The organism is Gelidibacter sediminis (assembly GCF_004364975.1).
In the GTDB taxonomy this organism is placed as follows: domain Bacteria; phylum Bacteroidota; class Bacteroidia; order Flavobacteriales; family Flavobacteriaceae; genus Gelidibacter; species Gelidibacter sediminis.
Map to the genome: position 1 here is coordinate 1 of NZ_SOBW01000009.1, position 57,671 is coordinate 57,671.

Annotated in this window: 39 protein-coding genes (1 of these 39 running past the window's edge); 20 read left to right on the forward strand and 19 right to left on the reverse strand. The window is 38.1% G+C overall.

The genetic code is table 11. The features are described from left to right. A partial coding sequence (locus BXY82_RS12995; RefSeq protein ID WP_133758677.1) for a LamG-like jellyroll fold domain-containing protein occupies positions 1-6,990 on the forward strand: 6,990 nt, incomplete at its 5' end. A gap of 545 nt (positions 6,991-7,535) precedes the next feature. Beyond that, on the forward strand, positions 7,536-19,232 hold the full coding sequence (locus BXY82_RS13000; protein ID WP_133758678.1) for a LamG-like jellyroll fold domain-containing protein: 11,697 nt from the start codon (positions 7,536-7,538) through the stop codon (positions 19,230-19,232). Between the two features lie 272 nt (positions 19,233-19,504). Here BXY82_RS13000 and BXY82_RS13005 read toward each other — a convergent pair whose 3' ends face one another. The 3 genes from BXY82_RS13005 to BXY82_RS13015 are packed head-to-tail and all read right to left on the reverse strand — an operon-like array spanning position 19,505 to position 22,230. Next, positions 19,505-20,665, reverse strand: coding sequence for a peptidylprolyl isomerase (locus tag BXY82_RS13005; protein WP_133758679.1), 1,161 nt, complete (start codon positions 20,663-20,665; stop codon positions 19,505-19,507). A gap of 3 nt (positions 20,666-20,668) precedes the next feature. Next, positions 20,669-21,217 carry a gliding motility-associated peptidyl-prolyl isomerase GldI gene (gene gldI / locus BXY82_RS13010; protein WP_133758680.1) on the reverse strand — a complete coding sequence of 183 codons (549 nt, stop codon included), beginning with the start codon at positions 21,215-21,217 and terminating at the stop codon, positions 20,669-20,671. Next, entirely contained in the window at positions 21,214-22,230 is a 1,017-nt protein-coding gene (locus BXY82_RS13015; protein WP_133758681.1) for a DHH family phosphoesterase, read from the reverse strand. Before BXY82_RS13015 ends, gldI begins: the two co-directional genes overlap by 4 nt. A 173-nt stretch (positions 22,231-22,403) precedes the next feature. On the opposite strand from BXY82_RS13015, the gene BXY82_RS13020 reads away from it, so the two are divergent. After that, positions 22,404-22,823: a nucleoside-diphosphate kinase gene (locus BXY82_RS13020; RefSeq protein ID WP_027125507.1), complete on the forward strand. Its 420-nt coding sequence runs from the start codon at positions 22,404-22,406 to the stop codon at positions 22,821-22,823. Positions 22,824-22,948: 125 nt separating this feature from the next. Here the strand turns inward: BXY82_RS13020 and BXY82_RS13025 are convergent, their stop codons facing one another. From BXY82_RS13025 to recF, 4 genes are all read right to left on the reverse strand, one after another. Then, on the reverse strand, positions 22,949-23,140 hold the full coding sequence (locus BXY82_RS13025) for a cold-shock protein (protein ID WP_027125508.1): 192 nt from the start codon (positions 23,138-23,140) through the stop codon (positions 22,949-22,951). 217 nt (positions 23,141-23,357) lie between these two features. Continuing rightward, a complete protein-coding gene (locus tag BXY82_RS13030) occupies positions 23,358-23,654 on the reverse strand; it encodes a DUF721 domain-containing protein (protein ID WP_133758682.1) in 297 nt (98 codons plus the stop codon). A 111-nt stretch (positions 23,655-23,765) separates the two neighbouring features. After that, the gene (locus BXY82_RS13035) at positions 23,766-24,188 is read right to left on the reverse strand and encodes a lipocalin family protein (RefSeq protein ID WP_133758683.1); all 423 of its coding nucleotides are present in this window, start codon (positions 24,186-24,188) and stop codon (positions 23,766-23,768) included. 57 nt (positions 24,189-24,245) lie between these two features. Beyond that, complete coding sequence (gene recF / locus BXY82_RS13040) at positions 24,246-25,325, reverse strand: DNA replication/repair protein RecF (RefSeq protein WP_133758684.1); 1,080 nt, start codon at positions 25,323-25,325, stop codon at positions 24,246-24,248. A gap of 134 nt (positions 25,326-25,459) precedes the next feature. Here recF and BXY82_RS13045 point away from each other — a divergent pair, with 134 nt between their 5' ends. From BXY82_RS13045 to BXY82_RS13075, 7 genes are all read left to right on the forward strand, one after another. Further along, entirely contained in the window at positions 25,460-26,227 is a 768-nt protein-coding gene (locus tag BXY82_RS13045; RefSeq protein WP_133758685.1) for a tetratricopeptide repeat protein, read from the forward strand. Between the two features lie 4 nt (positions 26,228-26,231). Next, on the forward strand, positions 26,232-26,717 hold the full coding sequence (gene ribH, locus BXY82_RS13050) for a 6,7-dimethyl-8-ribityllumazine synthase (RefSeq protein WP_133758686.1): 486 nt from the start codon (positions 26,232-26,234) through the stop codon (positions 26,715-26,717). 455 nt (positions 26,718-27,172) lie between these two features. Further along, positions 27,173-27,454: a riboflavin synthase subunit beta gene (locus BXY82_RS13055; protein WP_133758687.1), complete on the forward strand. Its 282-nt coding sequence runs from the start codon at positions 27,173-27,175 to the stop codon at positions 27,452-27,454. Then, complete coding sequence (mutL, locus tag BXY82_RS13060) at positions 27,454-29,304, forward strand: DNA mismatch repair endonuclease MutL (protein WP_133758688.1); 1,851 nt, start codon at positions 27,454-27,456, stop codon at positions 29,302-29,304. The genes BXY82_RS13055 and mutL overlap by 1 nt, the downstream gene beginning before the upstream one ends. 28 nt (positions 29,305-29,332) lie before the next feature. Then, positions 29,333-30,082: a rhomboid family intramembrane serine protease gene (locus BXY82_RS13065; RefSeq protein WP_133758689.1), complete on the forward strand. Its 750-nt coding sequence runs from the start codon at positions 29,333-29,335 to the stop codon at positions 30,080-30,082. Then, positions 30,079-30,951, forward strand: coding sequence for a rhomboid family intramembrane serine protease (locus BXY82_RS13070; protein WP_133758690.1), 873 nt, complete (start codon positions 30,079-30,081; stop codon positions 30,949-30,951). The genes BXY82_RS13065 and BXY82_RS13070 overlap by 4 nt, the downstream gene beginning before the upstream one ends. Before the next feature lie 5 nt (positions 30,952-30,956). After that, on the forward strand, positions 30,957-31,979 hold the full coding sequence (locus BXY82_RS13075) for an endonuclease/exonuclease/phosphatase family protein (RefSeq protein ID WP_133758691.1): 1,023 nt from the start codon (positions 30,957-30,959) through the stop codon (positions 31,977-31,979). A 98-nt stretch (positions 31,980-32,077) separates the two neighbouring features. On the opposite strand, the gene BXY82_RS13080 is transcribed toward BXY82_RS13075, so the two are convergent. The 8 genes from BXY82_RS13080 to BXY82_RS13115 form a co-directional block, all read right to left on the reverse strand. Next, positions 32,078-32,395, reverse strand: a complete 318-nt coding sequence (locus tag BXY82_RS13080) for a DUF6122 family protein (RefSeq protein ID WP_133758692.1) — start codon at positions 32,393-32,395, stop codon at positions 32,078-32,080. Then, positions 32,395-33,015 carry a WbqC family protein gene (locus tag BXY82_RS13085; protein ID WP_133758693.1) on the reverse strand — a complete coding sequence of 207 codons (621 nt, stop codon included), beginning with the start codon at positions 33,013-33,015 and terminating at the stop codon, positions 32,395-32,397. Before BXY82_RS13085 ends, BXY82_RS13080 begins: the two co-directional genes overlap by 1 nt. Before the next feature lie 14 nt (positions 33,016-33,029). Next, positions 33,030-34,571, reverse strand: coding sequence for a signal peptidase I (lepB, locus tag BXY82_RS13090; protein ID WP_133758694.1), 1,542 nt, complete (start codon positions 34,569-34,571; stop codon positions 33,030-33,032). Positions 34,572-34,667: 96 nt separating this feature from the next. Then, positions 34,668-35,369, reverse strand: a complete 702-nt coding sequence (dapB, locus tag BXY82_RS13095) for a 4-hydroxy-tetrahydrodipicolinate reductase (protein WP_133758695.1) — start codon at positions 35,367-35,369, stop codon at positions 34,668-34,670. A gap of 2 nt (positions 35,370-35,371) precedes the next feature. Continuing rightward, complete coding sequence (locus BXY82_RS13100) at positions 35,372-35,992, reverse strand: DUF5683 domain-containing protein (RefSeq protein WP_133758696.1); 621 nt, start codon at positions 35,990-35,992, stop codon at positions 35,372-35,374. Next, positions 35,982-36,881, reverse strand: coding sequence for a ParB/RepB/Spo0J family partition protein (locus BXY82_RS13105; RefSeq protein ID WP_133758697.1), 900 nt, complete (start codon positions 36,879-36,881; stop codon positions 35,982-35,984). Before BXY82_RS13105 ends, BXY82_RS13100 begins: the two co-directional genes overlap by 11 nt. After that, positions 36,881-37,645 (reverse strand): ParA family protein, encoded by a 765-nt coding sequence (locus BXY82_RS13110; protein WP_133758698.1) that lies wholly within the window; start codon positions 37,643-37,645, stop codon positions 36,881-36,883. The genes BXY82_RS13105 and BXY82_RS13110 overlap by 1 nt, the downstream gene beginning before the upstream one ends. A 222-nt stretch (positions 37,646-37,867) precedes the next feature. Further along, positions 37,868-38,752, reverse strand: coding sequence for an SDR family oxidoreductase (locus BXY82_RS13115; RefSeq protein WP_133758699.1), 885 nt, complete (start codon positions 38,750-38,752; stop codon positions 37,868-37,870). 191 nt (positions 38,753-38,943) lie between these two features. Between BXY82_RS13115 and BXY82_RS13120 the strand changes: the two genes are divergently transcribed. From BXY82_RS13120 to yidC, 3 genes are all read left to right on the forward strand, one after another. Further along, complete coding sequence (locus BXY82_RS13120; protein WP_133758700.1) at positions 38,944-41,712, forward strand: M16 family metallopeptidase; 2,769 nt, start codon at positions 38,944-38,946, stop codon at positions 41,710-41,712. 239 nt (positions 41,713-41,951) lie between these two features. Continuing rightward, positions 41,952-43,592: a CTP synthase gene (locus BXY82_RS13125; RefSeq protein WP_133758701.1), complete on the forward strand. Its 1,641-nt coding sequence runs from the start codon at positions 41,952-41,954 to the stop codon at positions 43,590-43,592. Positions 43,593-43,700: 108 nt separating this feature from the next. After that, complete coding sequence (yidC, locus tag BXY82_RS13130) at positions 43,701-45,599, forward strand: membrane protein insertase YidC (protein WP_133758702.1); 1,899 nt, start codon at positions 43,701-43,703, stop codon at positions 45,597-45,599. 179 nt (positions 45,600-45,778) lie between these two features. Here yidC and BXY82_RS13135 read toward each other — a convergent pair whose 3' ends face one another. Then, a complete protein-coding gene (locus BXY82_RS13135; RefSeq protein WP_133758703.1) occupies positions 45,779-46,762 on the reverse strand; it encodes a fasciclin domain-containing protein in 984 nt (327 codons plus the stop codon). A 65-nt stretch (positions 46,763-46,827) separates the two neighbouring features. Here BXY82_RS13135 and BXY82_RS13140 point away from each other — a divergent pair, with 65 nt between their 5' ends. From BXY82_RS13140 to BXY82_RS13170, 7 genes are all read left to right on the forward strand, one after another. After that, positions 46,828-47,538: a toxin-antitoxin system YwqK family antitoxin gene (locus tag BXY82_RS13140; protein ID WP_133758704.1), complete on the forward strand. Its 711-nt coding sequence runs from the start codon at positions 46,828-46,830 to the stop codon at positions 47,536-47,538. A 268-nt stretch (positions 47,539-47,806) separates the two neighbouring features. Then, positions 47,807-48,994: a tRNA 2-thiouridine(34) synthase MnmA gene (gene mnmA, locus BXY82_RS13145; protein ID WP_133758705.1), complete on the forward strand. Its 1,188-nt coding sequence runs from the start codon at positions 47,807-47,809 to the stop codon at positions 48,992-48,994. 38 nt (positions 48,995-49,032) lie between these two features. Next, positions 49,033-50,640 (forward strand): S8 family serine peptidase, encoded by a 1,608-nt coding sequence (locus tag BXY82_RS13150; protein ID WP_133758706.1) that lies wholly within the window; start codon positions 49,033-49,035, stop codon positions 50,638-50,640. Beyond that, positions 50,641-51,585 carry an NAD(P)H-dependent flavin oxidoreductase gene (locus BXY82_RS13155; protein ID WP_133758707.1) on the forward strand — a complete coding sequence of 315 codons (945 nt, stop codon included), beginning with the start codon at positions 50,641-50,643 and terminating at the stop codon, positions 51,583-51,585. 119 nt (positions 51,586-51,704) lie between these two features. Then, complete coding sequence (locus BXY82_RS13160; protein WP_133758708.1) at positions 51,705-53,108, forward strand: MATE family efflux transporter; 1,404 nt, start codon at positions 51,705-51,707, stop codon at positions 53,106-53,108. Between the two features lie 100 nt (positions 53,109-53,208). Next, on the forward strand, positions 53,209-53,436 hold the full coding sequence (locus tag BXY82_RS13165) for a hypothetical protein (protein WP_133758709.1): 228 nt from the start codon (positions 53,209-53,211) through the stop codon (positions 53,434-53,436). After that, positions 53,436-54,017, forward strand: coding sequence for a phosphatase PAP2 family protein (locus BXY82_RS13170; protein WP_133758710.1), 582 nt, complete (start codon positions 53,436-53,438; stop codon positions 54,015-54,017). The genes BXY82_RS13165 and BXY82_RS13170 overlap by 1 nt, the downstream gene beginning before the upstream one ends. On the opposite strand, the gene BXY82_RS13175 is transcribed toward BXY82_RS13170, so the two are convergent. The 3 genes from BXY82_RS13175 to meaB all read right to left on the reverse strand — a co-directional run. After that, a complete protein-coding gene (locus BXY82_RS13175) occupies positions 54,014-54,895 on the reverse strand; it encodes a diacylglycerol/lipid kinase family protein (protein WP_133758711.1) in 882 nt (293 codons plus the stop codon). The genes BXY82_RS13170 and BXY82_RS13175 overlap by 4 nt on opposite strands. 318 nt (positions 54,896-55,213) lie before the next feature. Then, positions 55,214-56,575, reverse strand: a complete 1,362-nt coding sequence (locus BXY82_RS13180; protein ID WP_133758712.1) for an acyl-CoA dehydrogenase family protein — start codon at positions 56,573-56,575, stop codon at positions 55,214-55,216. 132 nt (positions 56,576-56,707) lie between these two features. Continuing rightward, a protein-coding gene (gene meaB, locus BXY82_RS13185; RefSeq protein ID WP_133758713.1) for a methylmalonyl Co-A mutase-associated GTPase MeaB crosses the window boundary here: on the reverse strand, positions 56,708-57,671 show its 3' portion. 113 nt of this gene lie beyond the right edge of the window; only the last 964 of its 1,077 coding nucleotides appear in the window; the start codon falls outside the window, past its right edge — the gene reads right to left on this strand; its stop codon occupies positions 56,708-56,710.

Sequence of the window (57,671 nt, forward strand, 5' to 3'; positions counted from 1 at the left end):
ACTGCTCCGGTCCTTACGGCCGATTCAAACCAGGCTGTAAATTTAGATGCAGATTGTGAGATTACGGTCCCAGATGTCATGGGCAGTGCCACTGACAACTGTACGGTGACCATCACCCAGAGCCCTGCCGTTGGCTCCAAGGTCTCCCTTGTCCACGACGGGACAACGACCGTTACGGTAACGGCAACGGATTCGGCAGGGAATACGGATATAAAGAATGTAGTACTTACCGCTAAAGATGTTACTGCTCCGGTCCTTACGGCCGACTCAAACCAGGCTGTAAATTTAGATGCAGATTGTGAGATTACGGTCCCAGATGTCATGGGAAGTGCCACTGACAACTGTACGGTGACCATCACCCAAAGCCCTGCCGTTGGCTCCAAGGTCTCCCTTGTCCACGACGGGACAACGACCGTTACGGTAACGGCAACGGATGCCGCAGGGAATACTGATGTGAAGAATGTAGTACTTACCGCTAAAGATGTTACCAACCCAGTCCTTACAGTTGCATCGGACGATGATGTTTACTTGGATGCAGGTTGTGAGATTACGGTCCCAGATGTCATGGGCAGTGCCACTGATAACTGTACGGTGACCATCACCCAAAGCCCTGCCGTTGGCTCCAAGGTCTCCCTTGTCCACGACGGGACAACGACCGTTACGGTAACGGCAACGGATGCGGCAGGGAATACTGATGTGAAGAATGTAGTACTTACCGCTAAAGATGTTACTGCTCCGGTCCTTACGGCCGACTCAAACCAGGCTGTAAATTTAGATGCAGATTGTGAGATTACGGTCCCAGATGTCATGGGAAGTGCCACTGATAATTGTACGGTGACCATCACCCAAAGCCCTGCCGTTGGCTCCAAGGTCTCCCTTGTCCACGACGGGACAACGACCGTTACGGTAACGGCAACGGATGCCGCAGGGAATACTGATGTGAAGAATGTAGTACTTACCGCTAAGGATGTTACTGCTCCGGTCCTTACGGCCGATTCAAACCAGGCTGTAAATTTAGATGCAGGTTGTGAGATTACGGTCCCAGATGTCATGGGCAGTGCCACTGACAACTGTACGGTGACCATCACCCAAAGCCCTGCCGTTGGCTCCAAGGTCTCCCTAACCCACGACGGGACAACGACCGTTACGGTAACGGCAACGGATGCGGCAGGGAATACTGATGTGAAGAATGTAGTACTTACCGCTAAAGATGTTACTGCTCCGGTCCTTACGGCCGATTCAAACCAGGCTGTAAATTTAGATGCAGGTTGTGAGATTACGGTCCCAGATGTCATGGGCAGTGCCATTGATAATTGTGGTGTTACCCTAGCACAGAGTCCGGGAGTTGGTACTAAGGTTTCCGCTACGCACAATGGAACAGTTGAAGTGACTGTTACTGCTACAGACGCAGCTGGCAATACAGATATCAAGAAAGTAGTTCTTACAGCTAAAGATGTCACTCAGCCAGTTCTTACTCCGGCTGCTAATCAAAATATAAACTTAGATGCGAATTGTGCAATAACAATACCGGATGTTAGAGGTTCGGCCACTGATAATTGTGATGTTACAACCACACAAAGTCCTGCTGTTGGGGCTTCTGTTACGGCAATACATAACGGAACTGTATCTGTAGTAGTTACTGCTAAAGATGCAGCGGGAAACAAAGTTGATAAGACAGTGATTCTCACAGCAATAGACACCACCCCTCCCACAGTAACAGCAGGTCTAGATATTTCAACAAATACGACCTCAGAATCATGCAACGCATCTGTTGCAGTCGCAAATGCCACTTACAGTGATAACTGTCTTTCTACAGTCTCCATCTCATATACCTTGAGTGGAGCCACAGTGCGTGCTGCAACGGCTGGCCAAGTAGGAACGAAAACGTTTAACAAAGGAATAACTATCATAGAATATACAGTGACTGATGCGGCTGGCCATATTGTAAAGGATACAAAAACAGTTACGGTATATGATAATACAGCGCCTAAATTGACTGCAGGACCAAATATTGTAGTTGAAACAGATGCAACGAGGTGTGACGCCTCAGTGACAATTGCAGATGCTGTGTTTAGTGATAATTGCTCAGCATCAATTTCTTTTACGCTAACTGGAGCTACAACATTTGGCTCAACTCCGGGTCAAGTTGGAACTCGAATTTTCAATAAAGGAGTCACGACTATTACCTATACGGTTACAGATGGGGTACAGTCCGTAACAAGATCTAAAACAGTAACTGTTAATGACAAGGAGAAACCAGCTACACCTACGTTACCTGACCTTACAGCAGAGTGTACGTTAACTGTGACGCCGCCAACTACGACAGATAATTGTGATGGTATTATAACAGGTACTACAGGTTTAACTAGCTTAATCTTTAATACCGTAGGTACAGAAACTATCCAATGGAAATTTGAAGACCAGGCAGGTAATTTTATTATTGTTCCGCAAAATGTCACAATAACTGATAGTGCCCCTATACCGGATATTACTGATTTACCAGATCAAGTGTTTGACGGGTGCCAGATTCCGAACCTTGACTATTTAGTGAGACCAACGGCAACAGATGAATGTGACGGAATAATTCAAGGTGTATTAGAGGCAGATTTTATCTTCCCATATTCATTTAGTGGAACACAACAAATTGAATGGCAATATATTGATAGTCATGGAAATATTACCTACCAATCACAAAAAATCACCCTTAATCCACTTCCAATTAGCGGGGGGTCATTGACAGGGACGTTTAAAGGTACTGCATTTCCTAATGGGGTGGATATTTCATCCTGTGGTGAAGAAATCAGCATTGCACTTAATTTAACTGGTGTGGATGGTACAATTGTACAATGGGAAAAATTTCCTATAAATGAAGGGGTATGGAAACCTATTTCAAACACCTCCAACAATCATACAGCTTATTTTGCTGTTGGCGCTTTAGTTTCAACAGATTATAGGGTGTTGATTCAAAAAGGAACCTGTACTGAATACTCTACAATATTCAGAGTTAGAGCGTTGCCAACGGGAGAGGCGCCAACTATTACAAATAGAGATCCGGATGCGTTGTATTGTTTAGGCGAAGTAGTGAGCTTACTAGCACAAAGTAATTATACAGCAACACAAGAATCTATTGCAGATTCATCTGGTGATTTTAATGAAGGTCAATTAAATACTCAAGATCCAAATGGTTGGTTAGTTGATGGTGAAACAGGAGGTTTTACAGCTGGGGGAAGTGCTACGAAAGCTCGAAATTGGTCTGCCAAAACCTGTAACAATCAAGCAAATGGAGATATTGTGTATTGCAGTAATGAAGGTAAATTTTCTATAGCTTATGGAAATTATTATGAAACCGATAAAAAGGGTAATCGAACCTATGATGGATTAATTCCGACAACCTTAGAAACTCCTATTATGGATTTGTCCAACGCAGAATCAGCGAGTTTAGATTTTGATCAAGCTTATTATTTTGCAGTCAATGATTATGCTAACATAGAGATATCGCTAGATGGAGGCGTTACCTATGCGCCGCTACAATTATTGCATGCCATTGGCGATCCGGTTAAGAATTGGTATAACTCGGTACCAGCTAATAGAAGAGCTAATTCTACTCCTACTATGTATAATTTTCAAAATGATAATACATCTATTGATTTAGCGGCATACTTAGGAGAAAATAATGTGCGAATTAGATGGTCTTTCACAGGAACAACTGTTAAGAGTACTTGGGCAATGGATAATATTTTTGTTAACAAACAAGTAAAAGTTGATACAGAAATAGAGTGGACGGATGGAATTGGAGATCCTGACGAAGAACCAATTGTCATTGGAAGTACTGAAGTTGAATTTAGTTTTACTCCTGATGCTCCTGGAGTTCACGAATATGGGGGAACTGCTTTAGTTAATGGGTGTAGAACCTATGATGCTGATGGAACGTCTCTAATTGAAATACAAGTGTCCTACGCACATGCAGGTAATGATGTTATTTATACGGGCGATGATTGTGGTCAAAATAGCATTCAATTAAATGCATATGACAATACTAAAACGGCAGTTGAGAACGCAAATAAAGGAGCTTTTACCCTTCCAGAAAATTGTGTCAATTGTAACGATAAAGGAACAGGTGCTATTGGTACATGGGAAGCTATACCTGAATCGGCATTGAGTTGTGATCCGGGGATTTTTAAATCAAACAACCCAGCCAAATACCCGAATGCAAAAAATGATCCTGATGCCCTATTTATAGCAGAAGAGGGTAACTACACTTTAAAGTGGACTGTTGCTGGATGCGAAAGTTCTATCAGAGTGGCCACTAAAAACTGTAATCAGATTGATTTTGATGGGTCAGACGATTACGTTGAATTTAAAACAGACGAATTCCATTTATCCAAAGGTACTTTTAGCATTGAAGCTTGGGTTAAGCCAAATTTGATTTCGGGAACTCAAACTATATTCTCAAAAAGAAATGCTAATGGTGATGCTGCGGGATACGATTTAAGTCTTAATGGTTCAGGTATAGTTTCTTTTAATACTGAGAAGTTCACGATTAATTCATCTCCTTATAAAATAAATACCGATCGTTGGTATCATATAGCCGTATCCTATGTTGGAGGATTATATACCTTATATATTGATGGTATTAAGATTAATGCATTATCAGGGCCTTTGCCAAAATCAAATAATTTAAGAGCCATGTTGGGAGCAATGGATTCAAATAGTACATACAAGCCTAAAAACCATTTTAATGGGTGGATTGATGAAGTAAGAGTATGGAATGTGGGGCTAGCAGCGCACCAACTGCACCAAATTATGAATCAGAAACTTATAGAGAGTCCTACTACCCCTGGAAATGTGCAAGGCCAAATCATTCCAATAGATATTGATGGCGTATCATGGACTAACCTCTTAGCGTATTTCCAAATGGAACCAACGAGTTTAGCCTGTGGTTATTTAACCTCATCATCAAGTGCAATCAAAGGAAAATTAAAGAACATTTCATCAGACCAGGCCAGAACGGCTCCTGTGCCATATACAACATCGGGAGTTAATGATCAATGGGATGTTATCAACACTTGGAGTGAGCCTTCCGTATGGGCTGTACCTAATAGCACAGGAATTAATGGTGAGGCCATCAATTGGAATATTGTAAAGATAAATCACGATGTGACATCATCTAACCGAGAGATAACAGTTTTGGGATTAATGGTGGCAAATAATAAGGAGCTTACAATTACTGGTGCTGGGCCTCAAGATGAGACCAATTCCGGACATGGCTTATGGGTTACCCAATATCTTAAAATTGACGGTAAATTAGACTTAGTTGGAGAATCTCAATTGGTACAAAAACGCTACTATTTTGACGATGATAACAATATAAATACCCCAGATATCACAAATCAAATTCTAGACAGTTATTTTGATGAGACTAGTACGGGTTATATAGAACGTGATCAGCAAGGTACGCGCAATCCATTCAACTACAATTATTGGGGTTCACCGGTGGCACCTAATAACGCTATTATTTCAGGAGACAATGTAAATGCAAATAGCTTTACCATTGGTAACGTTTTGAGAGCTGGTACTATAACAATGGCAAACCCGAAGGATGATGCACTTATTTCGTGGGTGACAGACCGGACTGCTACAAGTTCAGGTAATGCCGTTCAATTGAGCACGCGATGGTTATACACCTATAATAAGAAGTCAAATACTTATGCTTCATGGGAAAGAGTAAATCATCAAACGTCTTTAGACATTGGATTGGGTTACCTCCAGAAAGGAAGTGGATCTAGCACTACTGCAAAGAGCTCTCAAAATTACGTATTTGTAGGAAAACCAAATAATGGTACTATTCTAAATGCAACTGATGCAGGAAACGATATACTCTTAGGCAATCCATATCCATCAGCTATAGATGCTGACGCCTTTATCAAGGATAATGAACCAACGTTAAGTGAAGGCGCGTTGTCGTTCTGGGAGCATTATGAGGCCAACAATACCCATGTTTTAAAAGATTATCTTGGTGGGTACGCATTATATAATTTGTCTGGTGGTGTAGAAGCAATAACACCGGGCAAAACTACAGATGGATATGTGCAAAATGTTTCGAGTAAGGGCACCAGAAAGCCAGGTCGATTTGTCCCTGTGGGACAAGGATTTTTTGTTACAGCTATAAAAAGTGGTAACGTAGTATTTAAAAATAGCCAACGATATTTTAAACGGGAATCGACAACAACGTCAGGAGACGATGGTTCAATATTCTTTAAAACAGCAAATTCCGACCAAACAAATGCTACTGGCGGGGTAATGAAACGCGTACGTGTAAAGTTTAAAACTCCAGAAGGTGCATACCGCCCTCTATTGTTAGGGTTTACTCCAAATAATGAAGCTACGGATGGTGTTGACTATGGCTATGATGCCTTAAACAAAGATAACTTGCCAAGTGATTTGTTATGGCTGATTAATAATTCTCGATATGTTATTCAAGGTGTAGGCGTATTTGATAATACTAAGAAGTATCCTTTCGCCATGAAACTGGCAATCAATGGGGATATTGAAATTGAATTGACTGCATTGGAAAATTTCGATGAAGAAATTGATGTATTTGTGTATGACTCTAAGTTAGATACATACCATAAAATTAATGACACAAATTTTGCGCTTTCAATGGACTCTGGTAATTATGATAACCGCTTCTTTTTAGCGTTTAATGAAGGTAATGCCCTATCCGTAATTGAGGATGAGTTTAGAAGTATGCTAGTTAAATACTTACAAAATACTGATGAAATTTTCATCCAAACACCTGATGATATTATTGTCAAACAAGTGCATTTACTAAATATTTTAGGACAGACGGTACAATCTTGGGATGCAACAACTACAACCATTTCAAATAAGATGCGAATTCCGGTTAAAAATTTACCTGATGGTAATTATGTGGTCAAAATTCAGACGGAGTCAGGTACTTTTAATAAGAAGGTGGTAATTAAATACTAATACCAGACTGGATTATCACTAAACAAGAGTTTTAAGAACCGTTTCTAGCATCATGTTGGAAACGGTTTTTCATATTTACTGCATTTAGAATCATTAGACAGGGAGGGTATGAGTGCTAATTGCATTTAACCCTATTTAATTGCTATACCATCCCGACAAAGGGTTCGAGTGATGATACCTGCAATAGTATTGATTTCATTTTATGATTGAAATCTCAATGATTTAAGTTCATAAAGTCGTCAATCTATCTAATGGCACGTAAGTCTACTATTACACCATCTAGCCAACTTCTAAGTTTTATTATTGGCGTTGACAACGTTGCTATGTAAGTGAGTAGTTTGTTGGTCTACAGAAACTTAAATAACGGCTTATAAAGAATTTACATGCATTTTATCGACAATATTCCTTTCCATACATAAGTTGCCGTAGCTTTATGATATCCCCTCAAAAATAGGCACTAAAATTTCACTTTTTTCACATGTTTAGTATGGGTTCATTAGCGACTGAACATTTTGGAAATTAGGTTATTACCATAACTCTATGATATGAAAAACTACTACTCTTATACCCTTAAACTAGTATTGCTTTTATTAGTGACACACCTGTCCTTTGCTACTACAAGTAAATATGATTTAAAAGCTTCCTTAGACTTTGTTGAAAATACTAATAACTTGAACTTTAGTTATAAGGGAAGCTTTGAAGCCCTGAATTTATCAAAATTTGTGGCATCATCTCCGAAGCTCTTAAAAACTGGCCGAGTTTTGGGGACAGAAACGAGATTATTTTCAAAGACCCAACAGTTAAATGACATTATTTTTTCTCGTCGTGTACCCAATGCAGTTTGTAAAGATTTTACACTTGAATTAAATGGTTCTGGACAAGCTACTTTGACTCCTGCTGATATTGATGATGGTAGCACAGGCAATACGGATTTTACGCTTTCAATTTCTCAGACCAATTTTACATGTGCTGATATTGGGGTTAAAACTATAACACTTACTGTTACGGATAGTGATGGACAATCATCCTGCTCCGCTCAAGTTACTATTGTTGATAATATAGATCCAGTTGAACCAACCCTAGACCCTGTAACTGTTGATTGTAAAGGAACACTTACAGCACCCACAACTACAGATGCCTGTGGAGGAACCATTACTGGAACCACCACTGACACCCTAAATTTTGAGGAGGGAGAAAGTACCACTATTACATGGACATTTGACGATGGTAATGGAAATAGCATAACAGCACCTCAGATATATAATTACAATGATACCACTGCGCCAATTGTAGAGATACAAAATATTACTGTTCAGCTTGACGAAAATGGGATTGCAACAATCGCCGAAGATGCGGTTAATAATGGTTCTTCTGATATTTGTGGTGTAGTAACTTTCGATACCGATATCACTACATTTGACTGTTCAAATGTAGGTGAAAATACTGTGGTGCTCACTGTAAATGATTCTAATGGCCAAACAGCTAATGCTAATGCCATAGTGACTGTACAGCCCTATACAACAAATGCTACCATTACCTATACAAAAAGTCCTGATGTTACTACCATTTGCGAAGTTGATACAATTGTATTCACAGCTAAACCAGAAGGAGTTGGTAGTGATCCGGTAAGTTATGATTGGTATGTTGATGGTGTGTTAAAAGGTTCTGGTGTAAATTTTTCTTATAATGAGTGGACCGCTCCTAATGATAATGTTAAGGTGGTCATGACCGTTGGTACTGGGACATGCGCTCCAACTAAAGAGTATTCATCTGACATTGCTATCAATCAGGTACAACCAGTTGACTTTAATATTATTGTACCATCTAATATTTGTGAAGGTAACACCGTCACATTTGCTGTTGGGAATGCTCAAAATTTTGTTTCGCCAACATATAAGTGGACTTTAAACGGCACGCAGCTCTCAACTAATGCAACCTTAGAGACGGATGCTTTATCTGTTACAGGCTCTAATATTGTTCAATTGGAGGTTACGTCAAATCCTACGTGCGGTGGTCCTATTATAGAATCGAAGTCTGTAGATGTATCTTCCGTTAACCCTAAACCAACTCTTACAGTAAGTACTGGCGAAATATGTGCAAACCAATCCACAATCAATTTAAATGCATTAGTTACTAGCGATACAGGAGCAACAGTAACGTTTCATAATTCCCAAGCAAATGCAAATACGGGTGCTAGTCCGCTAACAAACCCAGTGGTTGGTCCTGCTACAGATAAAACCTATTATGTGCGTAGTAAATTTAGTACCGGCTGTTTTGTAACCTCACCGCTTACTATTGTTGTACATTCATTACCAACTATTACAGTAGGAGCTGCTCCCACGATTTGTAATGGCGATACCGTTGATCTTTCAACAGTTTTTTCGGGATCCAATCTCACATATCATAGTACTCAGGCAAAAGCGGATGCCGCTGATTCTGATTTAACCAAAGATGTCTCCCCAACGGCAACTACTACGTATTATGTTAGGTCTGAAAATTCGACCACAGGGTGTTTTAATACAAGTTCTATTACTGTAACGGTTAACCCTCTACCATCGCTTTCGGTAGAGCCTGGTTCTGTTTGTGATGATGGAAGCTCAATAGATTTGGAAAGCTTAGTTACAACTAATGGTGCTACTACCTATTATAATTCCGAAAATGATGCGCTTACAGCGTCGTCTGCATTATCTACATCAACTGTTAGTCCTACCATTGCCACTTCATATTGGGTTAGAACAGAACTCAACACAGGGTGTTTTACAATTGGTGAAATTGAAATAACTATTAACGCATTACCTGAATTGGAGGTTACAACTGGTTCTGTATGTGCTGATGGTCAAACTTCAGTTGATCTCAATTCATTGGTAATACATACTAATGGCGATTCTGTGACCTTTCATGCTTCGCAAGCAAATGCAGATAGTGGATCTAATGCTATTAATGCTACTGTAAGTCCAACTACTGAAACTACTTATGTCGTAAGAAGTGCATTTGCCAATGGCTGTTATACAACGAAAAGTATAACGATATCTATTAATCCGTTGCCAACTTTTGACGTGACACCAGCTGAGATTTGTAACGGCGCATCAATAGACTTGAATACCACTGTATCGAACAATTCATCTGGAAATAGTTTGACGTTTCATACAACGCAAGCATTTGCCAATAATGGCACCAACTCGATCAACTCAACCGTAAATCCTACTGCAACAAAAACATACTATATTAGAAGTACAAGTGGTGTAGGATGCTACACTGTAAAACCTGTTGAAATTACGGTGAGTAATACTGTAGGCATAGCGTTGGCGTCTGGTAATATCAATCCATCTGTCTGTGCGGGAAGTCCTATTGCACCAATTGAATTCCAAATTACTAATGGGGGTTCAGGGGCAGGAGCTACTGTAACAACAGCTCCAGGAGCAGGTATAGCATTGAGTGGATCTTATAATGCGAGCACTAAAATTTATACAGTAACGGGCACAACTACCACAGCAGCAGCTGTGGGAACCTATAACTTTACGGTGACACCTACAGGTTGTGGTGCGGCATCTGCAGCAGTGCAAACAGGAACAATTAGAATATTCAATGGAACGCCGAATACCCCAACAGGTCTAGATATTTTATCATCGTCATTTATAATATGCCCAACCAGTACAGAGACCTATGAAGTAAATCCAGATCCAAATGTGCAATCCTATAATTGGATTTTTCCAAGTGGTTTTACAATTACTAATGGTGCTGGTACAAATAAAGTAACTGTTAGTGTTGCTTCAAATGCATCGGCTGGTAATGTTTCAGTTACGGCTACTAATTCATGTGGGACTAGCACAGCAACGTCCCAACCTATAAATATTGGACCTGTATCTGCAGATGCCGGTCCTGATCAATTTGTTTGCGAAGGATATACCAATGTATCTATTCAATTAAAGGGTAAAGCTGGCAATGTTACCAAATATGGAGACAAGAAAACTGATGAATGGATCTGGAGTGATAACGGTGCTGGAGGGTCTTTCATTGGCACAGGGTCAGGTAATAAAGACTTTGAAAATGCAATATATAATATGCCCAATGGACATTCTGCTGGAGAAATCACGATATCACTAATAGTATATAAGCCTTCTGGAGTTTGTACATCTGGAGCTCGAGACGATATGAAAATTATTATACGAGCCCTACCAACCGCAACCGTTGCAAGTAACGGCCCTATATGCGAAGGTAATCCTGGTTCAGTAACATTTACGGGCACACCTAACACCACGATTACTTTTAGAGTAGGAACTGGCACCGACCAAACTATAAATTTAGGGGCCGGTACAAGTGGAACGGCCACTGTAACCTATACCACAGGAGCGCTTACGGCCAATACAGATGTGGTTATTCAAAGTGTTGCCTATACCAATAATGCGGCTTGTACAAATGCTTTTACGACTAAACCTCAAACCACTATAGTTGTTAATTCGTTAAACACCGTTACCCCAGGACCAGCTTTAACGGCGTGTCAGTCGGCAACGCCTTCGCCTATCACCTTGAGTGGTGCTAGTATTGGTAATGGAGCACAGGGACAATGGACCATAGTATCGGGTGGTGGAAGTTTATCAAATACTGCTTTTACAACTAATCCAGAGACGGTTACCTACACTCCGGCAGCAAATTATAATGGAAACGTTGAATTGAAACTTACTACCGACAAGCCTGGAGAATGTCCCGTTGTTAGCGCCTCAAGAATAATTACTATTGATGAAGCCCCTACTGTAGTAGCTGGCACGCAAGCGGCTATTTGTCAATCTGCTAATCCAACACCTATCACCTTAACAGGTGCCAGTGTTGGAGGTGGTAATGGAAATACCACAGCGGCATGGTCTATTACCCAAGGTGGCGGTAGTTTAAGTAGTATTGCCCAAACAAATAATCCCTCATCTGTCACTTATACACCCGCAGCAAATTATTTTGGGCCAGTCAGTTTGACACTTACGTCTAACACCCCAGGATCATGTTCTGCAGTTACTGACCAAAGAAATTTTGTAATTGACCAGATGACCACTATATCAGCAGGTAATTATGGTCCTGTATGTCAATCTAACTCACCAACTCCAATTGTTTTATCAAATGCTACATTAGCAGGACCTGCAGGGGCAACTGCACAATGGTCTATTGTATCTGGTGGAGGTAGTTTAAGCAGTACTGCTCAAACGGCAACCCCTGAAACCATAACCTATACTCCTGCAGCCAATTATAATGGAGAGGTTGTTTTAAAGCTTAAGTCGAACGCTATTGGTGCTTGTAGTGCCGCAGAGATAACTACAACAATTACAGTAAATGAAGCCGCTAGTATCGATGCGGGACCTGCAACAATTACTATTTGTGCGGGAGATGTTGTTAATCTTTCAGGGTCTGTTGGTGGAAGTGCTACGTCAGGCACGTGGACATCCAGTTCTAATCATAATGGATTTGGAAATATAACAGCAAATGCTACAACGTATACGCCTAGTGCGGCGGATATCGCTTCAGGATCAGTATCTCTTACATTTACGTCTAATGATCCAGATGGAACTGGACCATGTGCAGCCGCTTCAGATACAATTGATGTCACAATTAATGAAGCCGTGAGTTTGGTAGTTACTGGAGATACTGAAATATGTTCTGATCAATTTTCTACACTTGTTGCAGATTTAAGTGGAGGAAGTGCCACCTCAGGAACTTGGACTTCCAGTTCAAATCATATCAGTGGTTTTGGTAATTCTTCTGCGACTTCTACAACGTACACTCCAAGTAATACAGACATTGCCAATGGTTCCGTAACCTTAACTTTTACTACTAACGACCCTGATGCAAGTGGACCTTGTACTGCGGCATCTCAAGATATTACCATTTCTATTTCTAAAAAACCATTCATCAATACACAGCCAAGTAATCTTGGAGTATGTGCTACACAACAGGCGTCATTTAGTGTTGCAGCATCTGGAGACAATCTTACCTACCAATGGTTTAAAGGGAATCCCGGAAGTGGCACTGCGGTTGCTAATAGTGCACCTCAAGTAACAGGGGCGAATACTAACACGCTCACATTTAAAAACGCCAAAGTGAGCGATGCTGGCAACTACTATGTTGTAGTGAGTGGAGACGCTGTTTGTGACGAAGCACTATCAAATGTAGTAGCATTGTCAGTTAATCAGGATATTGAGATTACACAACAACCTGTTGGGGTTACAGATTGTATAGGTAACACCGTAACGTTTACTGTTGCGGCTACAGGTACAATAGGGTCTTACCAATGGAAAAAAGGAGGCGTTGATTTTAATGGAGGAACAGAAACAAGTGTTACTAGTGGTACTACGACCACTTATACATTGGAACTCCAAAATATTTCGGATGCAGATAATGGCGATTATACGTTGCAATTATTAAGTACAGGTGGTACGTGTTCAGAAGCCAACACAAATAATGCAACCTTAACAGTTACACCAAAACCGACAGCTACTATAAGTTATGCAGGACCATTCTGTTCCAATGCAACCGTGCAACCTGTCCAATTGACTGGAACGCATGCCTATACAGGTGGTGAATATAGTTATAGTGGGGATACTGGTGCAACATTAAGTCTGAATGTTAGTACGGGCGAGATAGTTCCGAGTGCGAGTACACCAGGCACTTATACCGTTACATATACAATACCGGCATCTGGCGGATGTCCTTCTGATAATACCGTAACCACAGATGTTACAATTACACCTTTGCCTGTGGCATCTATTGCCTATAGTGCTACCAACTATTGTGAATCTGATAGCAATACTTATGATGTTATTTTAAATGGATCCAACAATAGCGAAGGAACTTATTCAATTACCCCAGCTACTGGTCTTAGCATGACTGCTGCTGGTCAGATATCACCAAATGGGGCTACGATTGGAACATATAAAATTGAATATACAATCCTATCGGCCAATGGCTGTCCTGAGGTCGTGGCGGACGTAGACGTTGTGATTGACGAACAACCTGATGCTACATTTTCTTACGATTCTACCGAATATTGTAGTAATGCTTCAAATCCTATTCCAACAATTACACAAACAGGAGGTGTTTTTAGTGCTTCACCTGGCGGTTTAGTGGTAAACAGTTCTACTGGTGAAATTGATTTGATTGCCAGTACAGCAGGTACTTATACAGTATTTTATACTTTTGATGCTGTAAGTGGTGGATGTGCTGAAGTTCAAGAATCGCAATCAATTACTATTACAACATTGCCTACACCTTCAATTAGTTATAGTGCAACCGCATATTGCGAATCTGATACTGCAACCTACACTGTTAATTTGACAGGGTCTAATACTGCCGATGGCATTTACTCGGTTGAACCTAATACAGGATTAAATATTGATCTCTCCAATGGTAGTATTACACCAAATACAAGTACTCCTGGAGATTATACAGTTTATTATACAATAGCTGCAGCTGAAGGTTGTGAGGAAGTCGTTGCGGAAACCACTGTTACAATAGACCCAAAGCCCGAGGCCACATTTAGCTATGATGCAACAGCGTATTGTAAGTCAGGAGCTAATCCTGTTCTTAGTTACTCAGGCGGAGGGATTGCTGGTAATTTCACCTATACCTCTACACCTTCAGGTTTAAGCTTAGATTTGAATGCTACAACTGGTGCTATTAATTTAACCAATAGTGCACCTGGTAGCTATACCATTAGCAATACGATTGCTGGTGGGACAAGTGGTTGTGCAGATGTTGTAGAGAGTTTTACCATTTATATAGAAGAGTCTATCACAGGAGGAATTGAATTATTAGGGAATGCTGACGATGATGATGCAGATGGCAGTAATACCGATGACACAGATAGTGATACCAATCAAATTGTAGCTTGCCACCAAGGCAATGGTACCCTTTATTTACCTAGTACATTTAACCCTGCACATGTAGTAGAATGGGAATCGTCCACAGATAATGGCGTAACATGGAATTCTCTTGGTAATGCTAATTCTCTTACCTATACCTTCACAGGTTTATATGGCTTAACCGCCTATAGAGTAAAATTAGATGGCGACACGGCATCAGATGCTTGTGGTCCAGTTTATTCAGCTTACGCCTTTGTAAGCGTGATTCCTTTTGACTTGAAACCACAACCGGTAGCTGTTTCTGCCAGTGAGTTTTGTCTTGGAGGCACCTCTGAATTTTCATCAACCATCGATTTTGGAGGAGATACCCTAAATTCTGGTGGTGGATTTGAATCAGGTCAACTTAATCCGAATGATCCTGACAGCTGGTTAATTGATGGCAGAGTAAAGGGTTGGACAGCATCTGGAGATAATACAAAACCAAATCAATGGTCCGGAACCAATGAAAAAGTGTTTAATGGAACAACATACAAGTCCGGAGATAAAAAATTCGGAATTACATTTGGAACGGCTATTAGTAATCAAACTAATGATCCAATCTACAATTGGGACAATCCGTACGATAACAGTCCAAATAATGTAATAGCGACATCAATTGAAACGCCACGATTTAGTTTGTTAGGAGTGCAAAATCCTACATTCGAATTTGATGAAGCATATCAACTTTTCAATGGGGCTGGTGCAATTATCGAAATTTCTCTAAATGGAGGACAAGACTATGTCAGAATTCCTGACAATCTAATAGATGGAGATGATCGCGCGTCCTCTGTATTATTAAGTAGTTCCACTGGTATTCAGTCAGGAAACTATGGGAATTTTGGTAATGGTACCAATCATACCATTATCGATTTAAATCCATATTTTGGAAATACTGATATTAGAATACGATTTACTATGGTAAGGGAAGTTTCAAGTATATGGGCAATTGACAACTTTACTTTGCCAAACAACAATGGAGAGGGAGAAGTGCAATGGACAGACCAATTTGGCAACACTATTGAACCTATTACTGGCACAACAGATATTTTGGTTACCCCAACAACTCCAGGTCACCAAACCTATACGGTAACGTCTTATATTAATGGGTGTAGAAGTGTAGCGCCTGCAGGTTCTGTAAATGTTCAATTAGAAGTGCATTATGCTAATGCCGGATATGATGCAATAATAGATGATTCTGAGTGTGGCAGTTCCATGAAACTTCATGCATATGATAACAGTAAAACGCCTCTTCAAAACTATATTGATCTCAATAATGCAGGTTTGTGGGATAATTCAAATCCGTTATTTCCTATTATTGATGATAATAATGACGGAATCTGGGATACTGCAACTCAAACCGACATTGATTTACATGATCCGGCTAACAATATTTATACCTATACCAACTTAACATCAGCTAATTTCTTACCTGCTGGGAATTATCGAGATTATGGTACAACAACTACAACTGCTCAGTTCTGGTCAATTGCATCAGGTCCAGTAGGATTTGATGTTACATTGGCCAATCAAAACTTGAGTGATTATTTCTCTGACGTAAATGATCCACAATCGGAATTTTTTGGCCCAGGAGGCGATTATGAACTCACATGGACTGTTACAGGAAGTAATGAAGTTACATGCTCTGCACCGGTCTTTGTAACATTAAGTAGTTGCACTACTTTAGATTTTGATGGTATAAATGATAATGTGACCTTCCGTAATGATTTTAACTTAAGTACTGGTCCTTTTAGCATTGAAGTTTGGGTAAAACCAGATCCTACCACAGAAGCAGGAGGACCAAACGATACTAACCAAACCATACTTTCTAAGAGAGATGCTAATAACCTTAACTCAGGATATGACTTAAGTCTTAGAAATAATAAGGTTTATTTTAATTGGAATGGCGGTAATTCATTCACCCACTCCAATAATATCAGCACAAGCAGATGGTATCATGTGGCAGTCACCTATGACGGATCTACAAACTATGCAATGTACATTGATGGCATTTTATTGGGCTCAGCAACTGGTGCTGCCCCAATCAACAATAACTTTGAATGCATCATGGGTGCGATGGATCGTTCAGCTGCTGGTGGTAATGTGAGTCCAATAAATTATTTTTCTGGTTCGATGGACGAGCTTCGCATTTGGAAGGTAGCGTTGTCAGAAAACCAAATTCGTCAGATGATGAATCAAGAAATTAAATCGAGCACTCTAGTGGCCAATAATGTGGAAGGTTCTACGGTTCCATTAGATATTCCAGGACTTACTTGGGCGAATTTGGAAGGTTATTTTAGAATGAATCAAGCCACTGATATTGTTGATGGTTACATTATTGCAAACGCAGGTACCCGAAACGGTCAAATGCGTAATATTGAAACATGGCAATTAGAGAGTGCCCCACTACCATACACCTCAAAACAAGCTGGAAAATGGGATGTGAAGAATACTTGGACTCATCCTGATGTTTGGAATGTGCCAAATAGTAATGGTATTGATGGTACTCCAATTGATTGGAATATTGTAAGAACCAATCATAATATTACTTCCGATGCTAAAGACTTGATTTTATTAGGTCTTCTGGTAGATGCCAATGAGCTCAGCATTAGTGGTCCTGGAGCTCAAGACGAATTAAATGATGGAACTGGTTTGTGGATTACGCACTATTTAAAAATAGACGGTAAAATTGACTTGGTAGGCGAGTCTCAATTGGTGCAGAAACGCTTAACAACATCACAAATGAGTGAGAGTTACTTTGATCCTACTAGTACAGGAGATCTTGAAAGAGACCAACAAGGTACCGGCAATCCGTTCAACTATAATTATTGGGGTTCTCCAGTGTCATCAACAAATGCCACGGTAGAAATGGGTACAAATGTTAACACTAATACCTATACTATAGGTGGTGTGTTAAGAGATGGTACTACGGTTATGGATAATCCAAAAACAGATGCCACGATCTCCTGGATAACTGAGCGTACGGCCATTTATACTAGTGGAAGTCCAATACAGCTTAGTACTCGTTGGCTGTATACGTACACTAACAATCCATCAAACACCTATTTAGATTGGGAACGAATCAGTAACAATACCCCTATAGATATTGGCTTAGGTTATATCATGAAAGGCAGTGGTGTTGATACAAAACCATTTACTAGTGCATCTCAGAACTATGTTTTTGTAGGGAAACCTAACAATGGTACAATCATAAATCCTATTGCTGGAGGACACGATGTTCTGTTAGGCAATCCTTACCCTTCAGCATTTGATGCCAATCAATTTATTATGGATAATGGTGCAAGTTTGAAAGATGGTTCATTGTCGTTCTGGGAACATAATGTTAATAATGATACTCATGTTTTGAGGGATTATATTGGAGGTAATGCGATGTATTCAATAACTGGTGGAACTGCTGCAGTGACACCACCACCATCGGAAGACGGGTATGGTCAAAATACAATTACAAATGGTACAAGAATTCCTGAGCGATATATTCCAGTGGGACAAGGCTTTTTTGTGACGGCAGATACAATTGGAGGCAGCTTGATTTTTAAGAATGATTATCGTATTTTCAGAAGAGAGCGGGTTACTGGTAGTTCGAACGATGGATCATTGTTCTTCAGGCCTTCAAATGCTATGGTCAACGAAAATCGTGATGCAAACCAATCCATAATAAAACGAATACGTTTTGATTTTAAAACCCCAGAAGGCGCTATTCGTCCTTTATTAATAGGATTTACATCAGATAATGCTGCTACAGACGGCGTAGATTATGGCTACGATGCGCTTAATAAGGATGATTTCCCAAGCGATTTATCTTGGATGGTAAATGATACGAGATATGTTATACAAGGTGTTGGAGCTTTTGATGATTCCAAAAAATATCCTTTTGCAATGAAAGTGGGATTAAAAGGTGAGGTTGAGATTAAATTAACTGCGTTAGAAAACTTTACAGAAGCTATTGATGTGTTTATATTTGATTCTGAATTAGGAACCTATCACAAAATCAATGATACTAGTTTTGTACTATCATTAGATGCTGGTACGTATGATAATCGTTTTTATTTGGTATTTCAGGAGGACAGTACGTTGTCTATAATTGATGAACAGTTTAAAAATGTGGTGGTTAAATTTCTGCAGAATTCTGATGAAATATTTATACAAACACCAAATGACATGACTGTCAAACAAGTGTATTTAGTCAATATTATAGGGCAAACTGTTCAGGCTTGGAATGCAACCAATACAAACATGTCCAATGAAATGAGAATACCGGTGAAGAATTTACCTGATGGCAGTTACGTCATAAAAATGCAAACAGATGCTGGAACGTACAATAAGAAAATCGTTCTTAAATATTAAGTCCATAAGCCTTAAGGGCATGGTTATTTAAATCTAATTTAAAACCGTTTCTATCCCTATGATGGAAACGGTTTTTTAATATCTGATGAGGTGCATATGAACCGAAATATGGACCATGAATATTACTAATTAAATGGGTTAACATGTAAACCGAGGCGTCATGATATTATATAAAAAAACCGCTCCAATTTGTTGGAGCGGTTTCATTTATATACTTGGGTTATTCTAAAATGTATATATTTTAAAATAGTGTACTCCTAGAGCAATCTTATTTATTTTTCAATTCCTACCATTTCAATGATAAAGACCAAGTCGGTTCCTGGTGGAATAACTCGGTTGCCACGCTCTCCATAAGCTAAATGGGAAGGTAGAAAGAAATAAGACTTGTCGCCCACACGCATTTGAGACGCTGCTTCTCTAAAGCCTGCAATCATTGGGGCGTCAGGACCAATTTTAGTTGGCATCGGGTTATACATCCCAGCTTCATCTTTTTGTTCATTAAACATCCCGTAGGTTTCTTCAACACTTTTTACGTTACTGTCAAACAATCGGCCGTCCGTAAAGTAGCCTTCATAATACAACTGCGCAGTATCGCCTGCTTTTGGTTTCTCGCCTGTACCTTTTGTAATGTTGTACATTTTTAACCCAGAAGCAAGGGTTTTTGATTTGCCTTCATAAGTATCTAACGCCGGTTTCATGTCTGCCGCCGCCGCCGCGCTTTTTTCTTCTCTTTCTTTTTGTGCTGCTTCAGCCTTAGCTTGACGTTCTTTCTCTTCTTGTTCAGCTTTAGCAAAATGATCTTTGAAAACTACTGGTGCATCAAATTTTTTCGCATCCTTTCCTTTACGGATAATATTAACTTCTTCCATAATAACAGGATCTACTGGCTTATCACCAGGGCCTGTTTCAACACCTGCCAATGTATGTAGGACATCTTCTCCCATGACTAAATAACCAAAAACATTGTACCCACCATCTAAGTTTGGTGTAGGGCCTTCAGTAATGAAAAATTGGCTGCCATTAGTATTTGGTCCAGAATTGGCCATAGATAATGTCCCAACTTTGTCATGTTTAAGATCTTCAGAAATTTCATTGTTAAATTTATATCCTGGACTACCGCTACCTAGGCCTGTAGGGTCTCCACCTTGAATCATGAATTCGTCTATAATTCTATGGAATGTCAAACCGTTGTAATATTTTTTACCAATGTAAGCACTGTCCACAAGTGTGTTGGTGCCTTCAGCCAAAGAGATGAAGTTGGCAACCGTAACGGGCGCTTTTTGGTATTCCAAACGGAGTACCATTGTTCCTTTATTGGTAATAATTTCAGTGTACAATCCATCTTCTAAATCTGGATACTTGTCTTTACATGCTGATGCCGTAACAAGGAGCATTAGTGCTAACAGGCCAAAAGCCTTTCTAATCAATTGCATAGTTTAATCGTTTTGGTTTTGAATTATTGAATTAACGGTCACTTCGCAAATAACGGGAGTGTTTGTGCCAATTTTTTTCTTGTCACCATAGTAACCGTAAGCTTTTTGGGAAGGAAATAAAAAGGTGACTGTTTCACCTGGTTTCATAAGTTTTAGACCTTCTCGGAGTCCTGTAAATAGTTCTTCCTGATCCATCGCATAATCGCGTGGTTGGATGTCTTCGTCGGAATAGATAGCATTTCCATTGAAATCTTTCACATCATAATCAAAGTTGACGATATCTCCAAATGATGGCGTAATGGTATCTTTATCCACCTTTGTATTATAGTAGTACCAAAATCCGCTTTCTGAAGCAATATAGGTTTTGGAGGTGTCCGATTTAATGATGTTTTGAATTCTTTCAGTCTCTGCAGCATTTAATTTCTTGTTACGCTCAGCTGATATTTTTATAAAAGATCCTGTTTTTTGAGATATAGGTCTTCTGGCTTCAGGAGACTTGCAACTACTGATACCAAGGGCTAAAATAAAAATGAGAAGAATGGCTCTTATCATAAAGTTAAGTTGTGTTTATAGCTAGGCAATATACTAATAAATTTTTCAACAGTTTCATTTAATCCGAGGTCGCTTTTACCGCCAGCAGCGTTGGTGTGTCCACCACCGCCAAAGTTATCTCGAGAGAATTCATTTGCAGAGAAGTCTCCTTTACTCCGGAACGAAATCTTAATAATTCCCTCTTGCTTGTGTTCAATAAAAATAGCTGCGAAAATGATGTTTTTAATAGAAAGGCCATAATTGACGAATCCTTCAGTGTCACCTTTCCTAAAATTAGCCGCATTTAACTCTTCTTGGCTGAGCGTAATATATGCCGTTCTATATTCCGGTAAAATTTTTAAATTTTTGAGGGCAACGCCCAATAATTGTAAGCGCTCAAAACTGTTGGTGTCGTAAATGGCATTGTAAATTTCAGAATGGTCGGCACCTTTGTCAATCAAATTAGCGGCAATCAGATGGGTTGTGCTGGTGGTTGACGGAAACCTGAAAGACCCTGTATCTGTTAAAATACCGGTATATAAACAGGTAGCGACTGTAGAGTCAATGTGAGCGGTGTCATGTAACATATTAATAAAATTGTAAACCATTTCACAGGTTGAACTCATAGTCACATCACTATACATATAATGGGCATACCCATCGGGTTGTTGGTGATGATCAATCATGATTTTTGTGGCCATCGCATTCTCTAAAGGCATTTCCATAGCCCCTGAACGGTGAAGCGCATTAAAATCAAGCGTAAAGATGACATCGGCTTGTATAATCAATTGCTCAGCCTTTTCCCTGTCAGATTCATGAATAACCACATGTTCATGCCCAGGCAACCATTTTAAAAATTCAGGATAATCATTTGGCGCTATCACAGTAGCATTATGATTATGCTTTGCAAGATAGTGGTAAAGCCCTAAGGTAGATCCCATAGCATCGCCATCTGGGTTCTTATGTGGAACAATAACAATGTGTTTTGGCGCTGATAATAGTGCCTTTATGGCTTTAATATTGTGTTCAGTCATAGCCCGCGAAGATACAATTTTTTAATATCCATAATATGGTTTTTACTGATAAATGACGTACTTTTGCACGAAATTTATTAAGGGTAAACAAAATGTAGTTAATACATTGGGCTTGTGTAAAGCATATCAACCCTTAAAAATAAAAATTAATTAGAATCAATTAAATTACAAATATGGCAACTAACAGAACATTTACAATGCTTAAGCCAGATGCAGTCGAAAAAGGACACATTGGTGCAATCTTAGAAAAAATCAGTGCTTCAGGCTTTAGAATTGTAGCATTAAAATTAACCCACATGACTACTGCTGATGCAAAAGAATTTTATGCTGTACACAGCGAAAGACCTTTTTACGGCGAATTGGTAGAATACATGACGCGTGGACCAATTGTGGCTGCCGTTTTGGAAAAAGAAAATGCAGTTGAAGATTTCAGAACTTTAATTGGGGCTACCAACCCTGCTGATGCAGCCGAAGGAACAATCCGTAAATTATATGCAGCTTCTATTGGCGAAAACGCGGTTCACGGAAGTGATAGTGATGAAAATGCTGCTATTGAAAGTGCATTCCACTTTGCTGGTAGAGAAATGTTTTAAGGATAATACCCTTTAAAAAAAATAGCTTGGGACAATGTTCTAAGCTATTTTTATGTTCTATATATTACAACAAAAAGCCCTGCAACATCAGTTGCAGGGCTTTATCATTTAAAAAAGCTTATATATTAGATAACTTTTACGTTAACTGCGTTTAATCCTTTTTTTCCTTCTGTAAGATCGAATTCAACTTCATCGCCTTCACGAATTTCGTCGATTAATCCTGAAATGTGAACAAAATGTTCTTTGTTGTTTCCTTCTTCTACGATAAAACCGAAGCCTTTAGCATCGTTGAAAAATTTTACTGTTCCTTTACTCATTGTAATAAATATTAAATTAATTGTATATAATAGTTCAAAGATAGTGCCAAAAAGAATACAAACTCCTTTTTGAACCATAAATATTTTAGAATGGCACCATCGCCCAATATCATTGGGATTGTGAGCAGTTGTAGAATGAATTTATGGGTTGAATTTTAATGTAATTTCAGCTATCTCGATTACAAAAACGCTACAAATCAATGAAGTGAGCTAACAATTAACGAAGAACTAATTTCTTAATCACGTCTTTTCCCAAAGACTCATTGAGCATTGTAATGATCTTTTCCTTACCATAGCTCAGCTCTTCCCGAAGCACACTGGAACTTAATTGTACATAAAGTGTGTCTCGTTCTAACTGTATGGCTGTAGTATAGTTGTTTACGCCATTGCCCATCATTTTTGCCCAAGCATCTCTGACATTTACTTTGTCCAATCCGGTTTGTAGATTATTTGTGTCTACAAATTCTTGCAGAAGTTCGCTTATGGAGAGATTATCTTTATTGCGTTTTGCCATAATTGGTGTTTTGCAGATGATTAGATGATTTGATTGGTATGTTTGCAAGACCTTAATATAAAATAGGCCTCTTTATACTGTAGTTAAAAAACAAAATACTTCTCTATTTTCTTATTTTTCTACTACTATAGGTTGAAAGCGTTTGTAAAGATACCGTACATTTTGTTCGTTTACAATCAAAAGTTCATCTTCCGTGGCCATTAACACGGTTTCTTTCCATTTAGCGTAGGGCGTGGTGTAATACACATTTAAACTGTCATTTTCAACTTTCAATGTCAATTGCTCCGCATCATCGGAGGTGGTGTAGGTGCCATCAAAACTAGGTTTCATTTTTTTTCTGAATCCTGTTAAACTATCAGAAACGCTAAAATAGTCAATGGTGTCACTATAGGTATATTCACGTTTGCTACCATCAGACAGCGTTACTTGGTCAATTTCCCAATATCCGTTTATTAAAGGAATAAATGCTTCAGGGTTATTGCTACAGGACATTATTAAGAAGAATAAAAGGCTAGAGATCCATAAATTTTTCATGTTGTAAATTTTATTAATGAGGCACCCAAGTTGTGGTTTTTGGCGTCATTATATATCTTAGAGTTTAAATATTTTGTATGACTGGTGGACTTGTTTAATGATGTTTTCCGTTCTTTCGGCATGTGTATCGCTGATAAAGAGTTGGCCAAAATTTTCATTGTCGACCAATTCAATAATTTGTGCCACCCTGTTTTCATCTAATTTATCAAATATATCATCTAATAATAAGATAGGGGAGACACCACTTTGTTGTTTAATGAAGTCAAATTGCGCAAGCTTTAGTGCAATTAAAAACGATTTTTGTTGCCCCTGACTTCCAAATTTTTTAATAGGAAACCCGTCAATTTCAAAATTTAAATCATCTTTATGTATGCCTACTGTGGTGTACTGAACAGCTTTGTCTTTGTGAATACTACTACTTAAAAGAGTCTCCAAATCGGCTTCATACAAATCGCTTTTGTAACTCAGGTGCACAGGCTCCTGCTGATTACTGATCGCATTGTAGCGCGACTTGAAAATAGGGATAAAGGTTTCGAGAAACAATTTTCTAATGGTAAAAATTTCAGACCCATATTGATGCAATTGGTCATTATACACTTCAAGGGTTTGTGCATTAAAAGTATTGTTTAAGGCGAAATACTTTAATAGTGCGTTTCGTTGCTGAAGTACTTTGTTATAGTTGATAAGTTGGTTGAGGTAATTTTTGTCACTTTGTGAAATGACGCTATCAATAAATTTCCGTCGTGTTTCGCTACCTTCAATGATTAAATCTCTATCGGCTGGTGAAATAATGACTAAGGGGATAAATCCAATATGATCGCTAAATTTTTCATATGCCTTGCCATTGCGCTTAATCATCTTTTTTTGTCCTTTTTTAAGCGATACAATGATTTTTTCTTCACGCTCTTCTTTTTCAAAAAGACCTTCTACTACAAAGAATTCCTCCCCATGACGGATGTTTTGGGAGGCAATAGGATTAAAATAACTCTTGCCAAAAGATAAGTTATATATAGCGTCTAAAACGTTAGTTTTTCCAATGCCATTGGCGCCCACAAAACAATTGATTTTCTGATCAAAAGTAAAGTCTTGACTGTCAAAATTCTTATAATTTAGTAAGGAAAGTGAGTTTAAAACCATGAAAATAATTCGCTTTTTAATAAGATTTTATTCAAGTGCGCGAAAGGATGTGCAAATTATTGAAAAATAACAAATAATTTACCTTTTATATACCAATAAATATTATAATTTTGCGGCGCACAAATTACAATGATATGGCAACTTATAAGAAACGAGGATACAAACCAAAAACACAAGCTGAAAAGACTGAGGCTTTAGAAGACAATTCAACAACAGCTGAAGTATTTAATACTTTGGACGAGTCTGCTTCTAAAACTGAAGAATGGGCCGTTGAAAACCAAAAGTATATTATTGGTGCTGTAGCGGTAATTGCTGTAGTGGTTTTGGCGTATTTAGGCTACAACAAGTTTGTTGCAGAACCAAAGGCAAGTGAAGCTATGAACGAAATGTTTACGGCACAACAGTATTTTGAACGCGCTGTGAACGATACAAATGCTAAAGATTCACTATATACATTAGCTTTAAACGGTGGTGAAGGGAAGTTTGGTATGCTAGATATTATTAATGAGTACGGTGGTACACCTGCTGCTAATTTAGCAAACTATTATGCTGGAATGGCCTATTACAATTTGAATGATTACCAAAACACTGTTAAGTTTTTGGGCGACTTCTCAAGTGATGATAAAATTTTGGCACCTATTGCAAAAGGAAGAATCGGCGATGCTTTCGTGCAATTAAATCAGCCAGAAGATGCATTGAGTTACTATGAAAAGGCAGCAAGTTTGAATGATAATGACTATACTACGCCAATGTATTTATTTAAGGCGGGTACTGTGGCTTTGACATTAGGAAAGCAAGAGAAAGCATTGGATCATTTCAAATCTATAAAAGAAAATTATCCTAATTCTAATGAAGCATCTAATATTGATGTGTTCATAGGACAGGCACAAGCAAGTTTGTAAAAACATGGCAACGAAGAATCAAAATTTATCCGCTTACGATAAAAACACAATCCCAAATGCGAAAGATCTTCGGTTTGGGATTGTTGTTTCAGAATGGAATAGCAACATCACAAACAATCTTTATGAAGGTGCCTTGACCACTCTTATAGAGCATGGTGCACTGGCAGACAATATCTATAGTTGGCATGTGCCAGGAAGTTATGAACTTATTTATGGCAGTAAGAAAATGCAAGAGCACCAAGTTGACGCTGTAATTGCTATTGGGTGTGTAATACAAGGTGAAACCAAACACTTCGACTTTGTATGTGAAGCAGTAGCCAACGGCATTAAAGACTTGAATGTCATGCATGATACTCCGGTAATATTTTGTGTGCTTACGGATAATGCGATGCAACAGTCTATCGACAGATCTGGCGGCAAACATGGTAATAAAGGGGTAGAAGCGGCGGTAGCGGCTATCAAAATGGCGGTATTGCGTCGCGAAGCCTAATTTATTAGCCAGTCTTCAGTTGGCAGTTTTCAATGCTCAATAGGCAGTTTATGTTGTTATTAAAGATGGCAGGTTCTATCTTAAGTATATTGCGAACCCCGAACTCCCAACTCCCAACTCCTCTTGGTTCACACTCGTAAACCTCACCTCAATTTCTCTTAACATATTTTAGCAGTTTAGACATCGTTTTTCCTCGTATTTTGAGTACATTTGAAGTTCACAAAGGCAAAGCGTTCAATAGTGAATTTATTTAAACAACGTCAACCTAAACGTTTCAGTTACACGCCTCGGCATCTCAAAGACCATCATAAAGATCAGTCTTATGGGTTTGAGCCTAAATGGCGTCAAAAAAACCTACGCAAAAAAAAGGCGCCAACATTGCTTATCTTACTAATTTTTTTAGGTATGGTAATTGGTGTATGGTACGTGTTAAGTAACTACGAAATTTAGAAATTATGGGCATCTTTAAAACACGTCAAAACAAGAAATTTAACTATATCCCACGTCATTATAAAGGCGAAGGAAATCCATATGAGATCAAGCATAAATTTGATGATCATAGGAAGACTATTGGAAAGGTTGGTTTAAAAGGCACGTTTGAAAATGCTATGGATGACTTTAAGAACACTCCTGATCAGGCCGCAAATAAACGCACCCTCATTATCGCTGGGATATTAATATTAATTTTCCTCCTGATCATAGGCTTTGATTTGTCAATATTCTTTCCAAAAGGCTAATGTCAGATATTATTCAACTTTTACCAGATCATGTTGCTAATCAAATTGCGGCAGGAGAGGTCGTGCAACGTCCTGCATCTGTGGTCAAGGAATTACTTGAAAACGCCATTGATGCTGAGGCAACCTCCATTAAATTAATTCTTAAAGATTCAGGCAAAACCCTTGTTCAAGTTATTGATAATGGGAAAGGCATGAGCGCTACCGATGCGCGATTGAGCTTTGAGAGACATGCCACTTCTAAAATTCGGTCTGCTGATGATTTGTTCAGTTTGCATACCAAAGGCTTTAGAGGTGAAGCATTGGCGAGTATTGCTGCAATAGCCCATGTTGAATTAAAATCTAAGCAAGACGCTGATGAACTTGGAACATTAATAGCCATTGAAGGCAGTGAAATTAAAACCCAAGAAGTCACCGTTACACCAACTGGAACATCAATCGCTGTAAAACATTTGTTTTTCAACATCCCTGCGCGTCGTAACTTTTTAAAATCAAATACAGTAGAGCTACGCCATATTATTGATGAATTTCATCGTGTTGCTTTGGCACATCCCAATATTGCATTTGCAATGTATCATAATGGGAGTGAGCTGTTCAACTTACACGATAGCAATTACCGTCAACGTGTGGTTCATATCTTTGGTACTAAAACCAATGAGAAATTGGTACCTGTTGAAGAGACTACTGAAGTACTGAAAATTTCAGGATTTGTGGGGAAGCCACAATTCGCCAAAAAGACAAAATCAGAACAATTCTTTTTTGTCAACAACAGATTTATAAAAAGTCCTTACCTCAACCATGCCATTAATGCAGCTTTTGACGGATTGATTAAGGACGGCCACCATCCCATCTATTTTTTAAATCTAACGGTCGATCCAAAATCGATTGATATCAATATCCATCCTACAAAAACCGAAATTAAGTTTGATGATGAGCATACCTTGTATGCCATTTTAAGGTCATCGGTCAAACATAGTTTAGGGCAGTTTAATATAGCACCGGTATTGGATTTTGAATATGATACCAATTTAGATACGCCCTACAACTATAAAGATAAAGGCGCCCAAACCCCTACTGTTGAAGTAGATCGGGATTATAATCCGTTTCGAGAAGAACGTTCATTTGGCAAACAGACTACAGCTTTTAAGAAACAAACGCCAAATAATTGGGACAGCTTGTATGTGGGGTTGGAGTCTAAAGGCACACGCGATGCTCAAGATTTCAGTCAAGTGGAATTTGAAAGTGAACCTGAAAACGTTTCGTTATTTGGCGATCAGTCATCACATGACACGGCTCAAAGTACATATCAATTTCAGAATAAGTATATTATCAGCACCATAAAATCTGGCATGTTGATGATCGATCAGCATCGTGCACATCAACGCATTTTATACGAAGGCTTGTTGAAAAGTATGACAGTAAAGGAAGCGGTTAGTCAACAATTATTATTTCCCTTACAATTGCATTTCACCAGAGCGGAATTAACGATCTTAAAACAGTTACAGAGCGATTTGGAAGCTACAGGGTTTGTGTTTTCTTCTATTGATGAAAAGCAAGTAGAGATTACCGGCCTGCCTATAAATGTACCAGATAGTGAAGTATCAATTATTTTAGAACAACTTATTGGAGATGTAGAACAAGAGGTGCCAGATAGCCATTTTAGTGCCACAGACCTCTTGGCAAAATCTATGGCAAAAAGCTTAGCAATAAAAACAGGACAGTCCTTATCAAATTTAGAGCAAGAACATTTAGTAAATAGTCTCTTTGCCTGTAAGGAGCCTTCTGTATCACCCACCAACCGCGCCACATTTATTACCCTTACGATTGATGAGGTTGACAGAAAATTTATGTAATTTTAATTAACGTAAAGACTTAAGAAGCATGAGAGGAATTACAGATACCGTTAAACATTTGCTCATTATAAATGTGTTGATGTTTATTGGGACAATTACCATCCAAAATGGTGTATTTTATAATTGGTTTGCCTTACATTTTCCCAAAAATGATTTATTTCAACCATGGCAAATTATTACCCATATGTTCATGCATGGAAATTTGATGCATATTGCTTTTAATATGCTGGCCTTATGGATGTTTGGCACAGCTGTAGAACAAGTTTTTGGCGCCAAAAAATTTATTTTCTTCTATATTTCTGCTGGTTTGGGGGCGGCACTTGTTATGCTGGGCGTGTACTATTTACAGTATCTTCCTAAGGAGTCAGACATATTATCAGCCGGGTTTACATCAAGTCAAATACATGAAACGCTTACTACTGGTAAAGTCATGGATGGTATCAATGCGGCACAAAGGGAACAATTGCAAAGTATGTACAACATCTTCAACTCGTCTATGGTTGGGGCTTCAGGAGCTATATTTGGTGTATTGGTGGCCTTTGGTATGTTATATCCTGAATCTAAATTGATGCTCATTTTCTTACCTATTCCTATAAAAGCCAAATATTTTATTCCTGCCATTATTGCGTTAGACTTAATTTCAGCAGTTACAGGATCATCGTTTTTTAGCCCTAGTAATACGGCCTATGCAGCGCATCTTGGTGGTGCCCTGACAGGTTTCTTGATGATGTGGTATTGGAAGAAAACACAATTCAATAAAAATCGTTGGGATAGATGACTTCATTAAATCAAGATATAAAAGAGAAGTTAAGGACCCTTAATGTACTCGAGAAAATAATTGCTATTAATGTGGTGGTGTTTTTGGTGGGGTTATTACTCGCCGTTTTTATAAAGACGGGAAGTAGTCTATATTGGTTAGAGTTGCCAAAAAATCTGGGTGAGTTTATTTTTAAGCCTTGGAGCATTATAACCTATGGATTTACACATTATGGTCTGTTCCATCTGTTGTTCAATATGATGGTGCTTTACTTTGTGTCTCAAATGATGCTTAATTTATTTGATTCTAAATTGACTTTAAAAATCTATTTTTTGGGAATCCTTTTGGGCGGGCTGTTCTTTTTGTTTGCCTATAATGTCTTGCCCAATGATTTTTTAAAGCCAGCTGGGGCTTTAGTTGGGGCCTCGGCAGGTGTTAGGGCATTGTTGATTTTTTTATGTGCCTATATGCCCAACACACAAGTTAGGTTGTTGATATTTAATGTTAAATTATGGCATTTGGGAGTTGCTATGGTAGCCTTTGATCTTATAGGTTTATTTGGATCTAACCAAGGAGGAACTATAGCCCATTTAGGCGGCGTTGCATTGGGATATTTCTATGCCAAACAGTTAACAAAAGGTAATGATATTGGTCAAGGATTTGAAAAACTTATGGATTGGGTTGCAAATTTGTTTGATAAAAGCGGGAAATCGCCCTTAAGAACTGTACATAAGCGCAAATCAAATACGGTAGCAGGCCATAATAAATCAGAGTTTAAGGAGTTTAATAAGCAAAAGCAAATAGATCTTATCTTGGACAAAATAAGCAAAAGTGGTTATGAAAGTCTGACAGAGGAGGAAAAAGCTTTTTTATTTAAAGCTAAAGACTAAGTTCAATGTCAAAACTCAATCTCTTCAATAAGTTTGTGTTTTTCATAAATAGCATTGTAGCCACCATATTATTGCTGTCTTATCTATTGCCATACGTGGAACCAGAACGCTCTGCATTTATATCCGTATTAAGTCTGACTGTACCATTTCTTATTATCGTTAACATATTATTTGTGATTTATTGGCTTTTATCAGTTAAAAAGCAGCTTTTATTGTCGCTTATAGTGCTTTTAATTGGCTTTAATCATATCGCATCATTATACAGATTTTCTGCTTCTAAGCATGTGGAAGATGACGCTAATATTGCTGTAATGAACTATAATGTGCGTTTGTTTAACTTATTTAAATGGATACCCAACCCAGACGTGCCCTTTGAAATAAGTCAATTTATTAAAGACAAAAAGCCAGACATTATCAGCATGCAAGAATACCGCCCAGATGACGGTCTTGCGCTCCAGGAGTACTATAAATTTGAAGTGCTCTCTGGAAACAAAATAAAAAATGGGCAAGCTATATTTTCGAAATTTCCAATCATAAATAAAGGTTCAATTGAATTTCCCAATACTTATAACAATGCTATATTTGTAGACGTTGTAAAAGGTAAAGACACAATAAGAATTTATAATGTGCACCTCCAATCATTGAAAATTGATGCGAGCACTGATCCTCTAAAAAATGAAACTTCGGAAAACCTATTTAAACGTGTAGGCAATACATTCAGGTTGCAACAGGCTCAAGCCGATTTATTTTTAGAACATAAAGCGAAAAGTCAATACAAGGTGATCATTTGTGGCGATTTTAATAACACCGCATACTCTTATGTGTACAATAAAATTAAGGGAGACAATTTGAATGATGCCTTTGTAGAGGCAGGTAACGGTTTTGGCCGCACCTTCAATTTTAAATTTTTTCCGGTACGCATTGATTTTATAATGGCTGATGACAATTTTGAAATCAATAATTTTAAAACTTTTGAAATCGGTTTCTCTGACCATTTCCCCATAATGAGTAAAGTTAAGGTGAAGTAGGGGTCAGTTTTCAGTTGGCAGGTATCAGTTTGCAGTTATCAGTTTGCAGTTTTTTGGTAGCAAAAGACAATCAACAATCAACACTCTCCACTCTTCAATTAAAAATTCATCATCATCCAACAATCCGTGGCATCAGCAATCATGTGGATGACTAGTCCAAGACCAATAAGTCTGGTTTTCCTAAAAAATAGAAGCCCCACATAAATTACCATAGCGTAATAGGTGTGCAACGGATGGAAATTTATACTGCAACGCCCAGAATCAAAGAGAGGTACGGCTAAGAGGTGGTCTAAATCAATAATCATGGTGGCAATCATTATCAAAAATGCCCGTTTCCATGCCGATTTAAAAAATAGGAATGCTACTGCCAGAGGCATCCCAAAATGAATACCATAGTGTATAATGGATTGAAGCATTATTGCGGTAATTGTTGGCGCTCCAAATACAACAAGGCATTTGGGCCTTCGTTAAATATCAAATCGAGGATGCTTAAGTTTGAGATAAAGCCAAATTTGTCATCAAACACCTGAACATAGGGGGTTAATGGTTGCTGCTGTTCCTTTCTATGTGCTGCTAAATAACGGTAATCTGTTTTACCCTGCGGGTCAAGTTCAAACTCGGTGGTGTAATCAAACTCTAAATTGTACTGAAGACATTCTAAAACAGCCTCTAAACATTTAAAGTTAAATGCCATTAAATTTGTTGCTTCTTCTTGAAATAAATGCAGAAGATCGTGTTCATAAAATTCGAAAAAAGGCGAACTACTATAGGCTGATAGTATTGATTTCCAATGCAAATCCTGCCAATTGTCATCATTCGAAATGGTGATGTCTTTGTAGAGCTGTCTGTTTTTTTGCGAATAAACTACAGGTACCGTCAATGGCATTTTACCTTGTGCGCCGTAAATGGTCATGCGGTTTCTATAGGTTTGCTTCTGATAATTATCATATACTTCAAAAGTTACTCTTCTCGCTTGTACCACCGCAACACATTGTGCAATGCTAGGGAAATAAGTAGGATGAAGTAAAATGTCCATAAATGAATAGCAACTTATTTTGACGCTCTTCGTTTACGCCATGTATTGAACCCGAAAACAAGGCCTAACACTACTAAAAAAGGAATAAAGTAGGATACTAATTTACCGTTTCCACCAACTGTGGTAAAAAAACGTTCCCAACGCGGACTTTTCCCATCCCAACTCATCCAAACCAAAACAGGTTTACCCACAACGTGGTCAAAAGGCACAAAGCCCCAAACGCGAGAATCTTGTGAATTATGACGGTTGTCTCCCATCATCCAATAATAATCTTGTTTAAACGTATACTGGTTGGTTACTTGACCATCAATACTAATTTGATTGCCGTTTATTGAAAGATCGCGTCCTTCATAAGCAGTAATGACACGTTTGTATAGCGGTAAATTTTCAGGGGTTAAGGTAATGGTTTTCCCCTTTTTAGGAATGTATAATGGACCGAAATAATCATTATTCCAATTGTAAGCTGCGTTCATTGGAAAAATTCCAGCGTCACGATTGCCCAAGGAATCTTTTCGGATTTCAATTGAAGCTATATTTGGATGGTTTTTTGCTCTAGCAACCGCTTCTTCAGTAGCCGCAGGAATAATCCATTTATCATTTTGTTGGTCATAACCCAAACCGTCAGTCATATCAAAGCGCTTCAAAATTTCATATACTTGTGCATTTGAGGCAATCTGTCCCTGAAAAGTGATATTATATGAAAATTGAATGCGTGCACGATCATTAAGTACATTTTGTTTGCCATTAATGTATACATAGCCGTCTCTTATAGACAGCGAATCTCCTGGTAAACCAACTGCACGTTTGACGTAATTGGTTTTCTTATCAATGGGTTTGTAATAGTGCTTGTCCGTATGACGCATATCTAACATGGTATCTACCGGCCAGTTAAACACAACAATATCATTTCGTTTTATATTCTGAAAACCAGGGAGTCTCATATACGGTAACTCTGGTTTAGACAAATATGATTTTACTTTTAAAACAGGAATGGTATCATGGACCATGGGGGCGGCGACAGTTGTCATTGGTAACCGGGCGCCGTAATGAAATTTACTCACAAACAAAAAATCACCTACTAATAAGGTTTTTTCTAAAGATGATGTTGGAATCGTAAATGGCTGAATGAAGTACGTATGTACTATCGTAGCCGCAACAATAGCGAAGAGGATAGAACTGATCCAATCTCCAGCTGCCGATTTTGGATGTAAACTTCTGTCTTTAAAGTGTTGAACATCTGAAAAATAATTCAAATAATAGTTGTAAAACCCAAGCGTGACCAAAGCCAAAACCGTATCAGTAGTAGTGTTTTTTCCAAAACTTCTAGCGGTTTCAACCCAAACCACTGGAAACATAATTAAATTAACTATAGGAACAAATAATAATATAGTCCACCACCATGGTCTATTGATAATTTTCATTAAAACCACCGCATTGTAAACAGGAATAAAAGCTTCCCATGCCTGTCTGCCAGCTTTTATGTACAATTTCCATGTGCCAAGTCCGTGGATGATTTGTACCACGAAAAAGAAGATAATCCATTCAGTTAATGTCATCTGATAAGTTTTAATTTAAATTGTCAATCTAGAGTTTCAAACTGATCAACAAAGATATTGTTTGTGATAAATTATAAATTTAATAAGGGTAGTAAGTTAACCAATGTTTAACACATCCTTCATAGTAAAAACTCCCTTTTTTCCTGCAATCCATTCCGCGGCAATAACAGCGCCAAGCGCAAATCCTTCACGATTATGAGCGGTATGTTTTATTGAAATAGTATCTACTGAAGATTTATAGGTCACCTCATGGGTGCCTGGCACATCCGCAATACGTTTGGCATCAATGTATAATTCTTTAGGTTTTGCCGCGTCTAACGTCCATGTTCCATATTTTGAATTTTTAATAATATCTTCAGCTAATGAAATGGCAGTACCACTTGGAGCATCTAATTTTTGAGTATGATGGATCTCTTCCATACTGATCGTGTATTCTGGCAAATTAGCCATCAATTTGGAAAGAGTTTTATTCAATTCAAAAAAGATATTTACCCCTAAGCTAAAATTTGAAGCATAGAGAAATGAACCTTCTCTTTCTTTACATAACGCGATAACTTCATCGTAATGTTGCAACCACCCTGTGGTTCCTGAAATTACAGGAACATTGTGTGAAAAACACTTTAAGATATTATCAACGGCGGCATCAGGCGTACTAAAATCGATGGCTACGTCAATTCCATCTAAATTATAAGACTCAGTGTCTTTATCTACCTTTAATGCAATGTCGTGTTGTCGATTTAGCGCTATGTTCTCAATGGTTTTGCCCATCTTGCCATATCCTAGGAGACCTATTTTCATAGTTAAAATTTAAAATTTAACGTCACACCTAAGTCGGTGGAATTTTCTTGTTCATTAAATTGAAAATGTGGTTTAAGCGCCAAATTTTCGTCTAAATTATATTGTAATAAATGCGCATCTACATTGGCATCTATTATATTAAGTGCATAGAGACCGAAGGTTATCAGTAATGATAATTCCTTGTTGCGACGCAAAGTGTTTTGTGCACGAATGAGTCCGTCATTTGATACTTTTGGAGTGGGACCGTCTCCATAAAACTCGTCGTCAGTATGTCCGGCCAACCGTCTTTTATAGATATCGCGATAGCGGTTGTATTGCTTATCATTATCCAAATAAATATAGATTCCAGTACCAATTGCTGCATATACAATAGGGATTTTCCAATATTTTTTATTGTAAGCTTGGCCTAAGCCTGGAAGAATTGCAGAATAAAATGCCGCTTTTGATGGCGCCAAAATATTTAGAGGTTTCCTTGTAACACTATCTATAACAACATCATTAGATAGGGCTTGGGTGGTTGTTGTTGGTGATGTTGGGATAGAATCCGTTTTGGTTTGTGAAAATCCGGAGACAGAAACAAAGCATAAAATAAAAAGAGAGATATAAATGCGTTTATTTAGCACTTTGAACTAGTTTTTTGATCCGATTAAAATCTTCTTCAGAATGAAAAGGAATACTTATAGTCCCTTTGCCGTTCTTACTCACTTTAACGCTAATTTTATGTCCAAAGTATTCTGAAAATTCTTGAACCCCATTTTTGATAAATTTAGGTAACTCCGTTTTTTCAGTATGTTTTGTTTCTCCTTTATTGTGATAATTTTTAACAAGCGCTTCTGTGTCTCTTACTGATAATTTGTCTGAAAGTATTTTCTCGTAGATATCAAGCTGATCTGATTGGTCTTCTATGTTTATAATGGCACGGCCATGTCCCATAGATAGAAAGCCATCCCGCATACCGGTTTGAATGATCGGGTCTAATTTTAAAAGACGTAAATAATTGGCAATGGTAGAGCGTTTTTTACCCACACGTTCGCTCATTTGCTCTTGGGTTAACTGAATTTCATCTATCAATCGTTGGTAAGACAGGGCAATTTCTATTGGATCTAAATCTTGGCGTTGAATGTTTTCCACCAAGGCCATTTCGAGAGATTCCTGATCATTTGCAATTCTGATATAAGCGGGAACTGTCTTTAAACCGATAAGTTTAGAAGCCCTAAAACGGCGTTCTCCAGAAACTAATTGGTATTTGTTAAAGTCTAATTTTCTAACTGTGATAGGTTGAATCACTCCAAGTTCCTTTATGGATGATGCTAATTCGCGAAGGGTCTCTTCATTAAAATTGGTTCGAGGCTGAAACGGATTGATCTCAATAGCCTCCAATTCCAACTCCACAATATTTCCAATAACCTTATCGGCATTCTTATCTTGCACCGATTTAATATCGTTGGTTGGATCTTTTAATAGTGCTGATAATCCTCTTCCTAAAGCTTGTTTTTGGGTTGCTTTCGCCATTATTGGTTCTTTTTAATAATTTCTTTTGCCAGACTCAAATAGTTGGTAGCGCCTTTACTGCTGATATCGTAATTAATGATACTCTCACCAAAACTAGGGGCTTCGCCCAAACGTACATTACGTTGAATGATGGTGTCAAAAACCATATCGCTAAAATGTTTTTGCACTTCTTCTACTACTTGATTTGATAGTCGCAAACGCGCATCATACATGGTAAGTAACATACCTTCTATATCCAAATTTTGGTTGTGGATGCGTTGGACACTTTTGATGGTGTTCAATAATTTACCCAAACCTTCCAATGCAAAATACTCACATTGTATCGGTATAATAACAGAATCTGAAGCCGTAAGGGCATTCAGTGTCAACAGTCCTAAAGATGGCGCACAATCTATTAATATATAATCATATTGTGTTTTCAGATGTTCAATTGCTTTTTTAAGCATGTATTCTCGTTCATCTTTATCAACCAACTCGATCTCAATAGCAACCAAATCAATATGTGCAGGAATAATATCCACATGTGGTGCGTTAGTAGCCATGATACAGTCCTCAGCTGTTGCTGAATGTTCAATAAGTTGATAGGATCCAACTTCTACAGCTTCTACATCAATACCTAAACCTGATGAGGCATTGGCTTGTGGATCGGCGTCTATTAATAATACTTTTTTCTCTAATGCACCTAAGGATGCGGCTAAATTTACCGACGTTGTGGTTTTTCCAACGCCTCCTTTTTGATTGGCTATTGCAATGATTTTACCCATTAAATGATCTGGTTTTAGTCTCGGTAAAAATACGATTATTTGCGAGTTTAAAAAATGTTACTTGTTAACAAATGACGCAGGAAAACAAAGGTGTAATCTCTAAATGTTCGAGTTTTTTAAAGGTTTAACATCAGGGAGTTAACCTCTGATTTAGGATCTGCTCAAGGTGTGTTTTGCTTGGGAATGAGACTGTTAAATTTTAAGAAGATGATGAGCAGGTTTTTAACTTTTAGTTTTTTTAGCCCTGATCATGGCCTCCAATTGATCCCACATTTCTTCAGGGATTTCTTCCAGTAGATTAAATTGACCTGCACCTTTAAGCCATTCGCCACCATCAATCGTAATGACTTCACCATTTACGTAAGCTGAAAAATCAGATACCAAATACGCTGCCAAATTTGCTAATTCTTGATGTTCTCCTACACGGTTTAAGGGGACTTTCTTAGCCATGTCAAATTTCTCTTTTAGATCTCCAGGCAAGAGTCGGTCCCAAGCGCCTTTGGTAGGGAATGGGCCTGGTGCAATAGCGTTAAAACGCATGCCGTATTTTGCCCATTCAACTGCAAGACTTCGAGTCATGGCCAAAACTCCAGCTTTAGCTGTTGCGCTAGGCACCACATAGGCAGAGCCTGTCCAGGCATAGGTGGTTACAATATTAAGTATGGATGTGTTGCTTTGTTTAGTGTCAATCCAATGCTTTCCAAAAGCGAGGGTGCAATTTTTAGTGCCTTTTAAAACAATATCTATTATAGTGTCAAAGGCATTGGCTGAAAGTCGTTCTGTAGGAGAAATGAAATTTCCCGCCGCATTATTAAGGAGAACATCCACTGTGCCAAATTTTTCGAGCGCACCTTTTAACATTTCCTCCACTTCGTCATAGTTTCTAACATCACACTGTAATGGGAGGCAGATGCCGTTGGTCTCTTGTTCTAATTCTTTTGCCGTGTTTTTTAATTTCTCTAGGTTACGGGAGGTAATGGCAACATTGGCGCCTAACTCTAAAAAGTATTTAGACATGGCCTTGCCCAATCCGCTTCCACCACCTGTGACTACTATGGTTTTTCCTTTTAAAGCTCCATCTCTGAGCATTTTTTGAGTGTACATGATGTTGTTTTTTTAGGGTGAAAAATGAAACTAAAATTACGGATTATTATCATGGTTTGTCAGTTTCAAATGTCAATTTTTTCTTATTGCTTAGAAAAAAAACTTCTAATTAAGGATGAGAATTTAGTCAATTCAGGAAACAGAAATAAGATATTTTGTTATATATTTAAGATCAATCAATTAGACTTTAAAATATGAAAAACCACCACAATTTATTCAAAATTACAGTTACGCTGCTCATGTGTTTCGTAATTACCATCAGTACTCAGGCACAAATTACTAAAGGGGCTAGTGTTGAGGGGATAACTGAATACAGCTTAGACAATGGGTTAAAAGTGTTGTTGTTTCCTGATAATTCAGCGCAAACCATAACCGTCAATATTACCTATTTGGTAGGAAGCCGCCATGAGGGTTATGGCGAAAAGGGAATGGCCCATTTATTGGAACATTTAGTATTTAAGGGTACACCTAATCATCCAAATATTCCTGAAGAGTTATCCTCACATGGTGCGCGGCCAAATGGCACAACCTGGTATGATCGGACCAATTATTTTGAAACTTTTAATGCCACCGATGAAAATTTAGACTGGGCTTTAGATTTGGAATCGGATAGGATGGTTAATTCTTACATCGCGAAAAAGGATTTGGATTCTGAATTTTCAGTGGTTCGAAATGAATTTGAAAGTGGTGAGAACTCACCCTCAGGTGTCTTGATGCAAAAAGTGATCAGTTCAGCCTATTTATGGCATAATTACGGACAATCTACTATTGGAAACAAGTCAGATATTGAGCGTGTGCCTATTGAAAATTTAAAGGCATTCTACAAAAAATACTACCGTCCTGATAATGCCGTTTTAATGGTGACGGGAAAATTTGATATTGAAGAAACCTTAGATTTAATCGTTAAGAAATTCGGGCCAATTAAAAATCCAGAGGGTAAATTAGTGGATGTGCCAACAATAGAACCTGAACAAGACGGAGAGAAACGGGTCACTTTAAATCGTGTGGGCGATTTGCAGATCGTATCTGCATTGTACCACGTACCGGCAGGGTCTCATGAAGATGCGGCAGCTTTAGCAATAGCTGAGCAAATATTGACAGATGAGCCTTCCGGCAGATTATACAAAGCACTGGTTGATGGTAAAAAAGCATCAGGAATCTGGTCATTTACACCATTTACAAAAGAACCTTCTTTTTTATATATGAATGTGGATGTGCCCTCAGATAAATCGCTCGTTGATGCAGAAAAAACCTTATTGACCACTTTGGATGAAATGCCGAAAAATCCAATTACTGAAGCCGAATTGAATCGCGCAAAAGCAAATATGTTGAAACAAATGGATCAAGTGTTTAGAAACTCGTCCTATTTGGGAACGTATATGAGCGAATTTATTGGTGCTGGCGATTGGCGATTGGCATTTATTTTCAGAGATCGTATAGAGGAGATGACGGCCGACAAGGTTAATGCTGCCATCAAAAAATATATGATTCCATCTAATAGAACGGTTGGTAATTTTGTTCCAACAAAAAACCCTGTACGTGTGGGCATTCCACATACTGAGAATTTACAGGCTTTGGTTGCCAATTATAAAGGCAAGGAGGCCCTAAATGCGGGTGAAGCATTTGACGTCTCTTATGAAAATATTCAAAAAACCTTAAATTCTGGAACATTAGAAAAAAGCGGTATTGAATACGGTCTTATTTCTAAAGATAATCGTGGCAAAACAGTCAATTTAACTTTCAATCTACGGACTGGAAATCTGGATCAATTAATGAATAAAGGGCTTGCGGCTAGATATACTGCTAGAATGTTGAATAAAGGCACGACTACAAAATCCAGACAAGATATTGAAGATCAATTGGCATCATTAAAATCATCAGTATATTTTAGTGGATCTAACGGTCGCGTCACCGCCTCCGTTAACAGTACTGAGGAAAATCTTATGGAAACTTTGGGGTTAATGACAGACATGTTAAAACATCCAACATTTGATGCCACGGAATTGGAAAAATTAAAAACGCAGGATTTGGCTAGCCTTGACGAGCGTAAATCAGAGCCACAATCTGTAGTTTCTAGACAAATCGGTTTGTTGAACAATAAATATGACAAAGGGCACCCTTTATATAATAGAACTTTAGAAGAAGAAATTGAGGCCATAAATGCCATAACCGTTGCAGACTTAAAAGCTTATCATAAAGATTTTTATGGTGTTAATAATAGTGCATCATTGGTAGGAATTGGCAATATGGATGAAGATGCCGTTAAAACCTATTTTGAAAACAATTTTGCCGATTTTAAATCTGATAAAAAGTACACTGAAATCAGCGACAAATTTAAAAACAGTAAGCCAGCGAATGAAAAAATTATAACTCCAGACAAAAAGAATGCCTTCACCTTAGGGGTGTTATCCTTTGAAGGAAGTCAGTATGATAAAGATTATGCAGCCTTACAAATTGCGGGAGAAGTTTTTGGTGGGGGCTTTTTAAATTCTCGTATTGCGGGTCGATTGCGTCAGCAGGATGGTGTGAGTTATGGTGCTGGTGGTAATGTTGGAGTGGATAGTAATAAGGATGATAAAAATTCGTCCATGTATATTTATGCCATTTATGCCCCAGAAAATGCGTCAAAAGTACAACAAGGTTTCAAAGAGGAAATTGCGCGTTACATTGCTGAGGGTATTACCCAAGAAGAGCTGACCAATGCCGTAAATGGTTGGGTTCAGGAACAAAATGTGTCTAGAGCTAAGGATAATGAATTGGCCCGGGTCATATCCTCTAATTTATATTATGATAGAGATATGGACTTTCAAAAAAACGTGGAAGAACAAGTTAAAAAATTGACCGTTGAAGACGTTAATAAAGTTATCAAAAAGTATTTTAAAAACTACGATAATTGGACCGTAGTAAATGGTGGCGATTTTGATAATTTTGAAATCAAGAAGGAAGATAATAAGATTGATTAATGACAATTTTGCAAAAAAAGAAAGACCTGCTACTTCAGTTTTAACCTGAACGCAGGTTTTTTCGTTTTTGAAATTTTTATTATTGGAATATTGAAGTTACACTAAAGTGATTGCAAGTGATTGTTTAAGAGTGGCTAACTAGATTATTCAGACGCTTTCTGGTGTTCTGAAATAACTAAAATTTGATGCTACAATAACTATTTAAATTTTGTAAATTTGCCTGCGTTTAACAGCGCAACATGACAACTACTACAAAATACATATTCGTTACCGGAGGCGTAACATCTTCTTTAGGGAAGGGCATCATTGCTGCCTCATTGGCGAAATTACTTCAAGCTCAAGGTTACAGAACCACAATTCAAAAATTAGACCCATATATTAATGTTGACCCCGGAACGATGAATCCGTATGAGCATGGGGAATGTTATGTGACCGATGATGGTGCAGAGACAGATTTGGATTTAGGACATTACGAACGATTTTTAAATGTAACCACCAGCCAGTCCAATAACGTCACTACAGGTCGCATTTATCAAAGTGTCATTGAAAAGGAACGTCGCGGAGAATTTTTAGGTAAAACCGTTCAAGTCATTCCACATATTACTGATGAAATCAAGGAACGGGTTCAAATTCTTGGAAAATCGGGCGAATTTGATATTGTCATTACAGAAATTGGTGGTACAGTTGGAGATATCGAGTCGCTTCCTTATGTAGAAGCGGTACGCCAATTAAAATGGGATTTGGGAGAACACAACGCCATCGTTATCCATTTAACCTTGGTGCCCTATTTGTCTGCGGCTGGAGAATTAAAAACAAAACCTACCCAACATAGTGTAAAAACATTAATGGAAAGCGGTGTCATGGCTGATATCTTAGTGTGCCGTACGGAACATGAACTGCCATTGGATTTGCGTCGTAAATTGGCGTTGTTTTGCAACGTCCGTGAAGAAGCGGTCATCCAATCTATTGATGCGTCAACAATTTATGACGTACCCAATTTAATGTTAGAGCAAGGCCTGGATAAGGTAGTACTCAAAAAGTTAGACCTACAAAGTGACGCGCCAGATTTAACACAGTGGAATCAGTTTTTAAAACGTCATAAAAACCCGAAGAGTGAAGTCACTATCGGTTTGATTGGTAAATATGTAGAACTTCAGGATTCTTACAAGTCTATTTTGGAAGCTTTTATTCATGCAGGCGCTGAGAACGAAGTTAAAGTTACTGTAGAGCCCATCCATTCTGAACATTTAACTGTGGAAAATGCCGCTAAAGCATTAGCGCATTTAGATGGTGTACTCGTAGCTCCAGGTTTTGGAGAACGCGGTGTAGATGGTAAAATTGAAGCCGTTAAGTATGTTAGAGAAAACAACATTCCATTTTTAGGAATATGCTTGGGAATGCAAATGGCGGTTATTGAATATGCTCGTAATGTTTTAGGTTTGAAGAACGCTAATTCAACGGAGATGAATGAGCATACATCTGACCCTGTTATCGATTTAATGGAATCACAAAAAAATATTACTGACAAAGGCGGGACTATGCGTTTAGGAGCTTGGGCGTGTCAGATTGAAGATGGCAGTATAGCAAAGGAGGTGTATCAAACCAATGCTATTATGGAGCGTCACCGTCACCGTTATGAATTTAATAACGCCTACAAGCAGCAAATTGAAGATGCAGGTATGAAGGCCACAGGATTAAACCCTGAGACAGGTTTGGTAGAAATCGTTGAGATTCCATCCCATAGCTGGTTCGTGGGGGTGCAATACCATCCTGAGTATAAAAGTACCGTTGCCAATCCACATCCTCTATTTGTGTCCTTTGTAAAGGCTGCGGTAGATCATAAAAATGAATCCAATCGTGTCAGTATGGCACAAAACTAAATTTGGATATATTTTTGAGTTAAGAATTTTATCAAAAAAATAGTAATCACCAATTTAATAAAGTCCTTATAAGGTTTTTTAACCCGCTGAGGTCTGAACATAAAATAAATGGAAGAAAAAAAATTTGACCTCAATTCTATTATAGGATTCGTTCTTATTTTCGGAATATTATTGTTTATGCTATGGCAAAACAAACCAACTCCTGAGGAAATTGCAGCCCAAGAAAAGGCGAAACAAGAGCAACAAGCTGCTGAGAATAAACAAAAAGTTGAAAAGGATACATTTGTCACAAATGCCAATGATTACTCCAATACTTCAGCATTAGATTCGTTAAAATTAGAAGGGTTAAAAAACAAGCTCGGCGCTTTTGCTTACGCTTCAACCTTGCCTTCAGCCAAAGATTCTGAAACCTTGGTGGAAACTGATTTATTACAGTTAAAGTTTAGCAATAAAGGCGGGTATCTATCTGAAGTCAAATTAAAAAAGTTTGTGTCTTATGATTCTGTGCCGATCTATATTATTAAGGATGGTAACGCGGATTTTAATATTTCATTCTCCACAACAGATAATAGAAACTTAAATACCAAAGATCTTTATTTTGAGCCAACAGTTACAAAAAATGGCGATAATACTGTAGTTTCTATGAAGCTTAAGGTTTCTGAAAGTAAATTTTTAGAGTATCGTTACGAGTTAAAACCAGATGACTATATGTTTGGGTTTAATGTACGCTCGCAAGGTTTGAGTGATGTTATTAATAGTTCACAGCAGATTAATTTGGATTGGAACATCAAAACCTATCGCCACGCTAAAAGTATCTCTTATGAAAATAGATATACAGAACTTTTATTTGAGTATGATGGGGGTAAAGATGATTATTTGGGCCAGCAGGATTTTACTGATGATACTGCCGAAGATGTGACTTGGGTAGCTAATAAGCAACATTTCTTTACGTCTATTCTTTTAGCCGATAGGCCTTTTAAAGAAGGGGCATTTACGTCTAAAAACTTAGTACAGGATGAAGATGTAGACACCGTGTTTACAAAGGCGTTTACAACCAAATTGCCTCTAGTTTTGCAAGGTGGGGAATTAAATAAGAGTATGGATCTTTATTATGGTCCTAGTGATTATAAAATTTTAAATGCCTACGACAGAAATTTGGATGAAATATTGCCATTAGGTTGGGGTATCTTCGGTTGGATTAACCGCTATCTCTTCATTCCGTTATTTTCATTTTTGGGGTCCTTTATGCCTTATGGAATAGCGATTGTGGTCATGACTATTTTAATAAAATTGGGCTTGTCCTTCGTCCAATATAAGCAATTCTTATCTCAAGCTAAACTAAAGATCATAAAGCCAGAATTAGACGCTATACGAGAAAAGTACAAGGATAACAAGTTGAAAGTCCAACAGGAAACAATGGCCTTGCAGTCTAAGGCAGGAGCCAGCCCATTAAGTGGCTGTTTGCCGGCACTGATTCAATTGCCAGTATTCTATGCCTTATTCCAATTCTTCCCATCAGCGTTTGATATTCGTCAGAAAAGCTTCCTTTGGGCAGATGATTTATCATCATATGACACCATTGCAAATTTGCCATTTAAGATTCCATTTTATGGAGATCACGTGAGTTTGTTCCCAATCTTGGCTTCTATTGCAATTTTCTTCTATATGAAGATGACTACAGGTCAGCAAATGGCCTCACAACCAACACAGGAAGGGATGCCAGATATGGCTAAAATGATGAAGTACATGATCTACTTGTCGCCAATCATGATGTTGTTCTTCTTTAATAATTACGCATCAGGATTGAGTTTGTATTATTTCATATCCAACTTAATTAGTATTGGTATCATGTTGGTCATTAAGAATTTTATTCTAGATGAAGATAAAATCCATGCACAAATTCAGGTGAACAAAGCTAAACCGAAAAAAGAAAGCAAGTTCCAAAAGAAAATGAAAGAAATGATGGAGCAGGCTGAGCAACAACAGAAACAAAAAGGAAAACGTTAAGTTTATCATTCTAATCTTATACCAAAAGCCTCTGATTTTATCAGGGGCTTTTTTATTATTATAATTGATTGGGAATGTAATTGTAGAATATATGAGAGCAAAAAAATGTCTCTACATTACACAGAGACATTTAACCATCAATCACCAAATATTTAGAACACCACTTCTAAATACTATAATTATTGCTTTGGTAAAACCACTTTATCAATGGCGTGAACAACACCGTTCACAGCTTGTATGTCTACCAATGCTGGAATTATATTACTAATTCTGTTGTTAGGGTCTGTGATGCTAAGCTTTGCAGCGTTTATTGAGACCATGCCTCCTAATGTTTGGACTTCTCCGTTGGGAATCATGGTTGAAGTGATATTTCCGCTTACAACATGATATTTCAAAATAGCTTCAACAGTTTCAGCAGGAACATCTGCCAATGTTGTATTTCCACTTGGGTCAAGCTCATTCAACAACGCGGCAAAAGCATCATTTGTTGGTGCAAATACTGTAAAGGGACCATTGCCTGATAAGGTTGGAATGAGATTAGGGGAGGGCGATTGTGAATCTGCTGATTGTAACGCCGCAACTAAACTCGATAATGCCGGGTTTGCCACTGCAAAATCTACAATGGTTGGCAGGGCAATTACGGCATCAACAATATGTATTGTTCCGTTGGATGCACTGATATCTGCATTAGTAACGGTAGAAAGACCATTAAAAGTCACATTTGTATCAGCGTTGAAATATAAACTTAAGTTTTCACCTTGAGGTCCTGTAGCACTTGTTTTAGCATAACTAGAGCCCGCATTAATCAAATTGGTTGATGCCACTTCACCTGCAATAACATGGTTTAATAATATGTTTGAGAGCATTGCCTTAGGTACGTCGCTTAGGTTGGCATAGCCGTTATAAGTCAAAAATTTCTGAAATGCTGTGTTAGTTGGGGCTAATACCGTAAATGGACCATTTCCACTTAATGCTGTCACCAAATTGCCGTCTGCTACTTGTAACGCTACCACTAAATTGCTCAACTCAGGAGTAGCTATCGCAGTTTGTACAATATCCTTTTCCTGAGGCATATTGATATCATCATCATTACTACAGGACTGGATGATCGTCATGAAAATTAGTAATGGTAAAATCTTCAAGGTTTTTAAAATAAGTTTCATTTTTTTGAGTTTATTTGTTCGACATTATATAATTAAACTTGAGTTCTGTTTAACAATATTACAAAATGATTAAACAAAATATATTTTTTACTGTATTTTTAACACTGTTTTTAACAACTAGCTATGCTCAAGATTCTATAAATCAGCGAGATGCTAATGGTAAACGTCACGGTGTATGGAAAAAGAATTTCGAAGGTTTAAATGAGCCACGATACGAAGGTACATTTGAGCATGGCAAAGAAGTAGGGCTCTTTAAATTTTATAAATTAGATCAAAAAAAGAGTGTTCTGAGTGCCACACGGGAATTTAGTCCAAACAGTGATGATATCAGTGTAAAATTTTTCTCCTCTAAGGGCAAATTGATTAGTGAGGGCCAAATGAAGGATACGCTTTTTGTGGGGAAATGGGTGTATTATCATAACAAAACCAAAGCAGTCATGACGGTTGAGCATTACAACAGTAATGGAAAACTTGAGGGCGAGCGAATGGTCTATTATCCAAATGGTCAAATGGCCGAACACGCACATTATAAAGGTGGAAAACTGGAAGGCATTTCGAAAATATTTTCTGAAAAGGGCGTGATGATTAAAGAATTTACATATAAAGATGATAAGCTTAATGGCATGTCCAAATACTATAATGGCGACGGAGAAATTTTGGCTGAAGGTGCGTATAGAAACGATAAAAAACACGGGATCTGGAAGTTTTATGAAAACGGCACCTTGACCGAGGAAAAAGATTTTACGGAATATAGTAAGAATCCGATTAAGCAGTAGGCAGTTTATAGTAGGCAGTAAACAGTTTCTGTTGTTTCTATTGTTTCAAGTTGGGGTTTCAATGAAAAATCTACCTTAAATGAAGCAATCTGCTGGAATTTAGTGTTTATATAGACTTCTATTGTTTCTGATATGCTTCTGGATTTTTGTTGGAATTTTTAATCAACAAACAGTGTGCAAAAATCAGCACAATTTGTGGGATATTACGTGCACGCAAATACACTTTCAAATTCGATTTCATTTACAATAATCTTCGTAATTTTGCAAAATGAAAAGAGTAATTGTAGGACTTTCGGGAGGTGTAGATTCAAGTGTTGCGGCTTATTTGTTAAAGGAGCAAGGCTATGAGGTTATTGGGCTATTTATGAAAAATTGGCATGATGATTCTGTGACCATTTCTGATGAATGTCCGTGGTTAGATGATAGTAATGATGCCATGTTGGTGGCCGATAAATTAGGGATCCCATTTCAAACGGTCGATTTAAGTGAGCAATACAAAGAGCGTATTGTTGATTATATGTTTGATGAATATCAAAAGGGAAGAACACCAAATCCGGATGTGCTTTGCAACAGAGAAATTAAGTTTGATGTTTTCATGAAAATTGCGCTCAACTTGGGTGCAGATTACGTTGCTACAGGTCACTATTGTCGTAAAGGAATACTGGATAAAAATGGAGCCCCCATTTATCAATTGCTTTCTGGAGTTGACAATAATAAAGATCAGTCCTATTTCTTATGTCAATTATCTCAAGAACAACTTTCCAAAGCTTTGTTTCCTATCGGCGAACTGACAAAGCCCGAAGTGCGTAAAATTGCTACGGATTTAGATTTGGTTACTGCTGGTAAAAAGGATTCACAAGGATTGTGTTTTATAGGTAAAGTAAGACTGCCGGAGTTTTTACAACAAAAATTGCAACCAAAGGAAGGGGTTATTGTAGAAATTCCTTCAGAACAAGAATTGTATAAGCAAGAAGAACCAGAGTTTGCCTCTGAAAAAGATGAGCTTGCCTATTTAACCCGCAAAATAGACTATACAGTTGCCGATGGAAAAATTGTTGGAAAACATCAGGGTGCCCATTATTTCACAAAAGGACAGCGTAAAGGTCTTGCCATTGGCGGAACAGTGGAGCCATTGTTTGTTATTGATACGGATGTCGAAGAAAATGTAATTTATACAGGGCAAGGTAAAAATCACCCAGGATTGCTTAAGAAAGCACTATTTGTTTCAAATGAAGAAATACATTGGATTCGAGAAGATTTGAAGCTGGAGGTAGATCAAACCATGGTTGTAAATGCCAGAATTAGATACCGCCAACCGCTTCAAAAAGCAACCTTACATCAACTAGAACATGGTATGTATGTGGTTTTTAAAGATCTCCAATCGGCTATTACAGAAGGTCAATTTGTGGCCTGGTATCTTGATGACGAATTAGTAGGTTCGGGAGTTATTTCATAAATTGCAGTACTGAGATTACTAAATTTCTCCCGTACTACATGAAAATCATTCTATTCCTTTTATGTTGCATTACCCATGCGGCTTTTGCTCAACAAGATGCTTGGGTCTATTTTGCCGATAAGGAGAATGTTGAGGCGTCTCTTCAGAACCCCCTGACTATACTGACGCAACAGGCCGTTGATAGGAAAAATCTTCATAATATCAGTATTGATGTTAGAGACGTCCCAGTCAGTGCTTTCTATATTGCAACTTTAAAAGCGACAGAAACTATTGCAGTTTTGGCCAAATCGAAATGGATGAATGCCGTACACGTTAGGGGAACCTTAAAAGACATTGAGGCGCTTTTTAGTTTTGAGTTTATTCGTAAGATCGATTTTGCCGATAGAACGCTTACAGATTTAGCCCGTCCCAACCCTCAGCATAACAAATCTTCAGTGGTAACCACTACAAACGATTTTGTATATGGAAATGCAAAAAATCAAACTGACATGATTCAAGTAGATGCACTTCACAATGCTGATTATACGGGAGACGGTATTAAAATTGCGGTTTTTGATTCTGGCTTTCCTAATGTCAATACATTGACGGCCTATAAACGATTAAGGGATGCTAATAAATTTATGGGTGGCTATGATTTTGTAGACCGCACCTCGGCAATATTTGCCTATAAAGGGAGCTCCCACGGCACACGTGTATTAAGTACCATGGCCGGATTTATAGAAGACAAATTCGTTGGTACGGCGCCAGATGCTTCATATTATTTGTTCCGTACTGAAGATGCCACTAGTGAAAATCCGGTTGAAGAAAGTTATTGGGTGGAAGCTGCCGAGCGAGCAGATAGTTTGGGAGTACACATAATTACCTCATCTTTAGGCTATAATACTTTTGACAATGCTAACTATAACTACACACCTGAAGAGATGAATGGCAGTACCACCTTTATCAGCAAAGGTGCTAATATTGCTGCAGAAAAAGGAATTTTGGTAGTAAATTCAGCAGGAAATTCAGGAAATACAACATGGCGTATTGTGACGGCACCTGCTGACGCTCCCGGAGTATTTACAATTGGCGCTGTAGATTCCAATGGCGATTATGCCTTTTTTAGTTCGCGTGGCAGTATATTTCAGCCTACTCAAAAACCAGATGTGGTAGCGCAAGGATTAGGATCATTCGTGATTGATGAAACGGGTGTCATTGTCAGTAATAATGGCACTTCCTTTAGTGCGCCCATTATTGCGGGAGCAATAGCAAGTTTATGGCAAGCCATGCCAACAGCCACTGCAGCGCAAATTAAAACGTTTATCAGGTCTTCAGCGTCTCAATATGAGTCACCAGATGATCTTTTAGGTTATGGTATTCCTAATTTTAATGCTGCATTGAGTCTCACGCTATCTACCAAGGTGGCTGATGCGAATTCGATAAAAGTGTATCCCAATCCTGTTTCAGATCAGTTGTATTTAAGATTTCCATCCCATACTAAAGACGGTAAACTGCAAATCTATAATGTGTTTGGTCAACTTGTTAGAGAGCAAGTTCTAACAAAGGCACTTTTAAATATTCATGTATCTGAACTCGCTTCGGGACTCTACATTCTCAAAATTAAATCAGATAATACTACTCATAGCCACAAATTTATAAAACAATAAATGTCAAATTCAATTACCACTCTCTTTAAAATTCAATATCCTATAATTCAAGCTGGAATGATCTGGAATAGCGGTTGGCGTTTAGCCTCTGCTTCTAGCAATTCAGGTATCCTGGGGCTTATTGGAGCTGGATCTATGTACCCCAATGTTCTGCGGGACCACATTCAGAAGTGTAAAAAGGCAACAGATAAACCTTTTGGTGTCAATGTGCCTATGCTATATCCCAACATTGAAGAAATTATGCAGATTATTGTTGATGAAGGGGTGAAAATTGTATTTACATCTGCAGGAAACCCTAAATCTTGGACGGGATGGCTTAAAGAACGTGGTGTAACAGTGGTACATGTGGTAAGTAGTGTAAAATTTGCTATGAAAGCCCAAGAGGCAGGGGTTGATGCCGTGGTGGCTGAAGGTTTTGAAGCTGGTGGACATAATGGGCGAGAAGAAAGTACCACTTTTACGCTAATACCTATGGTAAGGGAAGCCTTAGAAATTCCATTGATTGCTGCTGGCGGAATCGCTACCGGGCAGGGCATGTTGGCTGCTATGGTATTAGGTGCCGACGGCGTTCAGGTTGGGAGTCGGTTTGTAGCTAGTCAAGAAAGCTCGGCACATCAAGCTTTTAAAGATGAAGTTGTCAAAGCAAAGGAAGGTGCCACGCAATTAACCTTAAAAGAGTTGGCGCCCGTACGTCTGATCAAAAATAAGTTTTACAATGATGTTGCTGAACTTTATAAATCATCACCAACAGTAGATGATTTAAAAGACTTATTAGGAAGAGCGCGCGCAAAACGTGGTATGTTTGAAGGCGATTTGGAAGAAGGTGAGTTGGAGATAGGTCAAATTGCTGGTTTAATTCATGATATCAAGCCCGTTGCGGTAATTGTAGAAGATATGTTAGCCGAATACTATAGAGCGAAGCAACAGGTAAATTCGTTCTTTTGAAGGGGTTCATCTACGCGTGTCCTGTTATAAGTTGATGGCAATGATCGGCCTGAAATAATATGAGAAAATGACGCATTAACTTGACCAAACTTCTACCTTTGCACTTTTAAAATTTCAACGTGGTTTTATCACAATATACAAAAGAATTTAAGTACAACTTAAACTTGGCTGCCCCGGTTATGCTGGGCATGCTTGGGCATACGTTTGTAAGTTTGGTGGATAATATCATGGTGGGGCAGTTGGGAGCCACAGAGCTCGCTGCGGTTTCTTTAGGTAACAGCTTTGTGTTTATAGCCATGTCTTTAGGAATTGGGTTCTCTACGGCCATTACACCATTAGTTGCGGAGGCTGATACGGAAAAGAATTTTAAAAAGGGTAAATCGGCATTTAAGCACGGATTGTTTCTTTGCACGGTCTTAGGAATTTTCTTATTTCTGATGTTACTCTTGGCAAAACCCTTAATGTACATTATGGATCAGCCAGAAGAGGTGGTAGCGTTGGCCATCCCTTATTTGGATTTGGTAGGATTTTCATTGATTCCATTAATAATATACCAAGCATTTAAACAGTTCAGTGATGGATTGTCTCTTACAAAATACCCAATGTATGCTACTATTCTTGCAAACATTATCAACGTAGTTTTAAACTACCTATTAATATTCGGTAAGTTTGGCTTTCCTGAAATGGGCCTTGTTGGTGCAGCTTTAGGAACACTTATTTCTAGGGTTATTATGGTGTTTTTCTTGTGGTGGTTATTAAGGGCACGCGAGAAAGCTAAAGCATATGTTACCAATATCAAGATTTTTGTGTTGGAATCTAAAATGCTTAAAACCATCATCAGTATTGGTTTTCCCAGTGCCATGCAAATGTTTTTTGAGGTGGCCATTTTTACAGCAGCCATCTGGTTAAGTGGTACCTTAGGTCAAAACCCACAAGCGGCCAATCAAATTGCTTTAAATCTGTCCTCTATGACCTTTATGGTAGCTACAGGGTTAAGTGTTGCGGCAATGATTAGGGTAGGCAATCAAAAAGGACTTCAAAATTTTACCGAATTAAGACGCATTGCCATGTCTATATTTTTCCTGGGCATTATTCTCGCGGTTATTTCAGCATTATTATTTGCTGGCCTGCACAAAGTTTTACCTACCATATACGTAAATCTAGATGATCCTATTAATGCTGTGGATACACGAGAAGTCGTTGCTATTGCATCTACTTTATTGTTGGCAGCTGCAATTTTTCAGATAAGCGATAGTCTGCAAGTTGTGGCCTTAGGGGCATTGAGGGGCTTACAGGATGTGAAAATTCCAACTTTAATTACATTTGTCTCCTATTGGGGGATTGGGTTCCCTGTAAGTTATTATTTTGGAAAGGAAGAAATGTTAGGAAGTTTGGGCATATGGCTTGGACTTATAGCCGGACTCACAAGTGCTGCAATTTTATTGTATTTTAGATTTGATTATCTAACGAAGAAATTGATAAAATTTGAGACAACTGATGTCTCTCAATTGGACAAGCAATAATTGATTTAACCATAGGAGCAGTGGGACATATTTTGTTGTATATTGGAGATATCAGTTGAACGTGATTATAATTTAAGAAAAACAAACAAAGACTATTCATATGGAATTACCAAAATTTATTTTAGGCGATAACACTGATTTCCCTGAAGCTATTTACATTATACATACTGAATTTCCACGTTTTATTATTAATTTGGAAGATGATGAAGTAGAGTGGTTGGAAGAGTTTGATGAACATGATGAAAAGGAGATCACCTCTGAAACTGAAAACCTAATCCAACAGGCTACAGATTTCTATGATCGCGAAATTGAAAGATATAACCACTAATGCTAGATCAATTATTACAGTTAGACACTGATGTCTTCATCTATTTAAACAGTTTAGGGACGTCAACCTGGGATCCGTTTTGGATGGCCTATACTTCTAAATTTAATTGGATTCCTTTTTATGCAGTATTGCTCTATCTGATTTTTAGAGAGATGGAGTGGAAGGCGTTTTTAATTACTATCGTGGCCGTCGCTTTAATGATTCTTGTAACAGATCAGACTACCAATCTCTTTAAAAATGGATTTCACAGGCTCAGACCCTGTCATTTAGCCGAGTTGATTGATGGTATGCGGTTGGTTAAATCGCGCTGTGGCGGACAATATGGTTTCTTCTCAGGCCATGCATCCAATACCATGGCTGCCGCTTTGTTTATTGGTCTTAGCTTAAAACGTCGGTTTAAATACCTACTGTATTTTTTAATTTTTTGGGCGTTACTAATGGGATACAGTCGTATCTATATTGGAGTACATTATCCATTAGATGTGATTTTAGGAGGCATGTTTGGTGCTATCTTAGGGACGCTATTTTATAGATTGAATAAGGCTGTCATCAATAAACTTGATCTTAACCACAAGATTTAAGCAATAACATGAAGTGATTTTTCTAACAAGCTAATGTCGATGGTTTCACTAACTATATTAAAAAATTCGCCATCAATCTGACTATCATAGGCCGTCTGATTTGCTTGACGTATAGTTATTGATTTTGTTTGGTAGTGCTTCGCTTCTTTTATGAGATGATGTTTTTTAAGTAGAATCAATAGACCAAAATAGATGGATTTCAGTCGGGACATTTTAGAAACGATAAGCACATCCAATAACCCATCTTGTAGGGATGCCATTGGAGTTAAACTGATATTATAGCCCATTTCGTTAGTATTTGAGATAAACACCAAAAATGGATAGGTTTCTATTTGTTCCCCATTGATGTCAATACTGATTTTATTGCGATAATTTAAGTCTCTCAAGGCCTTTAAAGATGATTTGATATAGCTCAGTATTCGGCGTTCGTTGCTATTTTCATAATGCATAATAACCTGTGCATCAATGCCAATACCAGTATTGCTAAAGAAGTAATGATCATTTATCCGGCCAACATCAATTTTTTTAATGGTATTGGTTTTGATCAAATTTAAAGCCTGGTCTATGCGTTTGGGAATTTTTAAATTGGACGCTAAGCCATTTCCCGACCCTAGAGGAATAATGCCTAAGGCAATGTTTGTATTAACTAGACAAGAGGCTACTTCATTAATGGTACCATCACCACCACATGCTACAATTATATCAGCCCCCTCTTTAATGGAGTCCTTGGTTAATGTTTTGGCATGTTTTTTATAATCCGATTTTTTAATCTTCACAACATAGTTGTCCTGATCAAAAAAATTATGCAAAAATTTTTGAGTAATCAGGTGCTTTCCTGAGCCAGCAATAGGATTGACTATAAAATGAATGTGTCTCAATAGTTTTTGTGTTCAAAGAGGTTCAATAGATCAGAATTTGAATATATAAAGATCTATCTTGGATTTTTTATTGTACAGTTTATGGCTATATCATCCTAATTAGTCCGAATTTTTAAAGACTTTACAAAAGTCTGAAATGCGGGTGAAAGATATCACTTTGAACACATTAATTTATCAAAAATTTAAGGAATTGAAGGTTTATATTCGCTGTGTAAATAACAATAGATTATAAGTAGACAAAATGATTAATTTTTATAAAATAAACCCAAATGACGCAATGATAGAATTCTCGTTTTACTATAAAATTTAGAAAAGCCATCAAACGAAAGCGCTATAGCCTGTTATGGCACGACCTACGATTAAAGTATTTATTTCCTTAGTGCCTTCATAAGAATAAATAGCCTCTGCATCAGCTACAAATCTGGCCACCTTATATTCAAGTAAAATACCATTTCCTCCCATCACTTCACGGGCTTGACTCACCACATCTCTTGTTCTTAAAGAACAGAATACTTTTGCTAAAGAAGCATGTTCATCAGTTAATAAACCTTGATCCTGTAATTCAGAGAGTCTATACACCATGGTTTTCATGGCAGTTAAATTTGAGAGCATTTCCACCAAATGATTTTGAATTAGTTGAAACGATGCAATAGGCTTTCCAAACTGTTCTCTTTTTTTTGTGTACTTCAATGCGTTTTCATAGGCGCCCCGTGCACATCCTACAGCTTGCCATGCAACACCAGCCCTAGTCATGCGCAAAACTTTAGCCGTGTCTCTAAAGGAGTTGGCATGTTGAAGTCGGTCTTGTTCTGAAATTCTGCAGTTGGTAAGGGTTATGATAGCGTTTTGAACCGTCCTCAATGCCATTTTATCTTCTATCTTTTCAGTGGTAAAGCCTTGCGTGTCCTTCCGTACTAAAAAACCTTTTACCTTATTGGTGGCTTCATCTCGTGCCCATATAATAGTAACATCCGCAAAGGTGGCGTTGCCTATCCATTTTTTCTGTCCATTTAACACCCACTCATCACCATCTTGCCTACAGGTGGTTTCCATACCTCCAGCTACAGCACTCCCAACATTGGGCTCTGTTAGACCAAAAGCACCAATTAATTCCATTTTTTGCATTTTTGGGAGCCATTCCTGTTTTTGTTCCTCGCTGCCACAGAGGTAAATGGAGCCCATGGCTAGTCCGCTATGCACACCAAAAAATGTAGAGATTGAAACATCTACACGAGCGAGTTCTTCGGCTATGATTCCCTCCATAATAAATGGCAAATCAGGGCATCCATAACCTTTGTATGCCACGCCGCAAATATTAAGTGCAGCCAATTTTGGAATGATTTCCATCGGAAATTGGGCCTTATTCCAATATTTATTAGCAATTGGCTCAATTTCATCTTCCATAAAATTTCGAACTTTCATTTGAATGGCGCGTTGTTCTTGCGTCAATTTTAAATCCATGTCATAAAAATCGCCGTCAATTGGTGGGAGTTGGTGCTGACCCTTTTTACTTTTTTCTGTGAGCATTTTCATAAGCCCGTCCAACTGTGTTTCATCCAATTCGCCTACCGTCTTCATAATCTTTGACAGATCTATTTTTTCGGAAATTTTACTGAGATCTTCAAAATTAACCTCCTTCATTAATTGTATAATGGACTTTATTTTCGTGAATAATCGCATAAGGCTTGCAGATTTACAAATTAATAATTGAAAAGTTAGTCATTTCCTTCCAATTGGAGTGCAACCTAAAAAGATTTACGATGAAATTAACTTAACAAATTATAAATCGCATCGCATAAAAGATAGATGCATTTATTTCATCCGCAGTAAGAGTTCAGCGGCAGCAAATGGCGAGGTTGTACCATTTTCAATATGCTGCAGTTGTATTTGCAATTCGGTTTTAATGGCGGGATTGTTGTAAAAATCAGATTTCAATCGCTCCTCTATGGTTTGAAGCAACCAAAACTTATTTTGAATTTTACGTTTATGGTCAAAATATTGTGAAGTTTTGGCCAATTCTAAATAGGTATTAATCAATTCCCATACTTCAGGAATGCCTTCATTTTTTAAAGCGCTTGCCAGTAAAACCTTAGGTTGCCAACCGGACTCCTTTGGAGGGTATAGATGGAGAGCTCTGTTAAATTCTACCTTAGCAGTTTTGGCCCTTTTTAGATTGTCACCATCTGCTTTGTTAATGACAATGGCATCTGCCATTTCCATAATGCCGCGCTTTATGCCTTGTAATTCATCTCCAGCTCCAGTTATTTTCAATAATAGAAAGAAATCTACCATACTGTGGACAGCAGTTTCACTCTGGCCCACGCCAACGGTTTCAATTAAAATAGTATCAAATCCAGCGGCTTCACAAAGGATGATAGTTTCTCTACTTTTACGCGCTACACCGCCAAGAGAGCTTCCTGAGGGTGAAGGACGAATAAATGCATTGTCATCCTTAACCAAATCTTCCATCCGGGTTTTATCGCCTAAAATAGAACCGTGGCTCAAAGTACTGCTTGGGTCTACGGCCAAAACGGCGACTTTTTTACCCTTTGCGGTTAAAAACGTGCCAAAGGTTTCAATAAATGTGCTCTTACCTACACCGGGAACACCCGTAATACCAATGCGAACCGAGTTATTGGCATAGGGAAGGCACTCCTGTATGATGGCATTTGCTTTTTTAAGATGTTGAGGATTGGTGCTTTCAACCAAAGTGATAGCTCTGCTTAAGGCTGTTAAATCTTTAGCTAAAATTCCTTCAACCAAATCAGCTACAGAA

What these genes read in the sequence shown, in the direction of transcription:
- BXY82_RS13000 (WP_133758678.1), top strand. Translation starts at nt 7,536, where the DNA reads ATGAAAAACTACTACTCTTATACCCTTAAACTAGTATTGCTTTTATTA.
- BXY82_RS13005 (WP_133758679.1), bottom strand. Translation starts at nt 20,665, where the DNA reads ATGCAATTGATTAGAAAGGCTTTTGGCCTGTTAGCACTAATGCTCCTT.
- gldI (WP_133758680.1), bottom strand. Translation starts at nt 21,217, where the DNA reads ATGATAAGAGCCATTCTTCTCATTTTTATTTTAGCCCTTGGTATCAGT.
- BXY82_RS13015 (WP_133758681.1), bottom strand. Translation starts at nt 22,230, where the DNA reads ATGACTGAACACAATATTAAAGCCATAAAGGCACTATTATCAGCGCCA.
- BXY82_RS13020 (WP_027125507.1), top strand. Translation starts at nt 22,404, where the DNA reads ATGGCAACTAACAGAACATTTACAATGCTTAAGCCAGATGCAGTCGAA.
- BXY82_RS13025 (WP_027125508.1), bottom strand. Translation starts at nt 23,140, where the DNA reads ATGAGTAAAGGAACAGTAAAATTTTTCAACGATGCTAAAGGCTTCGGT.
- BXY82_RS13030 (WP_133758682.1), bottom strand. Translation starts at nt 23,654, where the DNA reads ATGGCAAAACGCAATAAAGATAATCTCTCCATAAGCGAACTTCTGCAA.
- BXY82_RS13035 (WP_133758683.1), bottom strand. Translation starts at nt 24,188, where the DNA reads ATGAAAAATTTATGGATCTCTAGCCTTTTATTCTTCTTAATAATGTCC.
- recF (WP_133758684.1), bottom strand. Translation starts at nt 25,325, where the DNA reads ATGGTTTTAAACTCACTTTCCTTACTAAATTATAAGAATTTTGACAGT.
- BXY82_RS13045 (WP_133758685.1), top strand. Translation starts at nt 25,460, where the DNA reads ATGGCAACTTATAAGAAACGAGGATACAAACCAAAAACACAAGCTGAA.
- ribH (WP_133758686.1), top strand. Translation starts at nt 26,232, where the DNA reads ATGGCAACGAAGAATCAAAATTTATCCGCTTACGATAAAAACACAATC.
- BXY82_RS13055 (WP_133758687.1), top strand. Translation starts at nt 27,173, where the DNA reads ATGGGCATCTTTAAAACACGTCAAAACAAGAAATTTAACTATATCCCA.
- mutL (WP_133758688.1), top strand. Translation starts at nt 27,454, where the DNA reads ATGTCAGATATTATTCAACTTTTACCAGATCATGTTGCTAATCAAATT.
- BXY82_RS13065 (WP_133758689.1), top strand. Translation starts at nt 29,333, where the DNA reads ATGAGAGGAATTACAGATACCGTTAAACATTTGCTCATTATAAATGTG.
- BXY82_RS13070 (WP_133758690.1), top strand. Translation starts at nt 30,079, where the DNA reads ATGACTTCATTAAATCAAGATATAAAAGAGAAGTTAAGGACCCTTAAT.
- BXY82_RS13075 (WP_133758691.1), top strand. Translation starts at nt 30,957, where the DNA reads ATGTCAAAACTCAATCTCTTCAATAAGTTTGTGTTTTTCATAAATAGC.
- BXY82_RS13080 (WP_133758692.1), bottom strand. Translation starts at nt 32,395, where the DNA reads ATGCTTCAATCCATTATACACTATGGTATTCATTTTGGGATGCCTCTG.
- BXY82_RS13085 (WP_133758693.1), bottom strand. Translation starts at nt 33,015, where the DNA reads ATGGACATTTTACTTCATCCTACTTATTTCCCTAGCATTGCACAATGT.
- lepB (WP_133758694.1), bottom strand. Translation starts at nt 34,571, where the DNA reads ATGACATTAACTGAATGGATTATCTTCTTTTTCGTGGTACAAATCATC.
- dapB (WP_133758695.1), bottom strand. Translation starts at nt 35,369, where the DNA reads ATGAAAATAGGTCTCCTAGGATATGGCAAGATGGGCAAAACCATTGAG.
- BXY82_RS13105 (WP_133758697.1), bottom strand. Translation starts at nt 36,881, where the DNA reads ATGGCGAAAGCAACCCAAAAACAAGCTTTAGGAAGAGGATTATCAGCA.
- BXY82_RS13110 (WP_133758698.1), bottom strand. Translation starts at nt 37,645, where the DNA reads ATGGGTAAAATCATTGCAATAGCCAATCAAAAAGGAGGCGTTGGAAAA.
- BXY82_RS13120 (WP_133758700.1), top strand. Translation starts at nt 38,944, where the DNA reads ATGAAAAACCACCACAATTTATTCAAAATTACAGTTACGCTGCTCATG.
- BXY82_RS13125 (WP_133758701.1), top strand. Translation starts at nt 41,952, where the DNA reads ATGACAACTACTACAAAATACATATTCGTTACCGGAGGCGTAACATCT.
- yidC (WP_133758702.1), top strand. Translation starts at nt 43,701, where the DNA reads ATGGAAGAAAAAAAATTTGACCTCAATTCTATTATAGGATTCGTTCTT.
- BXY82_RS13135 (WP_133758703.1), bottom strand. Translation starts at nt 46,762, where the DNA reads ATGAAACTTATTTTAAAAACCTTGAAGATTTTACCATTACTAATTTTC.
- BXY82_RS13140 (WP_133758704.1), top strand. Translation starts at nt 46,828, where the DNA reads ATGATTAAACAAAATATATTTTTTACTGTATTTTTAACACTGTTTTTA.
- mnmA (WP_133758705.1), top strand. Translation starts at nt 47,807, where the DNA reads ATGAAAAGAGTAATTGTAGGACTTTCGGGAGGTGTAGATTCAAGTGTT.
- BXY82_RS13150 (WP_133758706.1), top strand. Translation starts at nt 49,033, where the DNA reads ATGAAAATCATTCTATTCCTTTTATGTTGCATTACCCATGCGGCTTTT.
- BXY82_RS13155 (WP_133758707.1), top strand. Translation starts at nt 50,641, where the DNA reads ATGTCAAATTCAATTACCACTCTCTTTAAAATTCAATATCCTATAATT.
- BXY82_RS13165 (WP_133758709.1), top strand. Translation starts at nt 53,209, where the DNA reads ATGGAATTACCAAAATTTATTTTAGGCGATAACACTGATTTCCCTGAA.
- BXY82_RS13170 (WP_133758710.1), top strand. Translation starts at nt 53,436, where the DNA reads ATGCTAGATCAATTATTACAGTTAGACACTGATGTCTTCATCTATTTA.
- BXY82_RS13180 (WP_133758712.1), bottom strand. Translation starts at nt 56,575, where the DNA reads ATGCGATTATTCACGAAAATAAAGTCCATTATACAATTAATGAAGGAG.